This is a genomic window from Actinospineispora acaciae DSM 45401 (assembly GCF_000620785.1).
Lineage (GTDB): Bacteria > Actinomycetota > Actinomycetes > Mycobacteriales > Pseudonocardiaceae > Pseudonocardia > Pseudonocardia acaciae.
Window position 1 is genome coordinate 452872 of the sequence record NZ_JIAI01000003.1, and the last position, 57427, is coordinate 510298.

General features: G+C 73.4%; 53 protein-coding genes (2 of these 53 running past the window's edge). 13 read left to right on the plus strand and 40 right to left on the minus strand.

Annotation, left to right across the window (positions count from 1 at the left end):
- A protein-coding gene (glgC, locus tag N912_RS0118980; protein WP_211261294.1) for a glucose-1-phosphate adenylyltransferase crosses the window boundary here: on the minus strand, positions 1–852 show its 5' portion. The gene continues 387 nt to the left of window position 1, outside the view; only the first 852 of its 1239 coding nucleotides appear in the window; the start codon lies at positions 850–852; its stop codon lies off the left edge, out of view.
- A 197-nt stretch (positions 853–1049) separates the two neighbouring features.
- Entirely contained in the window at positions 1050–1586 is a 537-nt protein-coding gene (locus N912_RS52995; RefSeq protein WP_037065355.1) for a CGNR zinc finger domain-containing protein, read from the minus strand.
- A gap of 77 nt (positions 1587–1663) precedes the next feature.
- Here N912_RS52995 and N912_RS53000 point away from each other — a divergent pair, with 77 nt between their 5' ends.
- Complete coding sequence (locus N912_RS53000) at positions 1664–1849, plus strand: hypothetical protein (protein WP_037065357.1); 186 nt, start codon at positions 1664–1666, stop codon at positions 1847–1849.
- Here N912_RS53000 and N912_RS0118995 read toward each other — a convergent pair.
- The 11 genes from N912_RS0118995 to N912_RS0119045 all read right to left on the minus strand — a co-directional run bounded on the left by N912_RS0118995 (position 1835) and on the right by N912_RS0119045 (position 10468).
- Positions 1835–3436 (minus strand): leucyl aminopeptidase family protein, encoded by a 1602-nt coding sequence (locus tag N912_RS0118995; protein WP_051580415.1) that lies wholly within the window; start codon positions 3434–3436, stop codon positions 1835–1837. The genes N912_RS53000 and N912_RS0118995 overlap by 15 nt on opposite strands.
- 2 nt (positions 3437–3438) lie before the next feature.
- On the minus strand, positions 3439–3606 hold the full coding sequence (locus tag N912_RS62105) for a DUF3117 domain-containing protein (RefSeq protein ID WP_084211001.1): 168 nt from the start codon (positions 3604–3606) through the stop codon (positions 3439–3441).
- A gap of 175 nt (positions 3607–3781) precedes the next feature.
- Positions 3782–4363, minus strand: a complete 582-nt coding sequence (locus N912_RS0119005) for a DNA-3-methyladenine glycosylase I (protein WP_028923656.1) — start codon at positions 4361–4363, stop codon at positions 3782–3784.
- Positions 4360–4734: a DivIVA domain-containing protein gene (locus N912_RS53005; RefSeq protein WP_051580416.1), complete on the minus strand. Its 375-nt coding sequence runs from the start codon at positions 4732–4734 to the stop codon at positions 4360–4362. Before N912_RS53005 ends, N912_RS0119005 begins: the two co-directional genes overlap by 4 nt.
- Positions 4735–4754: 20 nt before the next feature.
- Positions 4755–5738 carry a glucosyl-3-phosphoglycerate synthase gene (locus tag N912_RS0119015; RefSeq protein ID WP_028923657.1) on the minus strand — a complete coding sequence of 328 codons (984 nt, stop codon included), beginning with the start codon at positions 5736–5738 and terminating at the stop codon, positions 4755–4757.
- Positions 5739–6395, minus strand: coding sequence for a pterin-binding domain-containing protein (locus tag N912_RS0119020; protein WP_245645331.1), 657 nt, complete (start codon positions 6393–6395; stop codon positions 5739–5741).
- Positions 6392–6940, minus strand: a complete 549-nt coding sequence (locus N912_RS0119025; RefSeq protein WP_425415300.1) for an LOG family protein — start codon at positions 6938–6940, stop codon at positions 6392–6394. Before N912_RS0119025 ends, N912_RS0119020 begins: the two co-directional genes overlap by 4 nt.
- A gap of 2 nt (positions 6941–6942) precedes the next feature.
- A complete protein-coding gene (locus N912_RS0119030; RefSeq protein ID WP_028923660.1) occupies positions 6943–7725 on the minus strand; it encodes an LOG family protein in 783 nt (260 codons plus the stop codon).
- Between the two features lie 10 nt (positions 7726–7735).
- Positions 7736–8809 carry a succinyl-diaminopimelate desuccinylase gene (gene dapE / locus N912_RS0119035; RefSeq protein ID WP_037065617.1) on the minus strand — a complete coding sequence of 358 codons (1074 nt, stop codon included), beginning with the start codon at positions 8807–8809 and terminating at the stop codon, positions 7736–7738.
- 28 nt (positions 8810–8837) lie between these two features.
- The gene (locus N912_RS0119040; RefSeq protein ID WP_028923662.1) at positions 8838–10112 is read right to left on the minus strand and encodes an RNA polymerase sigma factor; all 1275 of its coding nucleotides are present in this window, start codon (positions 10110–10112) and stop codon (positions 8838–8840) included.
- Positions 10109–10468, minus strand: coding sequence for a YciI family protein (locus N912_RS0119045; protein ID WP_028923663.1), 360 nt, complete (start codon positions 10466–10468; stop codon positions 10109–10111). Before N912_RS0119045 ends, N912_RS0119040 begins: the two co-directional genes overlap by 4 nt.
- Before the next feature lie 120 nt (positions 10469–10588).
- Here N912_RS0119045 and N912_RS0119050 point away from each other — a divergent pair, with 120 nt between their 5' ends.
- Complete coding sequence (locus N912_RS0119050; protein ID WP_028923664.1) at positions 10589–11182, plus strand: maleylpyruvate isomerase family mycothiol-dependent enzyme; 594 nt, start codon at positions 10589–10591, stop codon at positions 11180–11182.
- On the opposite strand, the gene N912_RS53010 is transcribed toward N912_RS0119050, so the two are convergent.
- Positions 11149–12294, minus strand: a complete 1146-nt coding sequence (locus N912_RS53010) for an FAD-dependent oxidoreductase (RefSeq protein ID WP_037065360.1) — start codon at positions 12292–12294, stop codon at positions 11149–11151. The genes N912_RS0119050 and N912_RS53010 overlap by 34 nt on opposite strands.
- A gap of 77 nt (positions 12295–12371) precedes the next feature.
- On the opposite strand from N912_RS53010, the gene N912_RS0119060 reads away from it, so the two are divergent.
- From N912_RS0119060 to N912_RS0119070, 3 genes are read left to right on the plus strand one after another with little or no spacing between them, the layout of a single operon-like run.
- Entirely contained in the window at positions 12372–13052 is a 681-nt protein-coding gene (locus tag N912_RS0119060) for a TetR/AcrR family transcriptional regulator (protein ID WP_028923665.1), read from the plus strand.
- 10 nt (positions 13053–13062) lie between these two features.
- Positions 13063–13995: a 2,3,4,5-tetrahydropyridine-2,6-dicarboxylate N-succinyltransferase gene (dapD, locus tag N912_RS0119065; protein WP_425415301.1), complete on the plus strand. Its 933-nt coding sequence runs from the start codon at positions 13063–13065 to the stop codon at positions 13993–13995.
- 25 nt (positions 13996–14020) lie between these two features.
- Positions 14021–14998, plus strand: a complete 978-nt coding sequence (locus tag N912_RS0119070; protein ID WP_084211002.1) for a CHAD domain-containing protein — start codon at positions 14021–14023, stop codon at positions 14996–14998.
- Positions 14999–15085: 87 nt separating this feature from the next.
- Here the strand turns inward: N912_RS0119070 and N912_RS0119075 are convergent, their stop codons facing one another.
- The 5 genes from N912_RS0119075 to fdxA form a co-directional block, all read right to left on the minus strand.
- Positions 15086–15928 (minus strand): helix-turn-helix domain-containing protein, encoded by an 843-nt coding sequence (locus N912_RS0119075; protein WP_028923668.1) that lies wholly within the window; start codon positions 15926–15928, stop codon positions 15086–15088.
- A 13-nt stretch (positions 15929–15941) separates the two neighbouring features.
- The gene (locus N912_RS60480) at positions 15942–16682 is read right to left on the minus strand and encodes a DUF6879 family protein (protein ID WP_156993754.1); all 741 of its coding nucleotides are present in this window, start codon (positions 16680–16682) and stop codon (positions 15942–15944) included.
- Positions 16683–17003: 321 nt separating this feature from the next.
- Positions 17004–18209: an MFS transporter gene (locus tag N912_RS53020; RefSeq protein ID WP_245645332.1), complete on the minus strand. Its 1206-nt coding sequence runs from the start codon at positions 18207–18209 to the stop codon at positions 17004–17006.
- Positions 18206–19315, minus strand: coding sequence for a succinyldiaminopimelate transaminase (dapC, locus tag N912_RS0119090; protein ID WP_028923669.1), 1110 nt, complete (start codon positions 19313–19315; stop codon positions 18206–18208). Before dapC ends, N912_RS53020 begins: the two co-directional genes overlap by 4 nt.
- A gap of 7 nt (positions 19316–19322) precedes the next feature.
- Complete coding sequence (fdxA, locus tag N912_RS0119095; RefSeq protein ID WP_028923670.1) at positions 19323–19649, minus strand: ferredoxin; 327 nt, start codon at positions 19647–19649, stop codon at positions 19323–19325.
- 191 nt (positions 19650–19840) lie between these two features.
- On the opposite strand from fdxA, the gene N912_RS0119100 reads away from it, so the two are divergent.
- Positions 19841–20812, plus strand: coding sequence for a GNAT family N-acetyltransferase (locus N912_RS0119100; RefSeq protein WP_342670865.1), 972 nt, complete (start codon positions 19841–19843; stop codon positions 20810–20812).
- Positions 20813–20822: 10 nt separating this feature from the next.
- On the opposite strand, the gene N912_RS0119105 is transcribed toward N912_RS0119100, so the two are convergent.
- The 12 genes from N912_RS0119105 to N912_RS0119160 form a co-directional block, all read right to left on the minus strand.
- Positions 20823–21251 (minus strand): nitroreductase family deazaflavin-dependent oxidoreductase, encoded by a 429-nt coding sequence (locus N912_RS0119105; RefSeq protein WP_028923672.1) that lies wholly within the window; start codon positions 21249–21251, stop codon positions 20823–20825.
- Between the two features lie 30 nt (positions 21252–21281).
- The gene (locus N912_RS65185) at positions 21282–21845 is read right to left on the minus strand and encodes a hypothetical protein (RefSeq protein WP_064745317.1); all 564 of its coding nucleotides are present in this window, start codon (positions 21843–21845) and stop codon (positions 21282–21284) included.
- Positions 21842–22744: an N-acetyl-1-D-myo-inositol-2-amino-2-deoxy-alpha-D-glucopyranoside deacetylase gene (gene mshB / locus N912_RS0119115; protein ID WP_037065362.1), complete on the minus strand. Its 903-nt coding sequence runs from the start codon at positions 22742–22744 to the stop codon at positions 21842–21844. The genes N912_RS65185 and mshB overlap by 4 nt, the downstream gene beginning before the upstream one ends.
- 27 nt (positions 22745–22771) lie before the next feature.
- The gene (locus N912_RS0119120) at positions 22772–23797 is read right to left on the minus strand and encodes an ABC transporter ATP-binding protein (protein ID WP_028923674.1); all 1026 of its coding nucleotides are present in this window, start codon (positions 23795–23797) and stop codon (positions 22772–22774) included.
- Complete coding sequence (locus N912_RS53030; protein WP_037065363.1) at positions 23794–24813, minus strand: ABC transporter ATP-binding protein; 1020 nt, start codon at positions 24811–24813, stop codon at positions 23794–23796. The genes N912_RS0119120 and N912_RS53030 overlap by 4 nt, the downstream gene beginning before the upstream one ends.
- Positions 24810–25745 carry an ABC transporter permease gene (locus N912_RS0119130; protein ID WP_028923675.1) on the minus strand — a complete coding sequence of 312 codons (936 nt, stop codon included), beginning with the start codon at positions 25743–25745 and terminating at the stop codon, positions 24810–24812. The genes N912_RS53030 and N912_RS0119130 overlap by 4 nt, the downstream gene beginning before the upstream one ends.
- Positions 25738–26736 carry an ABC transporter permease gene (locus tag N912_RS0119135; protein ID WP_028923676.1) on the minus strand — a complete coding sequence of 333 codons (999 nt, stop codon included), beginning with the start codon at positions 26734–26736 and terminating at the stop codon, positions 25738–25740. Before N912_RS0119135 ends, N912_RS0119130 begins: the two co-directional genes overlap by 8 nt.
- A 1-nt stretch (position 26737) precedes the next feature.
- Positions 26738–28540, minus strand: a complete 1803-nt coding sequence (locus N912_RS0119140; protein ID WP_028923677.1) for an ABC transporter family substrate-binding protein — start codon at positions 28538–28540, stop codon at positions 26738–26740.
- Between the two features lie 125 nt (positions 28541–28665).
- Positions 28666–30639, minus strand: coding sequence for an ABC transporter substrate-binding protein (locus N912_RS53035; protein ID WP_051580418.1), 1974 nt, complete (start codon positions 30637–30639; stop codon positions 28666–28668).
- A gap of 200 nt (positions 30640–30839) precedes the next feature.
- Positions 30840–32753: a translational GTPase TypA gene (gene typA / locus N912_RS0119150; protein WP_028923678.1), complete on the minus strand. Its 1914-nt coding sequence runs from the start codon at positions 32751–32753 to the stop codon at positions 30840–30842.
- 76 nt (positions 32754–32829) lie between these two features.
- Positions 32830–34017, minus strand: a complete 1188-nt coding sequence (locus N912_RS53040) for an MFS transporter (protein ID WP_051580419.1) — start codon at positions 34015–34017, stop codon at positions 32830–32832.
- 2 nt (positions 34018–34019) lie between these two features.
- Positions 34020–34595, minus strand: a complete 576-nt coding sequence (locus N912_RS0119160) for an NADPH-dependent FMN reductase (RefSeq protein ID WP_028923679.1) — start codon at positions 34593–34595, stop codon at positions 34020–34022.
- Between the two features lie 105 nt (positions 34596–34700).
- Between N912_RS0119160 and N912_RS0119165 the strand changes: the two genes are divergently transcribed.
- The gene (locus N912_RS0119165) at positions 34701–37916 is read left to right on the plus strand and encodes an AfsR/SARP family transcriptional regulator (RefSeq protein ID WP_028923680.1); all 3216 of its coding nucleotides are present in this window, start codon (positions 34701–34703) and stop codon (positions 37914–37916) included.
- A 5-nt stretch (positions 37917–37921) separates the two neighbouring features.
- Here the strand turns inward: N912_RS0119165 and N912_RS0119170 are convergent, their stop codons facing one another.
- The 4 genes from N912_RS0119170 to N912_RS0119185 all read right to left on the minus strand — a co-directional run bounded on the left by N912_RS0119170 (position 37922) and on the right by N912_RS0119185 (position 43036).
- Complete coding sequence (locus N912_RS0119170; RefSeq protein ID WP_028923681.1) at positions 37922–38551, minus strand: LysE family translocator; 630 nt, start codon at positions 38549–38551, stop codon at positions 37922–37924.
- Between the two features lie 91 nt (positions 38552–38642).
- Positions 38643–40025 carry an aspartate aminotransferase family protein gene (locus tag N912_RS0119175; RefSeq protein ID WP_028923682.1) on the minus strand — a complete coding sequence of 461 codons (1383 nt, stop codon included), beginning with the start codon at positions 40023–40025 and terminating at the stop codon, positions 38643–38645.
- 32 nt (positions 40026–40057) lie between these two features.
- Positions 40058–40300 (minus strand): hypothetical protein, encoded by a 243-nt coding sequence (locus N912_RS0119180; RefSeq protein WP_037065631.1) that lies wholly within the window; start codon positions 40298–40300, stop codon positions 40058–40060.
- 255 nt (positions 40301–40555) lie between these two features.
- Positions 40556–43036, minus strand: coding sequence for an Hsp70 family protein (locus tag N912_RS0119185; RefSeq protein ID WP_028923684.1), 2481 nt, complete (start codon positions 43034–43036; stop codon positions 40556–40558).
- A 166-nt stretch (positions 43037–43202) separates the two neighbouring features.
- Here N912_RS0119185 and N912_RS60485 point away from each other — a divergent pair, with 166 nt between their 5' ends.
- The 4 genes from N912_RS60485 (at position 43203) to N912_RS60495 (ending at position 49911) form a co-directional block, all read left to right on the plus strand.
- Positions 43203–43934: a sensor histidine kinase gene (locus N912_RS60485; protein WP_084211003.1), complete on the plus strand. Its 732-nt coding sequence runs from the start codon at positions 43203–43205 to the stop codon at positions 43932–43934.
- Complete coding sequence (locus tag N912_RS0119195) at positions 43925–44590, plus strand: response regulator transcription factor (RefSeq protein ID WP_028923685.1); 666 nt, start codon at positions 43925–43927, stop codon at positions 44588–44590. Before N912_RS60485 ends, N912_RS0119195 begins: the two co-directional genes overlap by 10 nt.
- A gap of 96 nt (positions 44591–44686) precedes the next feature.
- Positions 44687–46030 carry a sensor histidine kinase gene (locus tag N912_RS60490; RefSeq protein ID WP_028923686.1) on the plus strand — a complete coding sequence of 448 codons (1344 nt, stop codon included), beginning with the start codon at positions 44687–44689 and terminating at the stop codon, positions 46028–46030.
- Positions 46027–49911, plus strand: coding sequence for an ATP-binding protein (locus N912_RS60495; protein ID WP_051580421.1), 3885 nt, complete (start codon positions 46027–46029; stop codon positions 49909–49911). The genes N912_RS60490 and N912_RS60495 overlap by 4 nt, the downstream gene beginning before the upstream one ends.
- Positions 49912–49973: 62 nt before the next feature.
- Here the strand turns inward: N912_RS60495 and N912_RS60500 are convergent, their stop codons facing one another.
- The 3 genes from N912_RS60500 to N912_RS0119220 all read right to left on the minus strand — a co-directional run bounded on the left by N912_RS60500 (position 49974) and on the right by N912_RS0119220 (position 53291).
- Positions 49974–51530, minus strand: coding sequence for a DUF6777 domain-containing protein (locus N912_RS60500; protein ID WP_156993758.1), 1557 nt, complete (start codon positions 51528–51530; stop codon positions 49974–49976).
- A 135-nt stretch (positions 51531–51665) separates the two neighbouring features.
- Positions 51666–52151 (minus strand): META domain-containing protein, encoded by a 486-nt coding sequence (locus N912_RS62115; protein ID WP_156993760.1) that lies wholly within the window; start codon positions 52149–52151, stop codon positions 51666–51668.
- A gap of 75 nt (positions 52152–52226) precedes the next feature.
- Positions 52227–53291, minus strand: a complete 1065-nt coding sequence (locus N912_RS0119220; protein ID WP_051580424.1) for an alpha/beta fold hydrolase — start codon at positions 53289–53291, stop codon at positions 52227–52229.
- A 309-nt stretch (positions 53292–53600) separates the two neighbouring features.
- On the opposite strand from N912_RS0119220, the gene N912_RS0119225 reads away from it, so the two are divergent.
- Entirely contained in the window at positions 53601–54029 is a 429-nt protein-coding gene (locus N912_RS0119225) for a MarR family winged helix-turn-helix transcriptional regulator (RefSeq protein WP_028923689.1), read from the plus strand.
- A gap of 60 nt (positions 54030–54089) precedes the next feature.
- Here the strand turns inward: N912_RS0119225 and N912_RS60510 are convergent, their stop codons facing one another.
- Together N912_RS60510 and N912_RS0119235 are read right to left on the minus strand one after the other, a co-directional pair.
- On the minus strand, positions 54090–54617 hold the full coding sequence (locus N912_RS60510; protein WP_051580425.1) for an META domain-containing protein: 528 nt from the start codon (positions 54615–54617) through the stop codon (positions 54090–54092).
- Positions 54617–56119, minus strand: coding sequence for an amino acid permease (locus tag N912_RS0119235; protein ID WP_028923690.1), 1503 nt, complete (start codon positions 56117–56119; stop codon positions 54617–54619). Before N912_RS0119235 ends, N912_RS60510 begins: the two co-directional genes overlap by 1 nt.
- A 120-nt stretch (positions 56120–56239) precedes the next feature.
- On the opposite strand from N912_RS0119235, the gene N912_RS0119240 reads away from it, so the two are divergent.
- On the plus strand, positions 56240–57427 hold the 5' portion of the coding sequence (locus tag N912_RS0119240; protein WP_051580476.1) for an amino acid permease. The gene runs 369 nt beyond the window's last position; 1188 of the gene's 1557 nt are visible here — the first part of the coding sequence; its start codon is at positions 56240–56242; its stop codon lies off the right edge, out of view.

The following is a 57427-nucleotide window of genomic DNA, read 5'->3' on the forward strand; positions in this document are numbered from 1 at the left end:
CACCAGGTCGAGGTGGGCGTCGTAGTAGGCGTCCAGGGTGCCGACGTCGCGCCAGTAGCCGGCGTCGCGGTCGGTCGCGCCGGGGACGACGTTGTCGGCGAAGTCGTAGACGGCGGCCTCGCCGGCGCGGACCAGCCTCGGGATGATGTCGCCGCCCATGTCGTGGTCGGAGTCGGCGTCCTCGGCGTCGGCGTGCAGGGCGCCCAGCAGCGCGTCGGTGGAGAACAGGTAGTTGCCCATCGAGGCGAAGGTGACCTCGGGGTCGTCGGGGGTGCCTGGCGGGTCGGAGGGCTTCTCCAGGAAGTCGATGATCTGGCCGTCCTCGTTCGCCGAGATGCAGCCGAAGCCCTTGGCCTCGGCGCGCGGCACCCTGATCCCGGCCACCGTGACCCCGGCCCCGCTCACGATGTGCTGGGCGATCATCTGGGACGGGTCCATCCGGTAGACGTGGTCGGCGCCGAACACGGCTATGTAGTCCGGGCGTTCGTCGTAGACCAGGTTCAGGCTCTGGAAGATCGCGTCCGCCGAGCCGGTGTACCAGCGCCGGCCGAGGCGCTGCTGGGCCGGGACCGGGGTGATGTACTGGCCGAGCACGGACGACAGCCGCCAGGTGCTGGAGATGTGCCGGTCCAGCGAGTGCGACTTGTACTGGGTGAGCACGCAGATCCGGTGCAGCCCGGCGTTGACCAGGTTGGACAGCACGAAGTCGATCAGCCGGTAGTTGCCGCCGAACGGGACGGCCGGTTTGGCGCGGTCGGCGGTCAGGGGCCAGAGCCGCTTGCCCTCACCGCCGGCCAGCACGATGCCGAGCACGCTGCCCGGCATGCCCACCGGAAAGCGCGTAGTACTCATCGCCGATGCTCCGTCTCCCCTGCGCTGGGTGTCCCGTCCGCGATGGGCCCGGACCTCGGCGGCGCGGCCGGTGAGAGACCCCCCGGCAGCCGGGCTGCGCTCGCGCGGTTACCGCAACCGACATTAACGTGGCTCCGGGCGCGGTTCCACCTTCCGGTGCCCGACACACCGCCGCTGAGACGGCGTTCACCACGGATTCAGCCCGAGGTACCGGCCCGGCGGCGAGCCCGGTGCGCGGCGACCGCCGAGCGGTTGGCGCAGGCCGGCGAGCAGTACCGGCGGCTGGCGTTGCGCGAGGCGTCCGCGTACACCCGCCGGCAGCCGGCCGCCGAGCACACCCCGTGCCGCTCCAGCCCGTACTCGGAGACCAGCGAGGCCAGCGCGAACGCCGTGGTGGCCCGCACCCTGGCCAGCAGGCCGGTGTCCGGGCCGCTGTAGTGCAGGTGCCACGGCTGGCCGTCGTGCGCGGTCAGGTGCGGGGTGATGTCGGCGTCGGCGAGGATGCCGTTGATCAGCTCGGCGGCCCGGGCGACGCCGGTGGCGTCGAACACCTCGGCGAGCCGGGCCGCCCAGGCCCACAGGTCGCGCTCCAGGCCCGCGGTCCACGGCGAGTCGATCTGGTAGCGCCGGGCGGCGAGGAGCTCGCGCGGCGCGGGGGCGCCGGCGGAGCGCAGGCCGTTCACCAGGTCGACGGCCAGCCCGAGCGGGTCGTTGCGGTAACCGGTGAAGTCCATTGACCACTTACCTCGAGGCTGCTTGGATACGTTGTAAGAGTCGTAATACTTGACGGATATTACCGGTTGGAGGCGGGATGCGCTGCACGGAGTGCGGCTGGCCGTTGTCGGAGGGCGAGACGATCTCGACGCACCGCACCTCGGAGGGCCAGGTCAGCTACCTGCGCTGCCCGTGCGGGGCGATAGCGGTACGGCTGCGCCAGCCGCCGCCGAGCACGCCGGTCATCGACGTGGTGGTGGGCAGGGGGCTAACGGCCGGGTAGGGCCAGGCCGAGCGCCAGGGCGGCCAGGGTGCGGGCGGCGAACCCGGTCGCGCCGGCGGCCACCTCGTCGTAGGGCTTCTCGCAGCGCGCCGGGCCGGCGATGTCCAGGTGCGCCCAGGGCAGCCCGCCGGTGAACTCCCGCAGGAACAGCGCCGCGCCGATGCCGCTGGGGCCCTTCGGGATCTGGCGGACGTCGGCGATGTCCGAGGCGACCTCCTCGGCCACGTGGTCGAGCAGCGGCATCCGCCACAGTCGCTCGCCGGCTCGTTCGCCGGCCTTGACGAGCGCGTCGGCCAGCTCGTCGTCGGTGGCGAACAGCCCGCCGGTGCGCAGGCCCAGCGTCACCTTCATGGCCCCGGTGAGGGTCGCCACGTCGACGATCAGGTCGGGCGCGAGCTCGCGCACCGCGTAGCCGAGCGCGTCGGCGAGCACCAGCCGGCCCTCGGCGTCGGTATTGGTCACCTCGGTGGTGGTGCCGTCGTAGTGGCGGACGACGTCGCCGGGGCGGTACGCCGAGCCGGACACGTGGTTCTCCGCGGCCGGCACCAGGCCGGTCACCCGCAGCGGCACTCGCAGCCGGGCGATGGCCACCAGCGCGCCGACCACCGCCGCGCCACCGGCCATGTCGGTGCGCATCAGGTGCATGCCGTCGGCGGGCTTGATGGAGATGCCGCCGGTGTCGAAGGTGATGCCCTTGCCGACCAGCACCAGGTGCCGTTCGTCGGCCCGCTCGGAGGGGTTCCAGTCCAGGCGCAGCAGCGCGGGCGGGCGGGACGAGCCGCCGCCGACGGCGAGCAGGCCGCCGAAGCCCTCGGCGGCGAGTCGTTCGGACGGCCAGGTGCGCGAGGTCAGGCCGGGCACGGTGGCGGCGACCTCGGCGGCGGTCTCGACCAGCCAGGTCGGCGTCTTGACGTCGGACGGGGTGCTGGCCAGGTCGCGGGCCAGCGCGGTGGCCGCCGCCAGCGCCCCGGCCACCTCGGCCCGCTCGCGGGCGACCGCCAGCTCGGCCCCCGGCACCACCAGCTCGACCCGGCCCGGCGCCGAGGGCCGTCGGGTGCTCACCCGGAACCGGTGCGAGCCCAGGACCAGCCCGGTGACCAGCTCGGTGATCGGCTCGGTACTCAGCACTGCCCGGCTCGACTCGGACAGCCCGGCCGCCGGGACCGCCACGGGCCGCCCGGCACCGTTGGGGTCGCTGGTAGCGTCCGCGGCCTCGTCGGCGCGCGCCCGCAACCTCCCGGCCAGGGCGGCGCCGGCGCGACGAAGCCCGGCGGGGTCGGTGGCGCGGTCGCCGATGCCGAGCAGCAGGCGCCCGTCCGGCAGCACGTGCAACTGACCGGCCGTGCCGTCGGCACCCAGGGTCTCGATCAGCTCCGGGTCGACGAGATCGACGAGATCGGCGGGATCGGCGGAGTCGACGCCGCCGCCCGCGGCGTCCTGTCGTCCCTCTGCGTCCAGCGTGACGACCCGTTCCGCCCCCTCGCTCGGCCGCCCGACCACGTCGACCGTCAGCAGCGGTGACGGTACCGGTGGCAGCGTGTCGACACCCGTTGCGCTCGCGCGCCCCCCGACGCCGGTTGCCGGCACGCTCAGCCCGATGCCGCTTTCAGTGCGTCGCCCAGGTCACTGGCCTCTTCGGCCGACATCTCGACGACCAGGCGGCCTCCCCCTTCCAGTGGTACGCGCATCACGATGCCCCGCCCCTCCTTGGTGACTTCGAGGGGACCATCTCCGGTCCGGGGCTTCATGGCCGCCATGTCGAGCTCCCTCCATAGCCGGTCGTCACGGGCTCGGTGCGTCGGGGGTCCGGCGCGTGTCCGCGCCGGCGGCTGAGACGAGCCCATGGGTGGATCCAGTGGATATTGTCCCCTATCCCGGAATGAGTGGTGCAACCGAGGCGATCACCTCGGTGAAGATCGCGAACCGATCCGATCACGGCCCAACCGCGACGCAACCCTCCAGATGGTCGTCAACCAGGCCGACGGCCTGCATCAATGCGTAGCACGTCGTGGGGCCGACGAACCTGAACCCGCGCCGTTTCAGCTCGCGCGCCATGGCCGTCGACTCCGGCGTCACCGCCGGCACCTCGGCCAGCGTGCGCGGGCGGCGGCGGCCGGCCGGATCGGGAGCGAACGACCAGAGCAGCTCGTCCAGCGGGACGTCCAGGTCCAGCACCGCGCGGGCGTTGCCCCGGGCCGCCTCGATCTTGGCGCGGTTGCGGACGATGCCGGGGTCGGCGAGCAGCCTGGCCACGTCGGCGTCGTCGAACGCGGCCACGGCGGCCGGGTCGAAGCCGGCGAACGCGCGCCGGAACGCCTCCCGCTTGCGCAGGATGACCAGCCAGGACAGCCCGGACTGGAAGCCCTCCAGGCACAGCCGCTCGAACATCGGGGTGACCCCGCGCAGCGGCCGGCCCCACTCCCGGTCGTGGTACTCCACGTACTCGGGCGCGGACATGCCCCAGGGGCAGCGGGCCCGCCCGTCCGGGCCGACCACTGCACCGTTCTCCGTCACTGTCCAGCCTCCCCGGCGGCCGCGCCGTCGTTCGTCATGTCATCGGTGGGCTCCAGCTCGGCGAGGCGCAGCAGCAGCGCGTCCCGTTCCCCGGTGACCTGCTCCAGCTCGCCGGCCGCCCGGTCCAGCTCGCCGGCCAGCCGCTCCAGCGCCCAGTCCACCTCGGCCATCTTGTAACCCCGTATCGCCTGCTGGAACCGCAGCGCACGCACGTCGTCGGCGCGCAGCTGGTGGTCCGGCAGCCAGGTCGGCGTGGCGCCGGGTGGGATGGGCGCGAGCTCCTCGCCCCGCCCGAACACCGCCGACGCACCCAGGAAGAAGACGGCCGCGACCCCCAGCACCACCACGAGGTAGATCAGCGCCGTGCCCATGCGTGGACTCTAGTGCGGCCCTAGTTGTCGACCCCGTCACCCGTGCGGGACAGGATCTCGAGCATCGGCGGGCGCTCGGTGACCTCGACGTGCGCGCTGGTCGGCAGCCACTCGCCTTCGAGCTGGCGGAACTGCGTGATCGCGCCGCCGGAGTCGGGCAGCGCGCAGCGGTGCAGCGCTGCGGCCAGTATCTGGCGGGCCATCACGCCCAGCGCCAGCAGCGAGCGGTTGCGGTGCTTGCGTACGCCGAGGTTGACCTGGGCCAGCGCGTCCAGGCCGTGCCGTTCCCAGGTGTCCAGCAGCAGCCCGATCTCCACCCCGTACCCGGCCGCGAACGGCACCGACTCGAGCAGCTCGCGGGTGGCGGCGTACTCCCCGCCGAGCGGCTGCACCACCCCGGACAGCTCCGGACGCAGCGCGGCCAGCAGCGGGCGTACCAAAAGCTCGGTGACCCGGCCGCCGCCTGCGTTGATGCTCGTTCCGCTGGCGCTGCTCTCGGTCTCCAGCTCGGAGGTCTCCAGCCGCAGCGGGCGCCGGTAGAAGCCCTTGACCAGCGCCACCCCGGGCTCGGTGAGCAGCGGGCCGAGCAGCGCGGGGACGAACCCGGGGTCGAAATCGACCAGGTCGGAGTCCAGGAACACCACCAGGTCGCCGGCGGTCGCGGCCAGCGAGCGCCACAGCACCTCGCCCTTGCCGGGCACCGGCTCGACGTCCGGGAGCACCTCCTCGCGGCCGACCACCCGCGCCCCGGCGGCCGCGGCGCGCGCCCTGGTCAGGTCGGTGGAGCCAGAGTCCAGCACGACCAGCTCGTCCACCAGCGGGTCGGGGCCGGTGGCCAGCGAGGCGACGGCGGCCACGATCGGCCCCACGGTGTCCTGCTCGTTCAGCGCGGGCAGTACGACGGAGACGCTCCGGCCGCGCTTGGCGGCGCGCAGCTCGTCGACGGTCCAGGCCGGGCGCTGCCAGGTGCGGCGCGCGAACCAGGCCTCCAGCTCGGGGTCCACCTAGGCGAGCCCGCGCACGCAGCGGGCGGGCGGGCGGGTACCGAGGATGCTGGCCACCATGTCCACGGTACGGCGTACGGCGGCCACCTCGCCCGCGCCGTGTGCCCGGAACGCTTTAACGCCGTCCGCGGCGGCCAGCGCGACGGCGGCCAGCGCACCCTCGCCGGTGAGCTCCCCGCCGGACAGCGTCATCAGCACCGGCCACCCGGTGGTGACCAGCTCGTCGCGGCGGCGCAGCAGCTCCAGCCCGTGCCCGGCGCCCTCGGCGTCGACGAGGATGCCCTCCTTGGGCACCCCCAGCTCCACCATGCGCTCGGCCCGGTCGGCCGGACAGGCGACCCCGACGCCGTGCTCGGCCGCCACCTCGGCCAGCTCCGGGTCGGCGCCGACACCGAGCAGGTCCGCGCCCACCGCACAGGCCGGCCCGGCCACCCGCGCGAGCCCGGTGCGCACGCCGATCACCAGGTCGGGGTGGCGTTGCCGGGCCTGCGCCACGATCGGCACCAGCCGGCCGTCCCCGGAGACCTCCACCAGGTCCGCGCCGGCGTCGACGGCCGCGTCCCATTCCTCGAGTGGCTCGGACGCGCCGACGCTCGCCACCACCAGGGCACGATCGGCGGCCGGCGTCCGCGAGCCGAAGCGCAACGGAGCCGTCACGACCCGCCCGCGCATGCGTCCAGCGCCGAGGTCACGTCGCCGGTCACCACCAGCCGGTCCATCGCGCCGGCCCGCACGAACCCGTCATCCACCAGGCCGCGCATCCACGCCAGCAGGCCCGCGTAGTGCCCCTCCGGGTCGAGCAGCACCACCGGCTTGGCGTGCAGGTCCAGGGCGCCGGCGCTCCAGGTCTCGAACAGCTCCTCGCAGGTGCCCAGCCCGCCGGGCAGCGTGACGAACGCGTCGGCGTGCGCGTCCATCAGCGCCTTGCGCTCGCGCATGGTGTCGGTGACCAGCAGCTCGTCGGAGTCGTGGTCGGCCCACTCGCGCTCCACCATGGAGTGCGGGATCACCCCGACCGTCCGTGCCCCTCCGGCCCTGGCCGCCTTCGCCACCGCGCCCATCATGGAGCGCCGCCCGCCCCCGGAGACCAGCGTCCAGCCCCGCGCGGCGATGCCGGCGCCCAGCTCCTCGGCCAGGGTGAGCAGCTTCGGCGAGATCCCCTCGTGCGAAGCGCAGTACACGCATACGGCGAATTCGGTCACGCTCAGTGTGTCTCCTCCCATGCCCGGTAGGCCTCGTTGACCAGTTTCACCGTCTCGTCCACGTCATCGGTGAGGTGCACCAGCGCGAGGTCCTTGTCCCCGATTTTGCCGCTGTCGTGCACGCTCCCCTTCAACCAGTCGTACAGCCCGCCCCAGTACTCGGTGCCGAACAGGATCACCGGGAACTTGGTCACCTTCTTGGTCTGTACCAGGGTGAGCGCCTCGAACAGCTCGTCCAGGGTGCCGAAGCCACCGGGCAGGCAGACGAAGGCCTGCGAGTACTTGACGAACATGGTCTTGCGGGCGAAGAAGTACCGGAAGTTGATGCCCAGGTCCACCCACGGGTTGAGGCCCTGCTCGAACGGCAGCTCGATGCCCAGCCCGACGGAGAACCCGCCGGCCTCCGAGCACCCCCTGTTGACGGCCTCCATGGTGCCCGGACCGCCGCCGGTGACCACCGCGAACCCGGCGTCGGCCAGCGCGGCGCCCAGCTCGCGGCCCTGCTGGTACTCCGGGTGGTCGCGCTTGGTGCGGGCGGAGCCGAACACGGTGACCGCGCGGGGCAGCTCGGCGAGCATGCCGAAGCCCTCCACGAACTCCGCCTGGATGCGCAGCACCCGCCACGGGTCGGTGTGCACCCAGTCCGACGGGCCGCGCGAGTCGAGCAGCCGCTGGTCGGTGGTGGTGGGTTCCTGGCGACGCTCGCGGCGCAGGACCACCGGGCCGCGCAGCTTCTCGGAGGGGTGCTCGTCGTCAGGGGAGCCTGGTTCTGTTGCCGGTGACATCTCCTCGACACTACTCAGCCCGGCGGCTCAGGTAGCGCCGCAGCAGGCTCGTGCACCGGGTGATTCGCTCGATGTGCACGTGTTCGTCACGAGTGTGTGCCAGGTTCGGGTCGCCGGGGCCGAAGTTGATCGCCGGGATGCCCAGCGCGGCGAACCGTGACACGTCGGTCCAGCCGTACTTGGCCACCGGCTGTGCGCCGGTCGCGGCCAGGAACTCAGCCGCGGCCGGGGCGTCCAGGCCGGGCAGCGCGCCGGGTGCCGAGTCGGTGACCTGGACCTCCAGCCCGTCGAACACCTCGCGGACGTGCTCGACGGCGGCCCCGACCGTCCGGTCCGGGGCGAACCGGAAGTTCACCGTGACGGCGCACTCGTCGGGCACCACGTTGCCGGCCACTCCCCCGGCGATGCGCACCGCCTGCAGCCCTTCGCGGAAGACGCACCCGTCGATGTCCACCTCGCGCGGCCGGTACGCGTTCAACCTGTCCAGCACCTCGCCCGCGGCGTGGATGGCGTTGCTACCCAGCCAGGACCGGGCGGAATGGGCGCGGCGGCCGGCGGTGGTCACGACCGCGCGCAGCGTGCCCTGGCAGCCGGCCTCCACCGCGCCGCCGGTCGGCTCGGCCAGCACCGCGAGGTCCGCGCGCAGCCAGTCCGGCCGCTCGCGCTCGATCCGCCCGAGCCCGTTGCGCGCCGCCTCGACCTCCTCGCAGTCGTAGAACACGCAGGTCAGCTCGTACGCCGGGTCGTCGACGGTGGCCGCGAGATGGGCGATCATCGCGTCGCCCGACTTCATGTCCGAGGTGCCGCAGCCGTAGAGCAACCCGCCGTCCCGCCTGCTCGGGAGGTTGTCCGCCACCGGCACGGTGTCCAGGTGCCCGGCGAGCAGCACCCGGGTGTCACGGCGGCCGGTGGTACGGGCCAGCACCACGTTGCCGTCCCTGATCGTCTCCAGGTGCGGCGCCTGTACCTGGAGCGCATCGTGCAGCGCGCCGGCCAGCGCGTCCTCGTCGCCGGACACGGACGGGACGTCCACCATCGCGGCGGTCAGCTCGACGGGGTCGGCGCTCAGGTCCAGCTTGATCACGCCGTGCACGCTACGCGCCGCTCCCGACCTAGCGGGCTCGCGGCCGCTCCAGGGCGTCCAGGCGGCGGCTCAGGAAGCGGCGTTCGGCGTCGTTGGTGGCGAGGGCGAGCGCGCGCGAATAGGCGTCGGCGGCGTCCTCGGCGTGGCCCAGGCGGCGGAGCAGGTCGCCTCGGGCGGAGTGGTAGAGCCGGTAGCCGGCCAGCTCGCCGGCCTCGGCCAGGCCGTCCAGCAGCTCCAGGCCGGCGGCCGGGCCGTGTGCCATGGCCACCGCGACGGCGTGGTTGAGCTCGGCCACCGGGGACGGGGCGCGGCGGCACAGCTCGGCGTAGAGGGCGACGATCTGCGGCCAGTCGGTGTCCTCGGCGCGGGCGGCCTGGGCGTGCACGGCGGCGATCGCGGCCTGCAGCTGGTACGCGCCCGGCCGGCCCTGGCGCAGGGCGGTCTCCACCAGCGCAAGGCCCTCGGCGATCTCGGCGGCGTCCCACCGGGCGCGGTCCTGGTCCTCCAGCAGCACCAGGTCGCCGGCGGCGTCGGTGCGGGTGTCGCGGCGGGCGTCCTGCAGCAGCATCAGCGCGACCAGGCCGAGCACCTCCGGCTGGCCGGGCAGCAGGATCGCGAGCAGCTTGCCGAGCCGGATCGCCTCGGCGCACAGCGCGGGCCGCAGCAGGCCCGCTCCCGAGGTCGCCAGGTAGCCCTCGGTGAAGATCAGGTAGAGCACGGCGAGGACGGCGGCGAGCCGTTCCTCCAGGGCGGCCGGGTCGGACTCGGGCACCGCGAACCGGATGCCGGCGCGGCGGATCTTGCGTTTGGCCCGTACCAGCCGCTGCGCCATGGTGGCCTCGGCGACCAGGAACGCCCTGGCGATCTGCGCGGCGGTCAGCCCGCCGACGGCCTGCAGGGTCAGCGCCACCCTGGCCTCCAGCGCCAGCGCCGGGTGGCAGCAGGTGAACAGCAGCGCCAGCCGGTCGTCGCCGACCTTCTCCAGGGCGTCCGGGACACCGGGCTCCGGCTCCGGGCGCGACGGCTCGCGGGCCAGCCGCTCGTACTTGGCCTGGCCGACCTTGGCCCGGCGGATCCGGTCCACCGCGAGCCGGCGCGCCACGGTGACCACCCAGGCCAGCGGGTCGCGCGGCACCCCGTCGCCGGGCCAGGTCCGCAGCGCCGACGCGATCGCCTCGGACAGCGCGTCCTCGGCCAGCTCGAAGTCGCCGAGCCCCCGGATCAGCGCGGCCAGCGCCCTGGCGCGGTCGGCCCTGAAGAACCGCTCGACCGCGTCGCGCACCTCGGCCGGCGGGTCGGTCACCTGGCCCGAACCGCGTACGGCAGGTCCAGGATCGGGCGGACCTCCACCGAGCCCTCGGCGGCCATCGGGCACCGGCTGGCCAGCTCCATCGCCTCGTCGTCGTCCTCGCAGTCCAGCAGGAAGTAGCCGCCGAGCTGCTCGACCGTCTCCGCGAACGGCCCGTCGGTGACCAGCGCCTCGCCCTCGCGGACCCTGACCGTCCGCGCCTTCTCCGGCGCGCGCAGCGGCTCCCCGGCGATCAGCACGCCGCGCTTGGCCAGCAGCTCGAAGTAGTCCCGCACGGCCTCCCGCTTCGCCTCGCTGATCGGCTCCGACTCCGGCCCTTCACAGCCGTAGATCAGCAACATGTATCGCATCGCCAGCTCCGCCCGCTCGTGTCCGATCCCAGTGTGGCCGATCCACCGAACCGGGTGTCGATTCGCCCACCCGCCGTTCGTCCTCGGTGCATCGATCCCACGTTCTCAAGGAGCCCCGACATGAACACCACCGAGCTGCTCGACGGCTACCGCCGCGCCCAGGACGGCTTCGACGAGGTCGTGTCCCAGGTACCCGCCGACGGGTGGGACGGCCCTTCCGCCTGCGCCAAGTGGACCAACCGGGACGTCATCGGGCACGTCGTCTGGGGCCAGGAGCTGGTCCGTCACCTGGCCACCGGCGTCCCGTACGAGTCCCGCACCGGCGCCCCGGGCGCCCCGAACCCCGGCGTGCTGGTGCCCGGCGACCCGGTGCCGGCCTGGCGCGCGGCCAGGGCGTCCAGCGTGCCGACCCTGACCGAGGAGTCGCTGCGGCGGCCGATGCCCGGGGGCGTGTTCACCGACGCCCCGCTCTCGGGCTTCATCCGCGCACTGATCGCGGACTTCATGGCGCACGCCTGGGACATCGGCTCGGCGGCCGGCCTGGACGTCAAGCTGGACGCGTCGCTGCTGCCGGACTCGTGGGCCTGGGCGCGGGAGACGATCACGTTCCGCGACCCCGACTTCATCGGCCCCGAGGTGGCCCCGGCGGCGGGCGCGGACGAGCAGACCCGCTACCTGGCCTACCTCGGCCGCCCCTCGGCGGTGGCCGGGTAGCTCGTCGGCCCCTGCGCGACCCCGGTGAGCAGGCCGATGAGGCCGCAGGGCGTGTTGTCGCCGAAGCAGAGCTCGAAGTCGCGGGCGGCCTCGGCGGCGGCGTCGCCCCGGTCGAACAGGGCCTGCTCGTACTCGGTGAGCGCGGGCTCGATGTCGTCGGGGCGCGCGGCGAGGGCCTTGCCGAGCTCGGCGCCGTCGTACATGGCCAGGTTGGCGCCCTCGCCGTTCGGGACCGTGAGGTGGGCGGCGTCGCCGAGCAGGGTCACCCCCGGCGTCCGATCCCACCGGTGCCCGATCGGCAGGGTGTGGACGGGCCTGAGCACCGGCACGGTGTCGCTGTCGGTGATCAGCGCGGTGAGTTTTGGCGCCCACCCGTCGAACTCCCGCGCGATCCGGGCGGCGTCGATGGCGGTGAACCAGTCCTTCGGCTCGGACAGAACCACGTAGACGTGGAGGTCCCCGCCGCGCTCCCGGTGAGCGAGGATCCCCTTGCCCGGTACCAGCGCGAACAGCGCCCCGCCGCCGACCGCGTGCGCGCTCGCCGGGTGCCGGGTGTCGGCGTCGAACAGGTAGATCTCGACGAACGACGTGCCGACGTACTCGGGCACCGCATCGGACAGCAGCGGGCGGACCCGCGACCAGGCGCCGTCCGCGCCGACCAGCAGGCTCGTGACGACCGTGGCTCCGTCGGCGAAGGTCACCTCGTGGCGGCCCTCGCCGACGGGGTGGACGCCGATGGCCTTGTGCCCCCACCGGACGGTGCCGGCCGGGAGCGAGTCGAGCAGGAGCCGTCGCAGCTCGCCGCGCTGCACCTCGGGGCGTCCGCCCGCGCCGTCGTCGGGTTGGTCGAGCAGGACCGTCCCGTCCGGGGCCAGGACCCGCGCCGCCTCACGGCCCTCCAGGACGAGGCCGCGGAACTCGTCGACCAGGCCCGCCGCCTCCAGGGCCGTTCGGCCGTTGTGGTCGTGGATGTCGAGCAGCCCGCCCTGCGCGCGCGCCTCCGGGGATGGCTCCGCCTCGTAGACCTCGGCGGGGATCCCGTGCACGTGCAGGACGCTGGCGAGCGTGAGGCCGCCGAGCCCGGCGCCGATGATCGTCACGGGAGCGTGCATCGTAAGCCCTCTTCGTCTCTGGAATGACGTTCCAGTCATAGCTTGGAACGGCGCTCCAGACATGTCAAGATGACGACATGGCATCGCGGACACGCCGTACGGAGGCGCTGTCCCGGGAACGCATCGTCGAGGCCGCCGTGGAGCTGCTGGACGCGGCCGGCGAGGGCGGGCTGACGTTCCGGGCACTGACCGAGCGCCTCACCACCGGGCCAGGAGCGATCTACTGGCACGTGGCGAACAAGGACGAGCTGCTCACGGCCGCCACCGACGCCGTGGTCGCCGCCGCCCTGGCCGTCGAGCCCGCCGGGTCTCCGGGCTCGCCTCGCCAGGAGATCCACGTCGTCGCGCTCGGGCTGTTCGACGCGATCGACGAGCACCCGTGGCTCGCCACCCAGCTCGCCATGCAGCTTTCCCGCCGCCCCTCGGGGCCGGTCACGCCGCGGATCTTCGAGAGCATCGGCCGGCGGGTCCGCGCGCTCGGCGTGCCCGAGGACGGCTGGTTCACCGCGACCTCGGCGTTGATGCACTACATCCTCGGCGCCGCCGGCCAGAACGCCGCGAACGCCCACTCCCCCGATCCCGGCATGGGCCGCGACGAGTTCCTCGACGCCGTGTCGACGGCATGGGAAGCGCTCGACGCCGACGACTACCCGTTCACCCGGGCCGTCGCCGGCCAGCTGCGCGAGCACGACGACCGCGAGCAGTTCCTCGCCGGGATCGATCTCGTCCTCGCCGGCATCAGAGCGACCCTCGACTAACGTGTCGAGCGTGCATCTGACCGAAGGCGCGCACGGCGCCGGCATCGCCACCGTGACCGGCGACGGCACCGTGCTGGACACCTGGTACCCCGCCCCCGCGTTGGGCGACACCGACGACACGGCCACCGCCGAGGAGCTGACCGGGCTGCTCGGACGGGACGAGACGCGCGGCGTCGACGTCGTCCCGGTGCGGACCCGGATCGGCTCGCTGGCCGACCCGCCGGCCGACGCGCACGACGTCTACCTGCGGCTGCACCTGCTCAGCCACCGGCTGGTCCGCCCGCACACGGTCAACCTGGACGGGATCTTCGGGCTGCTGGCCAACGTGGTGTGGACCAACCACGGCCCGTGCCCGGTGCCCGGCTTCGAGCTGACCAGGGCGAAGCTGCGCGCCCGTGGCCCGGTGACGGTGTACGGGGTGGACAAGTTCCCCCGGATGGTCGACTACGTCGTCCCGTCCGGGGTGCGCATCGGCGACGCGGACCGGGTGCGGCTGGGCGCGCACCTCGCGTCCGGGACGACCGTCATGCACGAGGGGTTCGTCAACTTCAACGGCGGCACCCTGGGCAGCTCGATGGTGGAGGGCCGGATCTCGGCGGGCGTGGTGGTCGGCGACGGCTCGGACGTCGGCGGCGGGGCGTCGATCATGGGCACGCTGTCCGGCGGCGGCAAGGAGGTGGTCTCGGTCGGCGAGCGCTGCCTGATCGGCGCGAACGCCGGCATCGGGATCTCGCTGGGCGACGACTGCGTGGTCGAGGCCGGCCTCTACGTCACGGCCGGCACCAAAGTGACGCTTCCGGACGGTGCGGTTGTGTCCGCGCGCGAGCTGTCCGGGCGGTCGGGGTTGTTGTTGCTGCGCAACTCGGTGAACGGCCGGGTGGAGGCCCGTCCGCGCGCCGGGCAGGCCGTCGAGCTCAACGCCGCGCTGCACGCTCACAATTGATCTTGCTCGCACGTATCCTGGCGTTATGACAGTGACCGCCGGAGCGCCCACCCGGCGCCGCAAAGCCACCCGGGTCGCCCGACGGCTGGACAGCCCCGTCGCCGTGCTCCGGCTGCCCGACCCGCTGACAGCCAGCCCGTCCGACCCGCCGGTGCACCACGTCCGGGTCGCGCTGGACACCCGGCTGCGCGCGCTGCTGCGCCACGATCCCGGCGCGCGGACCGGCGCGGACGTCGAAGATGTGCACCAGATGCGGGTGTCGGTGCGCCGGATGCGCGCGGCACTGAAGGCGGCCCGGCCGCTGCTGGACGCGAGCTGGGCGGACGGGCTGCGCGCCGAGCTGGGCTGGCTGGGCCGCTCGCTCGGGCCGGTGCGCGACCTGGACGTGCTGCTGCCCCGGCTGCGCCACCTGGCCGACGACCTGCCGGCCGAGGAGCGGACCGCCGCCAACCAGCTGATCGGCACCCTGGACAAGGACTACCTGGCCGCCCGCCGGGACATGCTCACCGCGATGTCCGCGCCGCGCTACGTGACGCTGCTGGAACGGCTGGCCGACGCGGTCCGGCTACCGCTGCCCACCCCGTCGGCCACCGAACACCGCCCCGAGCTGGTCGAGCTGGTCCGCAAGGAGTACCGGACGCTGCGCAAGGCCGTCCGCCGCGCGGGCGAGAACCCGCCGGACGAGGTGCTGCACGCGCTGCGGATCAAGGGCAAGCGGCTGCGCTACACCGGCGAGCTGGCCGAGCCGTCCCTGGGCAAGCCGGTGCGCCGGCTGCTCGGAGCCACCACCGGCCTGCAGGAGGTGCTCGGCGACCACCAGGACGCCTGCGTGGCCCAGCAGCGGATCCGCGAGCTGGTGGAGCGGCTCGGCGAGCAGGCCAGCCAGGACGAGGTGTTCGTGGCCGGCCGTTTGGTGGAGCGCGAGTACGCCCGCGCGGAGCACCAGCGGACGCTGTGGCGCGCGGCTTGGCAGAAGGTGAGCAAGCGCGCCGACGCGCTCTGACCACCCCCTGACCATGATCATCAGGCCGCCATGGTTGTTATAGCATCCGCAAAACAACCGTAGCGGCCTGATGATCTATTCGGGGGATCAGGAGTCGAGCGCGCGGTAACGGTCGATCACACGGTTCAACACCGCGCGAGCCTCGTCGCCGTACGCCGCGAGCGCCTCGACCTCGTCGGTCAGCTCGACGTACGCGCTCACGTCCCGAGGCTCGGTGAGGATGGCAGTCGCGGTGTGCGTGCCGACGATGACCGCCCGCTGGTCGAACAGTTGCCAACTGTGCGGCGGGAACACCCGCGCCGGCCGACCGAACGGCACGATGCCGACACGGGCATTGCTCCGGTAGGTCGCTGCGATGATCCGTTCGACCTGTTCGATCATCAGCTCGCGTGGCCCGGCCGCCCAGCCAAGGGCGCCCTCAACCATCAAGATCACGAATCGACGTGGATCCAGCTCGTCATCAAGTATCCGCTGCTGAGCGAGCCGCCCAGCGATACCGGCATCGACGGCCTCCGGCGTTTCGTCGTCCGAAGCGAAGAGCGCTCGCATGTAGCCCGGTGACTGTAAGAGCCCAGGCACCACGTTTGGCGAGAACGTACGCACAAGGGCGGACTGCTCCAGCATTCGACCAAATCGCTGCTGGAGCGGACCAAGATCGCGCTTGAACACGACCCGACGGTTCTCCGCTTTGACGTCCCGCGCCATCGCCACGATGCGGTCACGTTCCTCTGGCGTAGCCCGGTAGACAGCGGCCAGTAGTCGGGCGTCCTCTTCCGAGGGCACGGTGCGGCCGCGCTCGATCCGCGAGATCTTCGACGCGTAGATTCCGGCGGCCTCTGCCGCCTCCTTACCGGACAGACCAGCAGCCTGGCGGAGCTCGCGCAGAGTGCGGGACAGCGCGTCCCGGCCACCGGTCGTCCGATCAGGCATTTCGCCATTAAACCTACAGTCGATCGCGGTGGAACTCGGGATGCGCGGCCCACCACTCGTCGAACGGGGTCGCCAGGCGCCAGGCCAGCTCGGCCAGCGCTACATATCCCCTGGTACTGGACGCGCCGGCGCCCACACCGCCGAGGAAGTGCCCCTCCTTGTCATAGCGCATGTGGAGGATCTCATTGTGCTCGAACACGTAGAAGTCGCCCGGGTCGAAGAACAGCTCGGCCTCCGGGTGCGTCTGGGTGTCCACGACCCGGACGTCCTGGCCGGCGCGGACGTTGTACGCGTAGCCCCACTCAAACTGATAACGCAGGTAGTCGGTGAGTGGAAGCTTCACCACATGCACGTTCCGCCACACGCGGCCGACGGCGGCGTCATCGCGCAGTTCCTGGTACCAGCCTTCCAAGAAGGGCGTCATCGGCTTGGGCTCGCCGTTGAGGTAGCACTCGTACTTCCCCTCGTCGCTGGCCACGTTGTAGCGATCAAGGGTCTGGACTCGAAGTAGGTCACCAGGGGTTCGACGCCGTTGCTCGAAGTAGTCGTCAAGGTCGGTCGGGCGGACGTGCAGATCAGTCACCTCAGGCAACATCTGAGCGCTGTCCGGCCAGTGGATACGCGCCTCGTCCGGAGACAGGCTCGGGTCATCCCTGCGGTATCCGACCAGGTCAAACCCACCTTCCACGCGCTCGATCGTCGGGCATGACTTGAAATCACCACACTCGGCACTGCGTACGATCACCCTCGCCATCGCGGCCCTCCCGGTGTGCACTGTGTGAACGTCCAGTCTCCCCGCGTGCACGACGTCATGTCAATCCACCAATGGAATCTTCTCGAAGTTCTATTTTGACTATGCAATACTACGCGAGTGCTGCGCTCACCATGGCTGGCTTGGATGACGTGTCGGAGGGACGGGATGACGCATGCGGTCTCGAACACGGACCTGGGTGGAGCGCTGCGCACGCACGTCAAGGTCTACCGGTCGCTGTGCGGGCATCGGGTCTTTCCGTGCCCGGCCACCACGCCGATCGGGCCGTTCTGCCCCCTCTGCGGTGCGCTCAGCCGGGCTTGATCACGAGCGGGGCTGGCGCGGGCCGTCGCCGATCAGGTACGTGGCGGCGGCCTGGCAGGCGCCGGCGAGCACGAGCACGGACAACGGCACGACGTAGGCCCCGGTCAGGTCCAGCAGCAGGCCCATGAGCAGCGGGCCGATGCCGGCGGTGAGGTAGCCGACGCCCAGGGCCAGGCCACTCACCGCACCGGTGCGCGCTGCGTCCGGGCTGCGCCAGGCGATCACCGAGAGGCCGAGCGCGAAACCGCCGCCCACGCCGACCGCGCCCAGGGCCACCCACAGCCACGGGCCGATCACCGGCGGCAACGGGACGATCAGCACGCCCAGGGTTCCGACGATCCCGCAGCCCAGGGTCAACGACGTCCAGAAGACCCAGCGTCGGCGTCGCTCGGCCAGCGCCGGCACCAGCAGCGCTACCGGGATCTGCGCAACGCTCCACAATGCCTGCAGCAGCGCCGCGCGCTGGCTGGGCCAGCCCAGGTGCTGGTAGTACGGGGACAGCCAGGTCAACCAGCCGTAGAACTGCAGCGACGTCATCGCCATGAACCAGGTGGCCAGCCGCGCGAATCCGTCCCGCCAGGGCAGCGCGGTGTCGGCGCGGCGACCACCCGGTGAGCGGCCGAACCGCCGGCCCACCGGCCACCACGCCCCGGCGGCCAGCAGCGCGGGCACCGCCCACACCGCCAGCGAGAACGACCAGCCGCCCAGGCCGACGGCGAGCGGCACGGCCAGCGCGCTGGTCACCGTGGCGCCGGCCATCATGGACACCACCCAGGCGCCGGTGACGGCACCGGCGCGCTCCGCGAGGTGGCGCTTGACTACGCCGGTGACCAGCACCCCGGCCCCGCCGATGCCCAGCCCGACCAGCACGCTGCCGGCCAGCAGCGCGGGCAGCGCCGCTACCCCGCGCAGCACGCTCCCGGCCGCCAGCACCACGATCGACCAGGTCAGCAACCGCTCCCAACCGACCCTGCCAGCCAGCCGAGGCGTCAGGAACGAGCCGACGCCCATCATGACCACCGCGCAGGCCTGCACCAAGCCGGCCGCACCCGCCGAGATCCCCAGCGCGTCGCGGACCATCTCCAGCAGCGGCGGATAGCCCACCAGCGCGGCCCGCAGGTTCGCGGCGAGCAGCAGCAGGCCGGCCAGCACCAGCCCGGGGCGTACCGCCGCGCGGCCGGCGACGCCGGGTCGCACCCGGGTCACGGTTCGCGGAGCCTGCGCGCGGCCTCGTCGATCCGCTCGTCGGTGGCCGTGACGGCCAGCCGCACGTACTCGGCGCCGGACGGGCCGTAGAACTCGCCGGGGGCGGCCAGGATGCCCCGGGCCGCGAGGCGGTCGATGGTCGCCCGGCAGTGCTCGCCGGCGGTGGCCCACAGGTAGAGCCCGGCCTCGGAGTGCTCGATCTTCAGCCCGGCGGCGGCCAGCGCTCGCCCCAACCGTTCCCGCCGCGCCCGGTAGAGCGCCCACTGGGTACGGACGTGCTCGTCGTCACGAACTCCGGCGAGCATGGCCGACTGCACCGGCCGGGGCACGATCATGCCGGCGTGCTTGCGGACCTCCAGCAGCGCGGCGACCAGCCGGGGGTCGCCGGTCACGAACCCGGCCCGGTAGCCGGCCAGGTTCGACGACTTGGACAGCGAGTGCACCGCGAGCAGGCCGTCGAAGGAACCGTCGCGCACCGACTCGTGCAGCACGGACACCGCCCGGTGCGGCGGGTCGGACAGCGCCAGGTAGCACTCGTCGGAGGCCACCACCGCGCCGGCCGCGCGGGCGGCGGCCACGGCGGCGCGCAGCTCGGCGGCGCCCTGCACCCGGCCGGTCGGGTTGGACGGGGAGTTCAGCCAGACCAGCCGGGTGCCCGGCGGTGGCGGCTCACCGTCGGCCAGCCGGACCACGGAAGCGCCGGCCAGCAGCGCGCCCACCTCGTAGGTCGGGTACGCCAGCGCGGGCAGCGCGACCACGTCGCCGGGGCCGAGCCCGAGCAGCGTGGGCAGCCAGGCCACCAGCTCCTTGGAGCCGATGGTGGGCAGCACCGCGTCCGGGTCCAGCCCGGTCACGCCGTAGCGGCGCGCCATGGCGTCGACGAACGCGGTGCGCAGCTCCTCGGTGCCCCAGGTGGCCGGGTAGCCGGGCGCCTGGCCGGGTTCGCTCGCCAGCGCGGCCCTGATCACCTCGGGCACCGGGTCGACCGGCGCGCCGATGGACAGGTCGACGATGCCGCCCGGGTGGGCGGCGGCGCGGGCCTTGGCCTCGGCCAGGGAGTCCCAGGGGAAGTCCGGCAGTCGCGCGGCGATGTCCGGTCGGCTCACCTGTCGGTCACTCGTCGTGCTCCTGCGGCGGCAGGTCGGTGACCGGCTTCACATCCCGGTCGACCAGGCCGACCTTGGAGGCGCCACCCGGCGAACCCAGCTCGTCGAAGAAGTCCACGTTCGCCTTGGTGTACTCCGACCACTGGTCCGGGACGTCGTCCTCGTAGTAGATGGCTTCCACCGGGCACACCGGCTCGCAGGCGCCGCAGTCGACGCACTCGTCCGGGTGGATGTACAGCATCCGGGCGCCCTCGTAGATGCAGTCGACCGGACACTCCTCGATGCACGCCTTGTCCTTGAGGTCGACGCATGGCTCGGCGATCACATAGGTCACGGCGGTTTCTCCTGCGGTGGATGCTACGGCGGTTCGGCGTTACTAACCGTCAGTATGTCTGCTCGCCCGGCGGAGTGTGCACTGAGGTGGCCATGAGAGAGGGCGGAATCACCCCGGGGGTAGGGCAGGATCGTGTAGTGGGCACTGGGGCGGAGGGGGCGGTGGCGGAAAACAACACAGTCAATGGACTAGTGGAGCTGGCGGGGCTGGTGGGCAGGCGGGTCGCGCTGCGGCATCGGCTGGGTACGGAGGACGGCCGGCCGCTGTACACCGACGCCGTCGGCGAGCTGGCCGACGACGGGCCGGAGGCCGTGCTGGTGCACACCAGGCGCGGACAGGTGCGGGTGGCCAGGGACGCGGTGGTCGCGGTCAGGGAGATTCCGCCGCCGGTGCCCCGGCGGCCGTCCTGGGCGGCGGTGGCGCGGCTGGAGAACGTCTGCGCGGACGCCTGGCCGGCGCCGCTGGAGCGCCCGCTCGGGCAGTGGCGGCTGCGGGCGGCGGGTGGGTTCACCGCGCGGGCCAACTCGGCGCTGGCGGTCGGCGACCCGGGGCGGCCGGTGGCGGACGCGCTGGCGGAGGTGGTCGGGTTCGCGGACGAGCACGGGGTTGAGCCGCGCGCGCAGGTGCCGCGCGACTCGCCGTGGCACCGGAACCTGGCCGCGCACGGGTGGGTGCTCGACGAACGGCACGCGGCGGGCGCGGAGGTCAGCGTGCTGGTCACCGAGCTGTCCGAGCTGACCGGGCTGGCCGAGCCGTCCGGCGGGTTGCGGCTGGCCGTGGAGGAGAACCCCGGTGAGGACTGGTGGCGGCTGGCCGGGGACGCCCCGGTGACCGCCGCACAGCGCCACGTGCTCACCGCGCCCGGGCTGGCGCACGTCGGGTTCGGGGTGGCCTCGGATGCGGCGGACGCGGTGATCGGCGCGGTGCGGCTGGCGGTGCTGGACGAGCACCTGCATGTGGCACGGCTGGCGGTCGCGCCCGAGCACCGGCGGCGCGGGGTGGCGGTGGCGCTGACGGGCGCGGCGGCGCGGTGGGCGGCGGCGCGGTCCGCGCGGTGGTGCGTGCTCCAGGTAGCCGACCACAACACCGCCGCGCTCGGGCTGTACCGGCGGCTGGGCTTCCGGCCGCACCACCGGTACGTCTACCTGCGCCCGCCGGGGTGAGGCCGCGCGGTCAGGAGGTGCGCTCCAGGATGACCACCGGGATGTCCCGGTCGGTGCGGCCCTGGTACTCCTCGTACGGCGGGTAGACGCCGACCATGGTGCGCCACAGCGCGGGCTTCTCCTCGGGGGTCGCGGTGCGGGCTCGGGCGGTGAACTTCTCCGGCCCTACTTGCAGCTGGACCTCGGGGTTCGCGGTCAGGTTGCGGTACCAGAGCGGGTGCTCGGGCAGGCCGCCCTGCGAGGCGACGAGCAGGTAGTTCTCGCCGTCCCTGCCGTAGATCAGCGCGGTGCGGCGTGGGGTGCCGGAGCGGCGGCCGATCGTGGTGAGCAGCAGGGTCGGGTAGCCGTTCCAGTCGTGGCCGTCGGCGCCGTTGGTGGCGAGGTAGCGCTGGATGTGCTCGTTGACCCAGTCGCGCGGGCTGTTCGTGGTCTCCGTCATATCAGAAGACGGTAATACGGTTCGGGTGGGTCAGTCCGGTGGCGACACGGACGAGGTGGGTGGCGCCGGCGGGTCGGAGGAGGGTGGCGCGGGCGGGCGGGTGGGGCGCAGCATTCGGCCGATCCGGAACGCGGCCGGCAGCACGGCGGCGGCCAGCAGCAACAGCGCCGACAGGTCGCCGACCAGCAGCACGTCCCCGCCCGGCCCGGCGAAGGCCAGCACGCCGCAGGTCAGGAACCACAGCCCGAGCGGCGCCGCGGCCCAGCGCGGCCCGGCCAGCTCGCCGACCCGGCGCACCAGCCACGGCGAGCTCATCAACGCCACCAGCGCGCTGAGCGGCAGCGGGACGCCCCCGACCGACGCGGTCACGAACATCATCTCCAGGATGGCCAGGAGCACGGCGTCGACCAGGAGCACGAACACCACCAGCATGGCGTGCGCCCGGTCGGCCGCCGCCTGCGCCCGGTCCGCGACGGCCGAGCCGTCCAGCGCCGTGCGGCGTTCCAGGAACACCGCCGGTTCCTCCGACGCGGAACCGGACTCGGACGGCGACGGCGCGCGCTGCTCGTCCGACACCGCTCGATCGTCGGTCATGACGGCTCGACCCCCTCGAACAGGTCGGTCTCGTCCAGCGAACCGCGCCCTGCGTCGACTCGAGCCCCGACCAGCGTGAAGTACTCGGTGGCCAGCACCGGCTGGGCCAGCTCGTTGGTGAGCGCGAACGCGCGCTGCCCGGCGTGCTCCCAGACGCCCAGCTGGGTGGCGTGCGCGCGCAGGGCGGCGAGCTTGGCGCCGAGCACGGCGGAGACGTCCACCCGGGTGGTCACCGAGGAGTCGGGCACGGACGCCAGCTCCTCCGGCTCCGCGGGCCGCCACGGCAGCCCGTGCTCGCGCGCGCCCGCGAGCCCCTCCAGCCCGTCGAACAGCGCGCCGTGCGGCAGCACCGTCCAGTAGACCTTGCGCACGCTCGGTGCCGTGGCGGTGGCCGCCATGGTGATCTCGTGTGCCCGCACGTGGTCAGGATGCCCGTAGCCGCCGCTCGGGTCGTAGCCGACCACCACCTGCGGCCGGACCTCGGCCATGACCTTGGCCAGCGCCTCGACCTGTTCGGCGCGCGCGCCCGGCGCACAGAACGCCCTGGGATGCAGCTCGCCGGGCGGTGGCGCGCCCGCCCGACCGCCCGCGAGCACCACCATCCCGGAGTCCCGCCAGCGCCCGACCCCGCCGAGGAACCGCTGGTCGGACAGCCCGAGCGCGGCGCGCGCGGCGGCCAGCTCGCCCATCCGGTATCCGCCGAGCTGATCGGCGTGCTCGGCGGCCAGCCCGGCCAGCTCGGGCACCATCACCTCGCCCCGCTCGCCCAGCGTGCAGGTGACCAGCGTCACGTGCGTGTCCGGCGCCGCCGCGTACCGCGCGATGGTCCCGCCGGTCGCGATCGTCTCGTCGTCCGGATGCGCGTGCACCAGCAACAGCCGCCGCCCGTTTTCCGCCACCGCCGCACCCTAAGCCCCGGCGCGGCGTCAGCGGGACGCGCGGGCGCCGGCGAGCGCGGACTCCAGGGGTTCGGGGAAGTGGCAGGCCGCCTTCTGGGCCGAGCCGCGCACCGGCGCGAGCGGCGGTTCCTCGGCGGCGCAGATGTCCTGGGCCTTCCAGCAGCGGGTGCGGAACCGGCAGCCGGACGGCGGGTTCAGCGGGCTGGGCACGTCGCCGGTGAGCATGATCCGCTCGCGGCGGCGCTCGGCGATCGGGTCCGGCACCGGCGCGGCGGACAGCAGCGCCTGCGTGTACGGATGTCGGGCGTCGGCGTAGATCTCGTCCCTGGTGCCGGTCTCGACGATCTTGCCGAGGTACATCACGGCCACCCGGTCCGAGATGTGCCGCACCACCGACAGGTTGTGCGCGATGAACAGGTACGCCACCCCCAGCCGCTCGCGCAGCGAGGCCAGCAGGTTGACCACGCCGGCCTGCACCGAGACGTCCAGCGCGGACACCGGCTCGTCCAGCACCACCAGCCGGGGCCGCAGCGCCAGCGCGCGGGCGATGCCGATCCGCTGGCGCTGCCCGCCGGAGAACTCGTGCGGGTAGCGGTTGCGGTGCTCCGGGTTGAGCCCGACGATCTGGAGCAGCTCGTCCACCCTGCCCTGCACGTCGACGTCGACCTGGGGGTGGATCTCGAACGGCTCGGCGACGATGTTGTTCACCGTCCAGCGCGGGTTCAGCGACGCGTACGGGTCCTGGAACACGATCTGCAGGTCGCGGCGCAGCGCCCGCATCCGCCGGTCGCCGGCCGTGGTCAGCTCCTCGCCGCCGAAGCGCACCGACCCGGACGTCGGCTCGTGCAGCCGCAGGATGCACCGCCCGACCGTGGACTTCCCGCAGCCGGACTCGCCGACCAGCCCGAGCGTCTCCCCCGACCGCAGGTCCAGCGACACACCGTCCACCGCGCGCAGCTGGCCCACCGTGCGCGGGATGATCCCGCCGCCGCGCACCGGGAAGTCCTTCACCAGGTCGCGCACCTCGAGCAGCGAGCGGGTGGACGTGCTCACGAGGCCTCCTCGGTGAGCTGCCGGTCGAAGATCCGCCCGGCCAGCTCGTCACCGGACAGCTCCGACCAGCGCACGCACCGCGTGAGATGCCCCTTCGCGGCCGCCGCCAGCTCCGGCTCGTCCTCCCGGCAACGGTCCTGGACCAGCGGGCAACGCGGCCCGAACGAGCACCCCGGCGGCAGGTGCAGCGGCGAGGGCGGCGCGCCCGCGATCGGCGTGAGCCGCTGCCCGACCTGCTCCGGGTTCGGCACCGACCCGAGCAGCCCCACCGTGTACGGCATCCGCGGATGCGCGAACAGCTCGTCCACGCCGGCGGACTCCACCACGGTGCCCCCGTACATCACCAGCACCCGGTTCGCCATGCCGGCCACCACGCCCAGGTCGTGGGTGATCATCATGACGGCGGCGCCTGCCTCGGTGGCGGCCTCGGTCAGGGTCTCCAGGATCTGCGCCTGCACGGTGACGTCCAGCGCGGTGGTCGGCTCGTCCGCGATGATCAGCTCCGGGCCGTTGATGATGGCCATCGCGATCATCGCGCGCTGCCGCATGCCGCCGGAGAACTCGTGCGGGTACTGCCGCGCGCGGCGCCCCGGCTCCGGGATGCCGACCCGCTCCAGCGCCTCGACGGCCTTGCGGTTCGCCTCCCGCCGCCGGGCCTTGTTGTGCGCCCGATACGCCTCGGCCAGCTGCCAGCCCACCGGGTACACCGGGTTCAGCGAGGTCATCGGGTCCTGGAAGATCATCGCGAGCCGGCTCCCGCGCAGCTTGCGCAGGTCGTCCGCGCCGCCGCCGACCAGCTCGGTGCCGTCCAGCAGGATCGACCCGCGCACCGTGGCGTTGCGCGGCAGCAGCCCCATCACCGCCTGCGCGGTGACCGACTTGCCGCACCCGGACTCGCCCACCACCCCGAGCACCTCACCGGCGCCCAGCGACAGCGACACCTCCCGCACCGCGCGCACCAGGCCGTCCTCGGTGTGGAAGTCCACCGAGAGGCCGTCCACCTCCAGGAGGGTCATGTGCGGACCCTCCGCTGCCGTGGGTCGAAGGCGTCGCGCAGCCCGTCGCCGATGAAGTTGACCGACAGCGAGATCAGCACGATGAGCAGGAACGGGAACCAGAACAGCCACGGCAGCGTGGCCAGCTCGTTCTTGTTCTCGTTGATCAACAGCCCGAGGGACGCCTCCGGCCGGTGCACCCCGAGCCCGACGAACGACAGCGCGGACTCCAGCAGCACCGCCTGCGCCACCGTGACGGTGGCGTTCACGATGATCACGTCGACGGTGTTGGGCAGGATGTGCTTGAACACGATGCGGCCGGTGTTCGCGCCCAGCGCCCGGGTGGCCTCCACGAACTCCTTCTCCCGCAGCGAGAGCACCATGCCGCGCATCGTCCTGGCGATGGGGAACCAGGAGGTGAACAGCGCGATGATCAGCGCCACGGTCAGCCAGTTGCCGGCGTTGTTCCCGGACGGGGCCAGCGTGAACGTGTGCCTGGCCAGCACGGCGGCCACCACCAGCGGCGGGATGCACAGCATCAGGTCGATGAGCCGGCTGATGGTGGCGTCCACCCAGCCGCGCAGGTAGCCGGCCAGCGCGCCCAGCACCACCCCGAGCGCGGTGGCCACCACCGCGACCACCAGCGCGATCTGCAGCGAGAACCGGGTGCCGGAGATCACCGAGGCGAGCATGTCGTGCCCGATCCGGTCGGTGCCGAACGGGAAGGCCGCGCCGGGCGGGACCTTCGCCGGATAGTCCGTGTACGGAGAGTGTCTCCAGACCAGCGGGCCGCCGAACGCGAACGCCAGCAACAGCGCGAACACCAGCATGCCTGCCACCGCCGCCCGGTGCCGCAGGAACCTGCGCAGCACCGTGCGCCGGTGCGAGCGGGCGCGGGTCTCGGCGAAGCCCGCGGCGGCCGCGTCGGTGGTGGTGGGGACCAGGTCAACCAAGGCGGATCCTCGGGTCGAGGTAGGCGTACACCAGGTCGGCCAGCAGGTTGAACCCGATGATGACCGCGGCGGTCACCATCATCCAGCCCTGCACCATCCACGGCTCCCTCTTGGTGATCGCGTCCACGATCAGCGCCCCCATGCCGCGCCAGCCGAACACCGTCTCGGTGATCACCGCGCCGCCGATCAGGACGCCGATGTTCAGCGCGAACACCGTCACCACCGGGATCAGCCCGTTGCGCGCCGCGTGCCGCAGCACCACCCGGGTCTGGGTCAGCCCCTTGGCCCGCGCGGTGCGCACGTAGTCGGCGTTCAGCACGCCGAGCATGGACGCCCGCTGGAACCGGCTGTACAGCGCGAACTGGATGGCCACCAGCGACAGCACCGGCAGCAGGTACGCCCCGGTGTACTGGTAGAGCAGCTGCCCGAGCCCGCCGGCGAACCCGGCGTCCGGTGGCCCGGCGGTGACGATCCAGCGGCCGAGGCCCGCGTCCTCCAGCCAGTTGTTCAGCTGGATGCCGCCGAACTTGAGGATCACCGCCACGCAGAACAGCGGCATGGAGAACATGAAGAACGCCAGCCCGGTCGCGGCGTAGTCGAACGCCGAGTACTGCCGGACCGCGCCGACCACCCCGATGGCCATCCCGATCAGCAGCGCCAGCACCTCGGCGACCACGATCAGGCGCACCGTCACGCCCAGCGCGCGGCCGACCTCCGAGCGCACGTCCAGGTCGCCGCTGCCCGGGCTGACCGTCGTCTTCCAGTCGCCCTTGACGAACCCGCCGACCCAGTCCAGGTAGCGCTGCGGTGCCGGCTTGTTCCAGCCGATCCGCTCGTACTGCGCCGCCACCTCCGCCGGCGCGCGCGGGCGCTCCAGCTTCCATTCCGCCAGCGGGTCGCCCATCGCCAGCGTCAGCCCGAAGGTCAGCACGGACGCGGCGAGCAGCAGCGGGATCGCGATCAACACCCGCCTGATGACGTAGCGCAGCATGCTATCCGGACTTCTGCCAGGCGAACGCGTTCCACAGCGCGCCGCCGGTACTGATGTAGCTGACCGGGCCGAACCCGCGCTGCGCGCAGGCGAAGTCGGTGAGCTGGAACAGCGGAATACTGTGCATATCCTCGGCCATCACCTGGTCGGCTTCGTTGAGGGTCGCCAGCCGAGCAGCGTAGTCGAGCTGGGTGTTGGCCTTGATCAGTAGGTCGTCCACCTTCGGGTTGGCGTAGTTGTTGTAGCTGGCGAACCCGCCGCGCGCCTTGCTCACGTAGTTCTGGTTGAGGCTGGACTTGACCGACGAGGCCACCCAGGCGAACAGCGCGGCGTCGAAGTCACCGGCGGGAAGCTGCTGGTCGTTGAACGCCTCGTTGCCCGCGTCGATGACCTCGATCCCGGCGGGGCGGCAGCTGCCCTGAATGAGCTGGACGGTCTGGTTGCGCCGGTCCACCAGCTTGTGCCCGACCCGGAAGCTGGCCCGCTGGCCGCCCTTGGCGAACACCCCGTCCGGGCCGGGCGCCCAGCCGGCGTCGGTGAGCAGCTTGCGCGCCTGGTCCGGCTTGCCGCCGATGCCCGCGTAGTGGTCCTGGTAGCCGGCCTCGTTCGGGTTGAGCAGGAAGTTGCCCAGCGGCTTGGCGTTCGGGTCCACGCTGCGCACCAGCTTGGAGACGATGTCCTCCCGGTTCACGCACGCCGCGACGGCCTTGCGCAGCTCGGGGTGGTCGCGGAACAACGGCCGCGTCATGTTGAAGTCCACGTGCTCGTAGGACTGCCCGCCGCGGGCGAACACCGTGAAGTCGCCGCCCGCGCGCACCTGCTCGGCGATCGCCGACTCCACCTGCGGCGCGATGACCTGCGCCTCCTTGTTCAGCAGCTTCTGCACGGCGGCCTGCGAGTCGGTCACCGCCGTGACGTCCAGCTTGGCGGGGCCGCCGGGGTTCGCCCACCACCGCTCGTTGCGGACCAGCACGGCCCGCTGGTTGCGGGTGGAGCTCTCGATCTTGTAAGGCCCGGCGGAGAGCCCCACGGCGGGGTCGAAGTCGTTCCAGCCCTTGGTGTAGAAGTCCGCCGCCTTGTGCACCTCGGGGGTGTCGGCGTCGACGGGCACCTTGGTGATGTCCGGGATGCCGGTGCGCTGTTCCAGGATGTGCGCGGGCAGCAGCTGGTTGCCGGCCTGGCCGGCCGTCGACCACATGCCTCGGTAGTCCGCGAACGGCGCCTTGAACGTCACGGTGACCGTCTTGCCGTCCGGCGAGCACTCCAGCTTGGAGATCTGGTCGTAGCCGATCGGGGGCGAGTCGAAGGCCTGCGCGCCGCCGGGGGTCTTGGCGGTGCTCGCGCCGGCCAGGTAGAGCAGGTACATGTCCTTGCAGCCGACCGGGGCGCCGTCCGACCAGACCGCCTCCGGCCGCCACTTGTACTCGACCACCTGCGGGTCGGTCGACCTGACCGTGACCGACTCCATGTAGTCGCGGTCGACCTTGAGGCTGAAGTCGCTGTCCACGAAGAACGGCGACGGCGTCCACAATGGGTAGAAGTACACGTTGGCCTGGGAGTTCGCCGACGCCGTGTTGTTGTTGTAATCCTGGAAGCTCTCCTCGACGGTGACCGAGACCGTCCCGATGTCGGCCACCTTGGGCCGGGAGTACGGCTGGTCGTTGCCGCCGATGCCGCCCGGCTTGAGGCTCTGCTCCCGGCCCACGTCCGCGCCGCCACCGCCGCCACCGGCGCCGCCCGAGCAGGCCGAAAGGCCCAGCACGACGGCCGTGACGAGCGCGGCGGCCACAATTGTTCCCCTCATTGCGCCCCTCCGTTGCGCCGCGACCGCGCGCCGCGCACGCCCGGGGGACGTTAGAACCGTCCCGGCGACGTTGTCACCCTCCGCGGCCGGTTGTAACCCAGCAGTGACCCTCGGACGTTACCTCGTCACTGTTCGAGCGGCAGCCAGGTCGCGGCGGTCTCGAACGGGCCCCGGGTGAGCGGGCCGGGGCCGATGCCGCCGGTGGCCCGGTCGCCCTTCTGGGTGGTCACCAGGGTGGTGACCGGCTGGAACAGCGGGATCGCCGGCAGCTGCTGCCAGAGCGTGGACTCGATGGTGCCGCTGGCCTGCTCGACCCCGACCGCGCCGAGGAGGGTGGCGTCGAGCGTCGGCTGCAGGCCGGTGGAGCAGAAGCCGGTGGCGTTGCGCGCGGGCTGCGCGACGCCGGCCATGCCGGGCGGGCAGCCGTAGTTGGACACCGCGGTGCTGGTCAGGTCCCCGCCGACGGCGCGCGGCATCACCTCGAGGTCCACCGAGACGCCGGCCGGCGCGGGCGGCGGGGGCGGCGAAGCGCTGGGCGAGGAGTTGGCCGAGGCGCCGGCGGACGCGGCCTGGCCGGCGGAGGGGGGTGTTGGGGTGGCGGCCACCGGGGTCGGGCCGGGCGGTTCCGCGGAACCGGGTTTGGCGACTCGGGTCGGGGTGGCGCCGGGGCTCGCGCCGGCGTTCGGGCTGGGGCTCGGACTCGGGCTGGGGCTCGCGGACGCCGACGCGGACGCCGACGCGGACGCCGAGGGCGGGGTCGGGGGCACGGTCGGCTCGGTGAACAGCACGTCGCCAGGCGCGGTGACCAGCTCGGCGTCGATGCCGGCGGCGTCGAGCTGGCGCGCCACCTCCCTGGCGACCTCGGTGAACCGGGGTCGGTCGGTGGGCGCCCCGACCACGATCCGCAGCGGCTGGCCGGACGGCGTGGCCCAGCGGCCCTTCGGGGTGCGCTGGTAGCCGGCGGCGGTGAGCTGCTGGGTGAGGTGGGCGGGGTCCGGGTGCAGGGGGGCGCCCGGCGGGGCTGTCGGGCGGTAGCCGGGCTCGGACGGTGCCAGGAGCTGGGCGTCGTCGCGCACCCCGCCCGCGCCGTTGCCGGTGCCGATGGCGATCAGCGCGTCACGGTTCAGCGCGGCGCCGACCGCCCTGCGGACCTTCTGGTCGGCCAGCACGCCCCGGTCCGTGCGCATGCCCAGCTGCACCACGTACGGCTGGGCCACGCCCTGCAGCCGCGCCGCCGGGCCGAGCTGATGCAGCGCGGCCAGGGTCGGCTGGTCCGGCCAGACCTGCGCGACCGGGAGGTCACCGGCCCGCACCCCGTCCAGCAGCCCGTTCGGGTCGACCCGGCGCATGATCAGGCTGTCCACGGCGGCCGGGGTGGCCCAGTAGTGGTCGTTGCGGGCGAGCACGAGCTGGCCCCGGTCGCGGTCCAGCGCGGTCACCACGAACGGCCCGCCGGACACCGGGACGCCGTCGGCCAGCGCGGTGGCCCAGCTCCTCGGCGCGTCCTTGAGCAGGTGCGCGGGCAGCAGGTCGGAGAACAGCCGCTGCCACCCCGGGTACGGCTGGGCGAACACCACGTCCACCGCCTTGCCGCCGGCCCGGCTGCGCACGTCGGTGATCAGCCGGTACCCGGCGGCGTCCACCACCCCGGGCTCGCTGCGCATCCGTTCCCACAGGTAGACGAAGTCCTCGGCGGCGATCGGGGTGTTGTCCGACCAGGACGCGGCCAGCGACAGCTCGTAGCTGACCGTGAACGGCGCCGTGGAGACCACCTTCGCGCTGTTGGCCACCGTGGGGTCCAGCACCCGCTCGCCGTTCGCGCCGGGGCGGAACACCGACGGGAGCACCAGCGCGGCCACCGCCGTGGAGACCGGCGACAGGTCGGAGATCTGGTGCGGGTTGAACCCGTTGCCCAGGTGGTCCACCCCGACCACCAGCCGCTTGCCCTGCTCCGGGGTGGCCGGCGGGGGCGGGGGCGGCGGCGGGACGGCCGGGATCGCCTCCGGCGGGAGCGCGCTGGAGCACCCGGTGAGCAGGGCCATGACGACGGCAAGCAACAGCCACCGCGAGCCGTCACCAGCCCGTCGCACGCCGCCCATGGACCTCCGCCCTGTCAAACTCGGTAGGGGTTGTTCACGCTCCCGCCACGAGGGCGGGCCGTAGGCCTGTCCGAGTGGCTGGATCAAGCGTTGTCGTCGCCGAAGGCGACTCGTGGACAACCCCCCGGTGTGACAGCCATCCTCCCAAAGGCTACGAGGGCGTGAGCGGGGAGTATTGCTATATCGGCTGATGGGCCGAGTCAGCGGGGGTTGCGGGCGCGCGCCCTGGCGCGGGCGCGCAGGTGGGCGTCCAGCTCGGTCTTGCGCACCCGCACCGCGCCCGGGGTGATCTCCACGCACTCGTCGGGCGCGCAGAACTCCAGCGCCTGCTCCAGGTTCAGCAGGGTCGGCGGGGTGAGCCGCTCCAGCTCGTCGCCGGTGGAGCTGCGCACGTTCGTGAGCTTCTTCTCCCTGGTGATGTTGATCTCCAGGTCGTCGCCTCGGGTGTGCTCGCCGACCACCATGCCGGCGTACACCTGGGTGCCGGGCGCCACGAACAGGGTGCCCCGGTCGGCCAGCTGCAGGCAGGCGTACGTGGTGACCGGGCCGGAGCGGTCGGAGACCAGCGAACCGGTGCGCCGGGTGCGCAGCTCGCCGACCCACGGGCGATAGCCGTCGAACACGTGGTTGGCGATGCCCGAGCCCCTGGTGACCGTCAGAAACTCCGTGCGGAAGCCGATCAGGCCCCGGGACGGCACCGTGTAGTCCACCCGGACCCGGTGCTCGCCGTGGGTCATCTGGATCAGCTCGCCCTTGCGCGCGGCCAGCAGCTGGGTGATCGCGCCGAGGTGCTCGGTCGGGACGTCCACGGACAGCCGCTCGTACGGCTCGTGCAGCTTGCCGTCGACGGTCCTGGTGACCACCTCGGGCTTGCCGACGGTCAGCTCGAAGCCCTCCCTGCGCATGGTCTCCACCAGCACCGCCAGCGCCAGCTCGCCCCGGCCCTGGACCTCCCAGGCGTCCGGGCGCTCGGTGGGCAGCACGCGAAGGCTGACGTTGCCGACCAGCTCGGCGTCCAGCCGGCCGCGCACCAGCCGGGCGGTGAGCTTGGTGCCGGGGTGCTCCCCGTTGGCGGAGCGGCCGGCCAGCGGGGAGGTGTTGATCCCGATGGTGACCGAGATGGCCGGCTCGTCCACCTCGATGCGCGGCAGCGGGCGCGGGTCGTCCAGCGCGGCCAGCGTGTCCCCGATCATCAGCTCCGGGATGCCGGCCACCGCGACCAGGTCGCCGGCCTCGGCGGAGTCGGTGGGCTCGCGGGTCAGCGCCTGGGTGCGGAGCAGCTCGGTGATCTTGACGCTCTGGATGCTGCCGTCGGCGCGGCACCAGGCCACCGTCTGGCCCCGGTACAGCCGCCCGGCGCGCACCCGGCACAGCCCGATGCGGCCCAGGTAGCTGGTCGCGTCCAGGTTGGTCACGTGCGCGCGCAGCGGCTCGTCCGGGTTGTCCGCCGGCGGCGGCACGGCGGCGGTGAGCACCTCGAACAGCGCCTCCAGCCCGTCGGCGTCCGGGACGGTGCCGTCCTGGGGCCGCTGCCGCGACGCCTTCCCGGCGCGGGCGCTGGCGTAGACCACCGGCAGGTCGAGCAGGTTCGCCGTGACGTCCTCGCCGAGCTGCAGCTCGTCGGCGAGCTCCAGCAGCAGCTCCAGCGACTCGTCCACGACCTCCTCGCAGCGGGCGTCCGCGCGGTCGGTCTTGTTCACCACCAGCACCACCGGCAGGTGCGCGGAGAGCGCCTTGCGCAGCACGAACCGGGTCTGCGGCAGCGGGCCCTCGCTGGCGTCCACCAGCAGCAGCACGCCGTCGACCATGGACAGCCCGCGCTCGACCTCGCCGCCGAAGTCGGCGTGGCCGGGGGTGTCCACCACGTTGATGGTCATCCCACCGTGGCTGATCGCGGTGTGCTTGGCCAGGATTGTGATGCCCTTCTCCCGCTCCAGGTCACCGGAGTCGAGCACCCGGTCCAGCGGCTCGGTGCGCTCGCCGAACGCGCCGGACTGGCGCAGCATCGCGTCGACCAGCGTGGTCTTGCCGTGGTCGACGTGCGCCACGATGGCCACGTTGCGCAGGTCTGTTCTGACGACCGTGCGCAGCCGGTCCGGAGCCTGGGTAGGCACGCGCGTACTCCTGGGGGTGAGAGGGGCGGTACCTCCAGGATACCCGGGGTCTCTTCGCTGCCCGCTACGACGCTGGTCACGGTCGTCTGGAGTAGCGCGCCGCGAGCGCGACCGCCAGCAGGCCGGCCGCGGCCATCGCGGCGCCGGCCACCGGCGGGCCGGTCACGCCCAGCGGGGTGTCGATCGCGACCCCGCCGAGGTACGCGCCGAGCGCGGCGCCCGAGTTCGTCGCCGAACCGCCCACGGCGGCGGCGAGCAGCGGCGCGCCCTCGGCCTGCCCGATCAACCTGGTCATGAACGGCGCGACCATGGCGAACGCACCGGCCCCGACGACGACCAGCAGTCCTGTCGCCACAACCGGCGAGCGCGCGCCGGCGGCCAGCCCGAGCAGCCCGGCGGCGAGCACCCCGAGCGCGATGCCGAGCAGCCGGAGCTGGGCGCCGCCGAACCTGCCCCCGATGGAGTTGCCGACTAGCAGCCCGATCCCGAACAGCGCGAGCACCGGGGCGATCGCCCGGGGCGAGAAGCCGCTTGCCGTGGTCAGCAGCGGGGCGATGTAGGTGTACGCCGCGAAGAGGCCACCGGGCCCGGCCACGCCGATCGCCAGCGTGAGCCATACCTGGCGGCTCCGGAACGCCCCGAACCCGCTCCCCCTCGGCGCGGGCGAGGACGGCGGCGGCGTCGGCACCGCGGCGACGACCGCCGCCAGCGCCACCACACCAAGCGCGGCGACCGCCCAGAAGGTGGCGCGCCACCCGAGCTGCTGCCCGACCAGCGCGCCCAGCGGGCTGCCGGCGACGTTGGCCGCCGTGCCGCCGGCGAACACCAGCGCGATGGCCCGGGTGCGCAGTGCCGGCGCGACCAGGTCGGCGGCGACGACCGAGGCGGTGGCGAGGAACGCGCCCTGCCCCAGCGCGCCGAACACCCGGCCCGCCATGAGCGGCCCGTACGACCCGGCCACGGCGGACAGCAGGTTGCCGGCGACGAACACGGCGGCGGCGACCACCAGGAGCCGCCGCCGGGGCACCCGCGTCCCGGCGACGACGAACAGCGGGCCGCCGATGACGATGGCCAGGGCGTAGCCGGATATCAGCAGTCCCGCCGTGGAGATGCCGACGCCCAGGTCCGAGGCGATGTCGGGCAGCAGGCCCGCGATCACGAACTCGGCCGTACACATCACGAACGCACCGGCGGCGAGCGCGAGCAGGGCCAGGCGGGGGAACGAGCGGGACGGGGCGGCTTTGACAACGGTGACGGCGCTCATGGTCAGCCCACGACGGCCAGGGCCGGGCGCGCCGCGGTCCGCAGGGCGGAGACGAGGGTAGCGAGGGCGGCGGTGTGGGCGGGGTCGCGGAGCACGTCGGTGCCGGGCTCGAACGCCTGGTCGGCCAGCGGCAGGGAGAAGGACGGCTCCAGGACGGTGCCGCCGGCGATCTCCAGCACCTTGCCGAGGTGCTGGGCCGCCCACGCGCCGCCGTAGTCGCCGGGGCTGGCGCTGGTGATCCCGACGGGCTTGCCGGTGAGCACCGAGTCGCCGTAGGGCCGAGAGGCCCAGTCCAGCGCGTTCTTGAGCTGGCCTGGGATCGAGCCGTTGTACTCGGGGGTGGAGACCAGCAGCGCGTCGGCGCCGGCGATCGCCGCGCGCATGTCGGCCACGGCGGCCGGGGTGTCGTCCTCGCCGTCCTCGTTGAACGGCGGGATGGCGCCCAGGCCGCACCACAGCTCGACCCAGGTGTCGTCGGCCGTGGCGGCCGCGGCGCGCAGCAGGGCGGTGTTGACGGAGTCGGAGCGCAGGCTGCCGGAGATGGCCAGGATGCGGGGGGCGGGGCGGCGGATGTTCATCGGTCTTCCTCTCGGTGTTGTCCTGTTCGACGTCACCGACGGTGCGCCCCCGCGCTTACCGGTCACTTCCCGTCCACTGACGGGTCGACGGCTACCGTCGTAAGCGTGCGATTCGGGGTGCTCGGCCCGCTGGCGGTGTGGACCGACGCCGGCGAGCCGGTGGTGGTGCCGGGTGCGCTGGTCCGCGCGCTGCTCGCCGACCTGCTGGTGCACCGGGGGAACCTGGTCACCGCCGACCGCCTGATCGACGACCTGTGGGGTGCCGACGCGCCCCGCCAGCCGCTCGGCGCGCTGCAGGTCAAGGTCTCGCAGCTGCGGCGGGCCCTCGACGGCGCCGAGCCGGGCGCCCGGGGGCTGGTGGTCTCGCGCGGTCCGGGCTACGTCCTCGACGTGCCGGCCGCCGCCGTGGACGCTGGGCGGTTCGCCGAGCTGGTTTCCGAGGCGGTCACCGCGGCGGGGCGCGCCACCGAGCGGCCGGCGGCGGTCGCGAAGCGCCTGGACGAGGCGCTCGCGCTGTGGCGGGGGCCGGCGTTCGCCGACGTCACCGACGAGGAGTTCGCCGCGCCCGCGATCGCCGAGCTGGAGGAGCTGCGCCTCGGCGCCGTCGAGCAGCACGCCGAGGCCCGGCTGGAGCTGGGCGAGCTGGACGCCGTGATCGGCGAGCTGAGCACGCTGCTCGACCGGCACCCGCTGCGGGAGAAGCTGCACGCCACGCGGCTGCGCGCGCTGTACCGGGCCGGCCGGCAGGCCGAGGCGCTGCAACGCTACGACGAGCTGCGCGTGCGGTTGCGCGACGAGCTCGGCCTGGACCCCTCGCCCGAGCTGGTCGAGCTGCACCGGGCGATCCTCGCCCAGGAGCCCACGCTGCACGGTGGCCCGCCGGTGAGCGCCGCGACGGCGCGGACGAACCTGCCCGAGGCGTGGGACGAGACCGTCGGCAGGGAGCGTGACGTCGCTGACCTGCGCGCCCTGCTCGGGACGGCCCGGCTGGTCACGCTCACCGGCCCCGGCGGCGTCGGGAAGACGCGGCTGGCCGTCGAGACCGCGCGCCTGCTGGTCCCCACGACGCCGGACGGGGTGCGGATGGTGGACCTGTCGGGGGTGGACTCGGCTCGCGGCGACGGGGTGGGCGAGCTGGCCGAGCTGGTGGCGGCCGACCTGGACCTGCACGACGACGCCTCCGGCGACCCGCTGCGCCGGATCGTCGACGCGGTGGCCGACCGGCACGTGCTGCTGCTGCTCGACAACTGCGAGCAGGTCGTCGAGCCGGCGGCCGAGCTGGTCGCCACGTTGCTGCGTCGGACGCGGGAGCCGAGGGTGCTCGCGACCAGCCGGGAACCGCTGGGCCTGCGCGGCGAGATCGTGCGCCCGGTGCCGGCGCTCGACCTGCCGGCCGATGCGGACGACGCCGAGGGCTCCCCGGCCGTGCGGCTGTTCGTCGCCCGCGCCACCGCGACGGCGCCGGGGTTTCGGCTCAGCCGGGAGAACGCCGCGCTGGTCGCCGGCGTCTGCCGGCAGCTCGACGGCCTCCCGCTCGCGCTGGAGCTCGCGGCGGCCCGCGTCCGCACGCTCGGACTGGCCGAGCTGGCCGCGCGCCTCGACGACCGGTTCCGGGTGCTCGGCTCCGGCCCTCGGGACGCTCCCGCTCGGCAGCGGACGCTGCGCGCCGTCATGGACTGGAGCTGGGAGCCGCTGTCGGAATCCGAGCGGGCGGTGCTGCGCCGGCTCGCGGTCACCGCCGACGGGTGTGTGGCGGGGCTCGCCGAGCGGGTGTGTGCGGGCGGGCCCGTCGAGGCGGGCGACGTGCTGGAGCTGCTGTCCCGGCTGGCGGACCGCTCGCTGGTGCTGCCGGTCGAGGCCGGCGGCCGCACCCGGTACCGGCTGCTCGAAACGGTCTCCGCGTACGCCATCGAACGGCTGCGCGAGGCCGGCGAGGAGGAGCACGTCAGGTACCGCCACGCGGTCGCCGCCACCGAGCTCGCCGAGCGCGCCTCCGTCCGGCTACGCGGCCCCGACCAGCGAGAATGGCTGGACCGGCTGGACGCCGAGGCGGCGAACCTGCGGGCGGCGCTGGACACCGCCGTCGCCCGGCCCGACCCGGCGCTCGCGCTGCGGCTGGTCGGCGCGCTGACCTGGTACTGGTTCCTGCGCGGCCGCCAGCGCACGGCCGCAAGATCCCTGGGTGCGGCGCTGGAGATCGCCGGGGCGACACCGTCCGATATGAGCGCGGCTCGAGCCGACGCCCGCGCCGCACTCGCGTCCGTCACAATCCGGGAACGCGGCGTCGCCGACTCGGCCGCCCACAGCCGGGCCGCGCTCGCCGAGTACGCCGGGCTGGACACCCCCGGAGCGCTCGCCCACGCCCGCTGGCTGCACGCGCACGTGATGAGCGGGATCGGCGCGCTGGAGGAGTGCGAGCCTCTCGCCCAGGCCGCGCTCGCGACGTTCCGCGAGCTGGGCGACGCGTGGGGCACCGCCGCCTCGGCGCGCGAGACGGGCCTGTACGCGATGACCCGCGGCCGGCTGGACGAGGCGCGGCGGGCGGGCGAGGAGAGCGCGCGCCTGTTCGAGGAGCTGGGCGACCGGTGGGGGCAGGTCATGGCCGCCGAGCTGCTCGGCACCCTCGACGAGATCGCCGGCGACCACGAGTCCGCCGCGCGGCGGCACTCGAACGCCCTGCGGTGGGCCGAGGAGCTGCAGCTGTGGCCGGCCGTGATCGATCACCTGAGCCGCCTCGGCCGGATCGCCGCCCTCACCGGTGACACCGCGCTCGCCGACGAGCACCACCGCCGCGCCATGACGCTCGCCCGCGAGCAGGGATACCAGGCCAAGGCCGTCTACGCCCAGCTCGGCCTGGGCATGGTGGCCCGCCGCACCGGCCGGTTCGACGCCGCGCACGAGCACCTCACCGCCGTGCACGAGTGGCACCGCGACGTCGGCTACGAACCGGGCAAGGCGCTGACGTTCGCCGAGCTCGGGTTCCTCGCCGAACAGCGCGGCGACGCGCGCACCGCCGCCCGGCTGCACTCCGAGGGCCTGGCCGCGGCGCGCCGCACCGGCGACCCCCGCGCGGTCGCGCTGGCCCTCGAAGGGCTCGCCGGCGAGCGCGCGCTGAGCGGGGAGCACGCCCACGCCGCCCGCCTGCTCGGCACCGCCTCGGCCGCCCGCGCCTCGGCCGGCGAGTCGCACGCCAGCACGGACCGCGCCGACCGCGCCGACGTCGAGCGGATCACGGCGGCGGCGCGCGCGGCCCTGGGCGACACGGAGTTCGACGCCGAGTTCGCCCTCGGCGCCACCCTGGACGCCGACGCCGTCCGGTGATGCGGTCAGAACTTGGCGGCCGCGACGCGCACGCCGAGGCCGATGAGCGCCGTGCCGATCACCCGCTCCAGCACCCGCCTGACCTTCGCCCTGGCCAGCACGTGCCGCACCCTGCCGACGCAGGTGGCCAGGAAGACGAACCAGCCGCTGTCGATCACGACCTGCAGCGCCGCGAGCATGATCACGACCGTCAGCGCGTCGGACCCGGCCGGCACGAACTGCGGATAGAACGCGAACATGAACACCGGGACCTTCGGGTTCGTGAGGTTCGTGAGCAGCCCGGTCACCGCGCCCCGTCGCCACCCGCCCCCGACCGGCGCCTCGTCCACCACCGCCTGATCGGTGATCTTCTTGGACGCCAGCCAGGCCTGGATCCCGAGCACCGTCAGCACGGCCCCTCCGACCAGCCGCAGCACCGTCAGCCCCCACTCGCTGGACGCCACCAGCGCGGCCACCCCGACCGCCGAGGCGACCGCCCACGCGTACAGCCCGACCTGCATCCCCGCGATCACGGGCAGCGCGGAGCGCGGTCCCCACACCGCGCTCCAGCGGACGACCAGGGCCGTCGTGGACCCCGGCACCATGGCGCCGATGAACACGGTGACGATGAACGCGCCGAGATCGAGCCAGCTCATGGCGTTGCACACTAGCGGCGGCCGCCGCTTTCCCGTCCTGTATTAGGCCTCCCGGCCGCCGCACACCGCGTGAACGGTGTGCGGCGGCCGTTCAGGCCGCGGGAGCGGCGGTCTTGGGTACGGCGGTCACGGTCCGGATGGCGTCGATGAGGATGTCCAGGGCGACGTCCACCAGTTCGGCGGTCACGGTGAGCGGCGGGAGCAGTCTGACCACGCAGTCGGCCCGGCCGCCCAGCTCCACGATCAGCCCGTGCCGAAGCGCACGGGCCTGCACCCGCTCGGCCACCTCGGTCACAGACCGACCGTCGGTCGGTTCGGCCAGCTCGACGCCCCACATCAGCCCGCGCCCCCGGACCTCGAGCACGCCGGGGTGCCCGTCCAGCTCGGCCAGCCGCGCGGCGACCTGCGCCCCGCGCGCCCGGACGTTGCCCAGGATGTCGTCGCGGCGCACGATCCGCACCGCCCGGGCACCGGCCGCGAACGCCAGCTGGTTGCCCCGGAACGTGCCGGTGTGCGCGCCGGGCCGCCAGGTGTCCAGCGTCTCGTCGTAGATCACGATCGCCACCGGCTGCCCGATGCCCGACAGCGCCTTGGACGCCACGATCACGTCCGGCTCGATGCCGTACTGCTCGAACGCGAACCAGGTGCCGGTGCGCCCGCACCCGGTCTGCACCTCGTCCACCACCAGCGGCACGCCCAGCCGGCGGGTCAGCTCGCGCACCCGCTGGACGAACTCCAGCCGCGCCGGGATCACGCCGCCCTCGCCCTGCACCATCTCCATGATCACGGCGGCCGGCAGCGGGACGCCGCCGTTCGGGTCGGCCAGCGCGCGCTCCAGCAGCGCCACGCAGTTGACCTGGCAGGTCTGCGGGTTCAGCGCCAGCGGGCAGCGGCTGCAGGACGAGAACGGGAAGAAGTGCACGCCGGGCATGCCGTTCGCGATCGGCCGCTTCTGGGATACGTTCCCGGTCAGCGCCATCGCGGCGTGGCTGCTGCCGTGGAACCCGCCCTGGAAGGACACGACGTCGCCCCGGCCGGTGGCCGTCTTGCACAGCTTGATCGCGGCGTCCACCGCGTTCGCCCCGGTCGGGCCGCAGAAGTGGATCTTCATCCGGTCCCGCATGGACGTCGGCAGCATGGACAGCTGCGCCTCGGTGAACGCGTCCTTGGCCGGCGTGGGCATGTCCAGCCCGTGGCTGAACACGCCGAGCTGCTCGGTCACGGCGGCCACCAGCTCGGGGTGGTTGTGCCCGAGCGAGAGCACGCCGGCCCCCGACCAGCAGTCCAGGAAGACGTTGTCGTCCAGGTCGCGGACGAAGCAGCCGGCGGCCTCGGCGATGGCGAACGGGAAGGAGCGGGGGTAGACCCGGGCGTTCGACTCGCGGCGTTCCTGGCGGGCCAGCAGCTCGGCCGAGCGCGGCCCTGGCAGCTCGCCGGTGACGTGCGGGCGGGTGGTGGAGGCCAACGGATGCATCTGGGGCTCCTGGGTGTGTGGCGCGCTGGCCGCTAGGCGGCGGCGAGGAGCGCGAGGCCGGTGGAGGTCAGCCGCGCGGGCTCCGGCGCGGGGCCGGGGACGGCGACCAGGCCGGCGCCGGTGAGGCGCGAGCCGGCGAACTGGTCCGCGTAGCACAGCCCGTCGATGACCAGCGTCATCCCGCAACCACCCGACACCTGGCAGCGACCATCGGCGATGGCCCGCAGCACGGTGCGGTCCCGGTTGCTCAACGTGGGGGTCGTCGTCGCGTCCATCGTGACCACCCTCTCCGGTCGTTCCTGCTGACCAGTTGAGAATGCTCCGGCCGGGGCGGCGGAACCATCGAGCAGCCCCTAGGACCGCGCCGGGCGAACCCGCCAGTTCCGGGTAGGGAGAACCCCCGGTTCGAGGTGTGCTGGTGACACGCGCACGCTCGCAAGCTCGCTCGCTGGTGGTCGGTCGCTGCGCTCCCTCTGGAAACCCCGACTCAGTGTGCTGGGAGCCCCGACTCGCGGAAGTGGCGTGGGGGGTCAGGCGCCGATGTCGAGGACGGCGAGGGTGGTGCCGGCCTGGTTGGTGACGTACGCCTGCTGGCCGTTGGGGAGGACGCCGATGCTGCTGGGGGCCGGGCCGGTGGGGATGGTGGCGGTCACCTGGTTCGTTTCGATGTTGATGACCGAGACGGTGCCGTCGGTCTCGTTCGCGACGTAGGCGAACCGGCCGTCCGGCGCCCAGCTGATCTCCCTCGGGTTCTTCCCGACCGGGATGGTGGCGGTCACCTTGTTGGTGTTCGTGTCGATCACGGTGACGGAGTTCGAGTCGTAGTTGACGTTCGCCAGCAGCGGCCGGTTCGGGTGCACCGCCAGGCTGTGCGGGCTGGTCTGGACCGGGATCTGGGCGGTCACCGCGCCGGTCGCGGTGTCCAGCACGGCGATCAGGTTGGACTCGTGGTTCGCGGTGTAGGCCCGGGTGCCGTCCTTGGAGAACTCGATCCAGTGCGGGTTGGCCGGGACCTTGATCTCCCTGGCCACCGTGTTGTTCGCGGTGTCGATCACGGACACGGTGCCGGAGTCGTGGTTCGGGACGTACAGCCAGCGGCCGTCGGCGGTCACGGCGGCCAGGAACGGCCTGGTGCGCACGGGGATGGTGGCGACGATCCGGTTCGTCGTGGTGTCCAGCACGCCGACCTGGGCGATGGTGCGCGCCTCGTTGAAGATGCTCAGGTACACCTTGCGGCCGTCCGGGGCGAACGTGACGTACTGCGGCGGCCCGGCCTCCACCGGGATCGTCGCGATCACCTTGTTGATCGACGTGTCCACCACGGTGACGATCTTCGCGGCGCCGTTGGCGACGTAGGCCAGCCGCCCGTTCGGCGAGACCGCGACGAAGGTGGGCGTCGCACCGACCTGGATCGGGGTGCCCAGGCTCGGCACCGGCACGCTGGGCGCCGCCTGCGCCTGGGTCGGCGGCGCCAGCGCCGGGGTGTTGGTCACGGCGTCGCCGGCCGCAGCCTCGGAGGGGCCGGACTTCACCGAGTTGATGACCAGCACGGTGGCCAGCACCACCGCCACGGCGGCCACCACGGCGAGCACGCCGAGCCCGATCAGCTGCCATCTCGGGGAGCCCGAGCGGGCGGCGCGCGCGATCGCGGGCGGCCGGGCTCGGGCCGGCGGTGGCTGGCCGTGCGGTGGTGGCGCGGACGGACGGTCGTCGCGCGGCGGGACGACCGGTTCCCGGGGGGCCGGCACGGCGGGGAGCGGGCGGTCGTTCGTGCGCGGGGCCGGCGCGGTCACCGGCGCGAACGCGGCCGCCGGGGCCGCTGAGGCCGCCTTGCCGTCCGACGGGCGTGTCCTGGGCGGCGCCGACCCGGCCGCCACCGACTCCGGCTCCCGCCCACCGGTCGCCGGCGCAGTCTCCACCGCCGGCACGGTCGCGGCATGGCCGTTCGTCTCCGGAGCCCCGGCCAGGGTGGCCGCGCCCAGCGCCACCGCATATTTGGGGTGGGTGTCCACCACCGTCGGACGGCCCAGCTCCTCGGACACCATCCTGGCGACCAGCGGGATCCGCGACGACCCGCCGACCAGCAGCACGGCGCTCAGGTCGTCCGGGGTCACCTGGGCCGAGCGCAGCGTGCGCGACAGCGCCCCGATCGTCGACTCGATCGGCGCGCGCACCATGTCCTCGAACTCCGCGCGGGTGAGCTTGACGTCGAAGTGCCGGCCGGGCAGGAACACCGGCAGCACCGCCTCGGTGTCCACCGACAGCGCCTCCTTGGCCAGGATGCAGTCCTGGCGCAGCCGGGCCAGCGCGATGGTGGTCTGCGGGTCGGTCAGGTCCAGCTCGGACAGCGTCCCGCCGGCGGAGACGTTGACGTGCGCGAGGATGGCCTCGTCGAAGTCCACGCCGCCGAGCCGTTCGATGCCCTCCGGGGTGCCCAGGATCTCCACCCCGCCGGCCCGCTTGCGCAGCACGGTGGCGTCGAAGGTGCCCCCGCCCAGGTCGTAGACGGCGATGACTTCGCCCTCGTCCAGGTCCCGGGACGCCGCGTAGTGCGCGGCGGCGGCCTCCGGCTCGGTGACCAGCGTGACCTCGGGCAGCCCGGCGAGGTGCGGCACCTCCTCGAACAGCCCCCTGCGGAACGGCCCCCAGTTCGCCGGGTGGGTCAGCACCACGTGCTCGGGCGGCTGCCCCTCGGTCGCGGTGATCTTGCCGATCACGTCGCGCAGCAGCGAGCCGAGCAGCGCGGTGACCGCATGCGGCGCGCCGCCGAGCATCACCGGCGTCGGGTCGCCGAGCCGGCGCTTGAACTCGCGGCCGACCCGGTCCGGGTTGCTGACCGAGCGTCTCCCCGCCGCGTCGCCGGTCACCAGCTCGCCGTCGTCGCGCACGTACACGACGGCCGGCGCCACCACCGACCGGTCGCCCAGGGTGAACATCTCGACCTGCGTCGAGTGCGCGATCGCGGCGGCCACGAATGTGGTGCCGAGATCGACGCCGAGGTTGTACGCCACCACACCCCTTTCGCCTGATAGGGGCACTCATGGTAACCGGGAGAACCCCCCATATCGAGGGAGTTGTCCCGGCTGTGACCTGGCGTTCTTCCCAGTGGGGACAACCCTACCCGGCGCTCGGGTCTGCCCCATTCCAACGAGCTGATCACGCCGGGACAATTGGTCGATGACCTCGGCGTCTCCCTGGCGTGACGGCGACCCGCTCCCCCTTCGTTTCGCGGTGGCGGACGCGGGCTCCGTCGACGGTACGGGCTGCGCCGATGGTGCCGGTTGCCCGGGCGTCCCCGACCCGGGGCAGCGCCGCAAGGAGGCCGGCCAGTGGCTGCGCCGGCGGCGGCTGGAGCGCCAGCTGCACGACGGCGCCTCGCTGCGGATCTCCGCGCTGTCCCTGCGGCTGGGCCTGCTGCGCTACCAGGAGACCGGCGACGAGGCGGCCTGGCAGGACCGGATCGGCGAGCTGCAGGACGAGCTGCACGCCGTGCTCCAGGAACTGCGCGAGGTGGCCAACAAGATCTACCCGCCGCTGCTCGACGAGGCCGGCCTCGGCCCGGCGCTGCGCGAGCTGGCCGGCCAGCGGGGCATCGAGGTCCGGATCGACGCCGACGGTGACCGGTTCGGCCCGGTCCCGGAGGGTGCGGCGTACTTCGCCGTCGCGGAGTGCCTCGGGCCAGGCTCGGACGGCGCCGGCCCGGTCACCGTCGCCATCCGGCGGGACCGCCGCGAGCTGGTGCTGGCCGTGCGCGGCCTTGACCCCGCGAACGCCGACGTCATGCTGGACCAGGCCGGCCCGCTCGGCGGCACCGTCCACCTCGACACCCGAGACGCCGACGCCGACGCGAACTCCGACACCGACTCCGACGAGACACCCACGATCACGGTGAGGATCCCATGCGAGTAGCACTGGCCGAGGACGGCGCCCTGTTCCGCGAGGGCCTGCTCATGCTGCTGCGGGCGGCCGGGCACGAGGTGGTCGGCTCCGTCGCGGGCGGCGACGAGCTGGTCGCGCTGCTGGCCACCGAGCAGGCGGACGTGGCGATCCTGGACATCCGGATGCCCCCGGAACCGGACGGCGGGCTGACTACGGCGGAACGGCTGCGCGCCGCGCACCCGGAGATGGGCCTGCTGTTCCTGTCGCACTACGCCGAGTCGCACTACCTGATGCGCATCCTGGAGATCGGCACCGAGAGCATCGGCTACCGGCTCAAGGAGAAGGTGGGCAGCGTCGACGTGCTGACCGACACGCTCAGCCGCATCCACGACGGCGAGATCGTCATCGAACCGGTCCTGGCCAAGCGCCTGGTGGACCGACCTCGAGGGGAGAAGAAGGACGTGGTGGCATCCCTGTCCGAGCGGGAGCTGGACGTGCTGCGGCTGATGGCCGAGGGCCGGTCGAACAACGGCATCGCCGCCCAGTTGTTCGTCACCCCCAAGGCGGTGGAGAAGCACATCGCGAACATCTTCGGCAAGCTCGGCCTGCACACCGACACCGCGGAGCACCACCGCCGGGTGCTCGCCGTGCTCACCTACCTCCGCTCCCAGCGCGCCGAGGTCTAGGGACGCTTGATATCCAGCTCGCCGCCGGCCTTGGCGTCCGCGAGCTGGGTGTTTACTGTCCACTGCGAGGGCCGGCGCGCTGGTGGAAGGTGCGCGATGAACAAGACGATCGTGGCGAGGTCCCTGCGGCTGCTGCTGGTCGCGTGCTTCGTCGCGGCCGTGTTCCCGGTGGTGATCGGCGGCGTCGGGCTGGTGCTGGGGCCGGCCGAGGGCTCGGTGGTGCTGCCGTTCCTGGCGGCGGCGGTCACGGTGGCCGGGCTGCCCGCGGTGCTCGCCGGGGTGGACCGGCTGGTGCAGCGGCTCGCGCACGACTCCACGACCACCCCGTACTCCGCGCTGGCCGAGGCGGCGGCGAGGATCCGAGGCGGCTCGCTGGACGAGGCGCTGCCCGGGCTGGCCAGGGTGCTCGGCGAGGGCACCGGGGCGCAGCGCGCCGAGCTGTGGCTGGCCGTGGGCGAGAAGCTGGTCAGCGCGGCCAGCTGGCCACCGGCCGGTTCGGACCCGAGCGCCGGCCCGCGCACGGTGGACAACCTGGCGGTGCTGCTGGCCGGGCCGGACGCCGACCACGTGGTCCCGGTGCTGGACGGCCCGGTGCTGCGCGCGGTGCTGGCCATCGGCAAGCCAGGCCGCCCGGTCACCCCCGCCGACCAGCGCCTGATGCAGGACGTGGCGAACGGCGCCGGGATCCTGCTGCGCGGCGTCGCGCTGAACGCCGAGCTCACCGAGCGGGTGCGCCGCGCCGACGAGCTGGCCGCCGAGCTCGCCGCCTCCCGCCAGCGGCTCACCCAGGCCCGTGACGTGGAACGGCGGCGGCTGGTCGCCGAGCTGGGCAACGCCACCTCCGACCGGCTGGCCACGCTGCGCGCGGACCTCGCGGACGCGGGCGATGCACTCGAGCCCGACCCGGACTCGGAGGCGGCCGGGGAGGCGATCGCGCGCGCCCGGGTGGCGCTGGACGAGCTGCTGGACAGGTTCCGGGTGATCGCCAGGGGGGTGTACCCGGCGGTGCTGCGCGACCAGGGCCCGTACGGCGCGCTGGACGAGGTGGCCACCGACCTGCCCCGGCCGGTCCAGCTCACCGGCCGGCTGCCCGACCGGCTGGCCTGGGAGGTGGAGTCCGGCATCTACTACCTGGCCGCCTCCGCCATGCGCCAGCTCGCCGGCCGCCCCGCCCGCCACCCGCTGCGGGTGCACCTCGCGCACGCCGACGGCGCGCTGTCCGTCCGGCTGGAGGACCCGACCCCGCCGACCTCGCTGGCCGAGCTGCGCGCCTGGCTGGCCGACGACGGCGACCGGCTGGCCGCGCTGGGCGGCGACCTGGAGGTGGTCGAGGACGACGCGGGCGGCGTGGTGCTGCGGGCCTGGCTGCCCGACCAACTGGAACCGGCGGTCGAGCGGCTCGGCCAGCTCGCCACGGCGCGCTCGATCGGGCCGTCGTGACCACGTACCCGGGGCGCATCGCCTCGACCGGCAACACCCCGACCCGGGTGGCGGCCGTCGCCTACACCGTGCTGCTCGCGGCCTGCGTGGTGGCCTCGGTCGGCTGGTTGGTCATCGGCGCGGTGGTCGCGGTGGCCACGTACTCGCCGGCGGTGTCCGACGCGCTCGGCCGGCTCGCCGCCGGGGGCAACGGCTGGGCGCGCGGCGTGCTGGCCGCCGTGCCGGGCAGCGAGCCGCTCGGCCAGGTGCTGCTCGACTACGGCTTCGCAGCGTTGAACCTGGCCATCGCCGGCGCGCTGCTGTTCCTGGGCATGCGCACCTGGGTCACCCAGCTGCTCGCCGTCGCCATGATCGGCTCGGCCGGGGCGTTCAACCTGCAGGCGCACGCGGCGGCGGTGGCGATCAAGGCCGCGACCGGCCTGGACGTCGGCGCCGTGCACCAGGTGCTGCTGCACGGCGTGTCCTGCGCCGCGTACGTGGTCGCGCTGCTGCTGTTGCCGGCCGGCCGCTGGGAGCTCGGGCGCCGGTCGGGTCCGGGCCGGGTGGCGCTGGTCGCCGTGGCGGTCGGCACCCTGGTCGTGGTCGGCATCGGCACCACACTGCTGCCGCACACGGTCAGCTGCATCCTGTTCTTCGGGTTCACCGTGCCGCTGGTCGGCCTGGCCGTGCTGCCCCGCCGCATCCGCCAGGGCGCCACCGCCGAGCTGCGCACCCAGGCCCGGCTGCTGTTCAGCGTGCTGCTCGCCGCGTTCGGCACCTGCGCGGTGCTGGCCGTGCTCACGCTGCTGCTGTGGTACCTCGACGAGCCCGGCCTGACCATGGTCGACCCGGGCGCGCGCCACGCGGCCGTGGGCGCGGAGGGCGAGGGCGGCCAGCCGACCGCGCTGCTGTTCTGGTTCTCCCGGCTGACCGCCGCCGGCATCGGCGCCTCGGTACTGGTGGCCATCCGGCGCGGCCGGCTGTGGGCGGCGGAGCGGGTGTTCAGCCGGGGCCTGGCCGCCATGATGGTGATCGTCCTGGTGGGCGGCGCCTATGTGGTCGCGCACGCGGTCGCCGGCTGGATGCCCGGCTCGTCCACCGGTGCCGGCGCGGTGGTGGCCGCCGCGCTGGCGACCGGGCTGGCGGCGGTGGCCTTCCTGCCGGTGTACCTGCGGGCCGAGCAGCTGGTGGACCGGCTGCTCTACGGCCAGCGCCCCACCCCGTACCGGGTGCTCGCCGACGTGGCCGCGCTGTCCCGCACCGCGTCCACCGAGGGCCCGGACCTGGCCGGGCTGGCCGAGGCGATCGGCCGCGGCCTGAGCGCGCGCTCGTGCCGCCTCACCGTGCTGCGCCCCGGCCTGCGGGAACGCACCTACGCCTGGTCCGACGGCTCGCCCGGTGACGACGACATGGTGGTGCTGCCGATCCGCCAGGGCACCGAACGGATCGGCGCGATCGCGGTGGACCGGGGCGCGGTGGCCGGCCTGCACAACGAGCGGCGCACCCTGCTCGAGGACGTCGCGGACAGCCTCGGCGCCGTCCTGCAGGCCAGCCGCCTGGGCATCGAGCTCGAACGCGAGCTGCGCGCCGCCGTCGCGCACGCCGAGGACATCGCCGCGTCCCGCCGCCAGGCGGTCGCCGAGATGGACAGCGAGCGCCGCATGATCGAGCGCGACCTGCACGACGGCGCCCAGCACCACCTGGTCTCGCTGCGCCTGGCGCTGGGCCTGGTCGAACACGAGGTGCGCAGCGACCAGTACGACCAGGCCCGCGACCGGCTCACGCAGCTGGCCGACCAGCTCGCCAACACCGAGGCGGTGCTGGCCCGAACCGCGACCGGCGTCTCCTCCATCGTCCTCACCGAGCGGGGCCTGGCCGCCGCCCTCACCTCCACCCTGGCCGCCGACGCCGCCGGCCCGGAAGCCGCCGTCGCCGTCGAGTTCGCCGACGCCGTCGCCGACGCCCGCTACGGCCCGGACATCGAGTCCGCCGTCTACTTCTGCTGCCTGGAGTCCGTCAACAACGCCCGCAAGCACGCCCCCGGCGCCGAGATCAAGGTCCGCCTGGAGTCCGCCGACGGCACCCTCCGCTTCACCGTCCGCGACGAAGGCCCCGGCTTCGACCCGTCCACGACCACCGGCTCCCCCGGCCGAGGCATGCGCAACGTGGTCGCCCGAATCATCGCCGTCGGCGGCGAGATCACCGTCGACTCCGCCCCCGGCGCCGGCACCACCATCCACGGCCACGTCCCCCTACCCCCCGCCGCACCCCACCCGGCCCAACTCGCCACCCCACCCGAGCCGCCCCCACCGCTCCCACCGGCCGAAACCACTCACGCCGACCGCCCCGCCACCACCACACCCGGTTCCGCGGAACCGCCTATCCCAGCCCAACCCGGCCCCACGGGACCACCTATCCCAGCGCGGCCCGATCCCGCGGAACCGCCCATCTCAGCCCAACCCGGTTCCGCGGAACGGCCTATCCCAGCCCAACCCGGTTCCGCGGAACCGCTTGAGCCCGCCACGCCAGCTCCCGTGACCGCAAGCCCGCCCCAGCCGCCACCCGCACCAACCGAGCCCCAGCCCACCACGGCCGGCACCCCAACGCCGTCCGCGCCCGACCCACCCACGTCACCGAGCCCACGGCCCGCGCCACCCCCACCCTCCGTGGCGACCCCGTCCGCCGACCCGACCCCAAGTCCCCCGCCGGTGCCGGCCACCTCAGCGACGACACCAACCGCACCGGACCTGGCCACGAACGGCGACCGGTCACTGCTCGGCCAGGCTCGCGCGCTGGTCCGCGCCGCCATCGAGATCTATCCGGACGCACCCGAACGCGACCGCCTCGACGAGCTGGCCGAGCGCCTGGGCCAACCGCTGCGGGTGGCCGTGCTCGGCCCGGCGGGCGCCGGCGGGACCACGCTGGCCCGGGCGCTGCACTCACTGCCCGACGCCCCCAGCCTGGAACTGCTCGACGGCGATGACGTCCAGGACCCCGACGCTCCGCCGCCGCACGCCGTACTCCTGCTCCTGCCCGAAGGATCCGAAGGCTCCGACGTGTCCCCCGCGTGCCCGGACGCGCCGGCGATCGGCCTGCTCACCCGCGCGGACGAGTGCGGCGGATCATGCCCGGACGCCTTGAAGCTCGCCGCCGGCCAGGCGGAGGAGCTCGGCGCCGACCCGGAGCTGGCCCGCCGCTGCCAGACGGTGATCCCGGTGGCGGCGCTGCTGGCGACCGGCGGGGCCGCGCTCACACCCGACGAGTTCGACACGATCCGCACCCTGAGCCGATGCCCGGCCGCCGACCTCGACGACCGGATCCCGCCCGAGCTGCTCGGCAGGCTGGGCCGGTTCGGCGCCCGCGCGGCCGTCGAGCTCGTGCGGGAGGCGACCGCGTCCACACCGTCCAGGCTGGCCGAGGAGCTGACCCGGCTCAGCGGCGTGGCCCAGCTGCGCGACATGCTGACCTGGCGGTTCGCCCGCCCCGCCGACGCGGCCACGGTACGGGCCACGCTCCGCTCGTTGGACGAGCTGATCGGCGCCTCGCCCCGGGAAGGCCGGCGCGCCCATGAGCTGCTCTACCAGCTCGACCGCCTTCGCTCCGGCGCCCACGAGCTGGTCGAGACCGACCTCGCCGATGCGCTGCGGGCCGGCTCGCTGCGGCTGTCCGAGGTGGACCAACGGCTGGCCGAGCGACTGCTCGGTGCCGGCGGCGTGGCACCGACCGCCAGGTTGGGGCTGGCCGGTGGCGCCGCCCCGGACGCGATCGCGACGGCGGCCCGCGACCAGCTGGCCTACTGGCAGCGGCTGGCCTCACACCCGGCGAGCACGACCGCGATCCGCGACGCCGCCGAGGTGCTGGCCAGGACCTGCGAGGAGCTGCTGGCCAGCACGTCGAGCTGACCGCCCGTACCCAGCACGAACGGCCGGGACCACCTCGGCCCCGGCCGTTCGTTCACCCCCGGTCACCCCCCAGAGCCCGAACCCCCCGAGCGCGAGCCACCGGAACCAGAGGACCCACCGGAACCGGAGCCACCGGAGTTGGACGAGTGACCGGAGCCCGACCCACCCTGGCCCGAGCCGCCCGACGGCTCCTTGACCACGACCGAGCCCTGCCCGGCGGGCACCGGCGCCGTTCGCGGCGGCAGCGTCCCGACGTTGCCCGAGGGCTGCTTCTTGCCGTTGTCCGGCTGACCGGGGTTCTGCTGACCCGGGTTCGGCTGGCCCGTGCCCTGCTGACCAGGGTTCGACTGCCCGGGGTTCGGCTGGCCCGGGTTCGACTGACCCGGCTTGGGCTGCTCCTTAGTGTTCCCCGGGTCGGTGCCCTTACCCGACTCGGCAGGCTTGGGCTTGCCGTCGATGCCGGTGTTCGACGGCAGGCACTTGTCCGTGCCAGGCCCCTGATAGTCGGGGCACGCCTGCCGCTGCGGCTTGCCGTCGAGTCCCGTGTCCGACGGCAGGCATTGGTCGGTACCCGGCCCCTTGTAGTCGGGGCAGACATGCTGGCCCGGCTTGCCCGTACCCGACGTCCCCGAGGCCGGCGTCCCCGATCCCGGTGTCCCCGAGGCCGGCGTCCCCGTCCCAGGCTTGCCCGTGTCCGACGTTCCCGAGTCCGGCTTCCCCTGGTCAGGCTTCTCCGTGTCCGGCTTGCCGTGGCCCGGCTTGTCCGAGTCCGGGTGGTGGTCGCCCTTGCCCCAGGTGTGGTCCCAGTCGTGGTCGTGATGCCTCTGCGGCCAGTAGTCCTTGCGCGGGCAGTGGATCGGCCGGTTGTAGTAGATGTTGATGAACGTGTAGTCCTTGATCACGATGGTGGTCGGGCGGATGTAGGTCACCGACGCGGGCTGGAACGTCTTCCACGCCGGCCCGTCGTAGCCCACCTGCTGCACGCCGCTGGGCGCGGTCAGCGGGTTGCCGCTGTAGCACTTGACGGTCGGCTCGCCGTAGTTGTCCACGAACACCGCCGTGCCGGCCTGCAGCACCGCCGGGTACGGGGAGTAGGTGCCGTTGGCATAGCCGTGGCTGGTGACCGCCGTGTCCGAGCGCAGCACCACAGGCGTCAGCGTGTTGACGAAGCCGGGGATGTCGCCCGCCTGGATGCCCAGCGCGCCGGCCCACGCGGCGGCCCGCTGCGGGTCGGCCTGCAGGTTGGCCAGCAGGGCCTTGCCGTCACAGCTGGTCTGGTTGCCGTTGTCGCCGAACAGGCCGGGGGTGTCGCCGGCGAACTGGCCCGAGGTGTTCGGCGGCGTCTCGACGTTCGGCTGGTCCTTGCCGACCGGCGCCATGAACGGGTTCTCCCCGGTGGACGCCGTCGGCTCGAGCTTCACCGCGGCGGCGGCCGGCTTCGGCGGCGGCGCGGCGGCGGACTTGGTCGGGCTGGAGATCGGGCCGGCCAACAGCGCGCCGATGCCGACCAGGACGGCGAACGCCGCGAGGAGCACGACGATCGTGGTGCGTACCGAGATTCCCGGACCTCCGGACGAGCGGCCGGGGCCCTGCGGCGAGGTGTTGGGGTCCTGACTCATCGGACGGCTCCTTGTCGGGTGTGCGCTTGGCCAACACACACCGTGACATCGAGCCGTCCGTCACTCGATGGTGTGACCCCCTGAGCGCCCGGAGTGGACCCCCCAAACGCAGGTAGGGTTCTCCCCCGCCTGCTATCACACCGCGCGGCGGAGCCGTCCCTGCTCCACGCCCGCGGCGTTCACCAGCACCAACTCCTTGCCTTGGAAGGCCGCCCTGGCCGCGTTGGACATCCAGCCGCCGACCGGCTCACCGTCGCAGGCCATCATCGTCGATGGACCGGCCGTGGCGCGCAGGCCACCGTCGGCGGCCAGCGTCCAACCGCCGGCCTGCCCGTTGCACCCGTCCGACCCGCTCCACCGTCCGTCGGCGCCGAACTCGATGAACGGCGGCCGAGGCCCATGCGCCCCCGCCCCGCTCACCGGCACCCACCTGCCCAGCAGCCCCTGCCGGTCGGCCGGCACCAACGGGGGCGGCACCGGCCGGGCGGTGGCGGGCCGGCCCCCGGTGTCGGACCGGCTCGCCGGCTCATCGGCCCGCGCGCGCTCGCCGCCGCTCCCGGCCACCACCATCAACGCGGTCAACACCGCGACCGCCAGCACACCCCATACCCGGCCGACCACCGTCGCGCTCCTCTCGTCCGTCTACAGATATGGACGGAGCGCGACGCCGATCGGTTGCATCCGATTCCGGCCGGATCAGCCCCCCGGCTCGGAGGCGAGCAGCTCGGCCACCCCCGCGTCGATGAACGCGGTGTCCACCGGGTTCGCCCCGCCGCCCGCGAAGTGCCCCCACACCCCGGGGATCACCCGCAGCTCCGCGTTCGGCATGTGCGAGACCGCCCACCGCTCGTCCTCCGGCGGGAAGTACAGGTCCTTCTCACCGGGCATGACCAGCGCCTTCGCCCTGATCGACGCCAGCGCCTCCTCGGTGGACCCGGCCCCCGGCGTGGCGCCCACGTCACCGGTCCACCAGGTGTCCAGCATGGTGAGCAGGTTGTTCGGGTCGCGCCCGTCCAGGAAGAACCCCTCCCAGAACCCGACGGCGAAGTCCTCCAGCGAGCTGAACCCCAGCTCGCGCCACACCTCGTCCCAGTAGAACGCCTGGGAGAACCCCCACCCGGCGTACACCCGCGCCGCCGCCCGCAGCCCGGTGACCGGCAACGCGTCCGGCGAGTACCAGCCGCCGGCGAACGCACCGTCCGCCCTGAGCGCGGCCCCCACCGAGTCCAGGAACACCTTGTTGTGCGGGGCGGTGCGCGGCGAGCCGCAGAACGGCAGGATTCGCTGGACCATCTCCGGGTGGCTGACCGCCCACTGGTAGGTCTGCCCGGCGCCCATCGACCAGCCCAGCACCAGCGGCAGCGTCTCGATCCCGAACACCTCGGTGACCAGCCGGTACTGCGACTCGACGTTGTCCCGCACGTTGATCCTCGGGAACCGGGCGCGGTCCCACGGCGGCGGGGTGTTCGACGGCGAGCTGGACAGCCCGTTGCCGAGCATGTTGGGCACGATGATGAACCACCGCTCGGGGTCCAGCGCCATGCCGGGGCCGATCAGCCACTCGTTCTCCCAGTGCCGCCCGGAGTACCAGGTCGGGTAGACGATGGCGTTCGACTTGTCCGCGTTGAGGGTGCCGTACGTCTGGTACGCCACCCGCGCCGGGCGCAGCGTCGCGCCGCACTCCAGGGTGAACTCCGGGATCTCGTGCACGTGGTACGGCGCGTCCCGGCCCCCCGGCGCGCCCGCTGCCGACTCACTCATGACCGCACACCGTACCCACCACCACCGGAGATCATCGCCGTCCTGGAAGCCACGTCGCACCACCTCACCCTCACGGGGACGCCGCACAGCGGTCCCGATCCGCCCTTCGGCCCGCTCGGCCCGCGCCGCGACCTCCCTTAGCACCACCAGAAAAAGTGTCACCAGAAAGTATTGACGGGACGCCCGGTCGTCAAGGCCCCAATCTGGTTCTACGTCGGCCCAGGTCGACGGCCCTCATCGGCGTCCATACTTCGCAACAAAAATGTTCTATTCTGAACGAGTTTCTCGTCGAAGGGGGGCTGGGGAGGGGTGTCGGTTCCGGTTCAGACCTCGCTGGCGGGGCTGCTGGCGCAGGCGGAACGAACGGTGGCCCAGCGGCTGGAGTCCGCGCTGCGCTCCGCCGCCGAGCTGACCATCGAGCAGTGGCGCGTGCTCGCCCTGCTGGCCGACGGGCTGGGGCACCCAATGAGCGAGATCGCCGCCTTCGCCCTGGTGCCGCCGCCCACCCTCACGAAGATCATCGACCGGCTGGCCGAGCGCACCCTGGTGTACCGCCGGGTGGACACCCAGGACCGCAGGCGGGTACTCGTGTTCCTGTCCAACCGGGGCGCCGAGCTGCACCGCACGGTCCGCGCCCAGGTCGCGGACGCCGAGCGCGAGGTGGCCGACGCGTTGGGTGACCACGACTCCGGCCGGCTCGCCGAGCTCCTCGGCAGGCTGTTGACCCGGCTGGCCTGACCCGCCGCCGGACTGGCTGGCCCGGACTGGCTGGCCCGGACTGGCTGACCCGGACCGGGCTCAGCCCGCCCGGAGCCGACCGGTCTCCTGGCCGCCGCCGTCGACGAGCACCAGCACGGCGCCGTCGAGGCGCACGCTCGTGGCCCGCTCCAACCAGAGGCCCACGTTCACGTTGTCGCAGGCCATCTTGGTGGTCGGCCCCTGGGTCGCGCGCCAGGCGCCGTCCGCGCCGAGCGACCACGTCCCGCGCAGCCCGTTGCACCCGTCCGACCCGCTCCAGCCGCCATCCGCGCGCAGCTCGACGAACGGTGGCCGCCGGTTCGCCGCGCCCCCGCCACTCACCGGAACCCACCGCCGGACCAGCCCCACCCGATCCGCCGGCCGATCCCCGTACCCGACGGAACCGCCCGTACCCGGTTCCGCGGAACCGCCCAGCCCGGCCGGAACCACCGTCCCCGCCGAGCCACCCGACCCCTCCGTGCCCGGTTCCGCGGAACCGCCCGAGCCCGGTTCCGCCGAGGCCGACCCGCACCCGGACGTCGCCGACCAGGCCAGGAGCACCGCCAGCACCAGGATGACCCGGGCCATCACGTCGCCGACGACTCGGCCGACGACTCCGCCAACCGGGACCGTCCGCGCCCGTAACAGAAGTAGACGATGAAGCCGAGCGCCATCCAGCCGAGGAACCGCACCCAGGTGAGCACGCTCAGGCTCAGCATCAGCCACAGGCAGGCCAGCACCGCGAGCACCGGGATCAGCGGCACCAGCGGAGTGCGGAACGCGCGCGGCAGGTCCGGGCGGGTCCTGCGCAGCACCATCACGCCCGTCGACACGAGCACGAACGCGAACAGCGTGCCGATGTTGACCAGCTCGTCCAGCGCGCCGGCGGGGGTGAACGCCGCGACCACGGCGATCGCCACGCCCACGATCAGCGTGAGCCGCGCGGGCGTGCCGTGCGCGCCGGTGTGGGCCAGCCCGCGCGGCAGCAGCCCGTCGCGGCACATCGCGAACAGCACCCGGGTCTGGCCCAGGAACATCACCAGCACCACCGTGGTCAGCCCCGCGAGCGCGCCGAGCGAGATCACCACGGCCGCCCAGTTGACGCCGTTGAGCGCGAACGCGGTGGCCAGCGTGGCCGGCGTGCCGTCCGGGCCGGTGGCCAGCTGGGTGTAGTTGACCATCCCGGTCAGCACCAGGGACACCGCCACGTACAGGATGGTGATCACGGTCAGCGCGCCGATGAGCCCGCGCGGCACGTCCCTGCGGGGGTTGCGGGTCTCCTCGGCGGTGGTCGCCACCACGTCGAAGCCGATGAACGCGAAGAACACCAGTGACGCGGCGGCGAGCAGGCCGTACACCCCGAACGTGCTGGTGCTCTCGCCGCCGAGCACGGACAGCAGCGACTGGTCCAGCCCGGACTTGCCGCCCGACGCCGGCGCCGCGGGCGGCACGTACGGGCTGTAGTTGGACACCTTGACGTACCCGATCCCCACCACGACCACCAGCAGCACCACGCCGACCTTGATCGCGGTGATCACCTGGCTGACCCGGCTGGACAGCTTCACCCCGATCACCAGCACCCAGGTCAGCACCGCGACGAGCAGCACCGACCCCCAGTCGAAGGCGATCGGCCCGAGGTGCACCGTCGTGCTGGACAGCGGCACCCCGACCAGCGTGAGGAACTGCGCGAGGTACAGCGCCCAGCCCTTGGCCACCGCGACAGCGGCCACCGCGAACTCCAGCACCAGGTCCCAGCCGATGGTCCAGGCCACCAGCTCGCCGAAGGTCGCGTAGGAGAAGGTGTACGCGCTGCCCGCCACCGGCACGGTGGAGGCGAACTCGGCGTAGCACAGCGCGGCCAGGCCGCAGCCGATGGCAGCCATCACGAACGCCAGCGACACCGAGGGGCCGGCCACATTGCCCGCGACCTTCGCGGTGAGGGTGAAGATGCCGGCGCCGACCGCCACGGCCACGCCGAAGACCACCAGGTCCAGCGCGCCGAGATCCTTGCGGAGCTTGGCGCCGGGCTCGTCGGTGTCGGCGATGGACTGTTCGATGGACTTGACCCGTCCGCGACCGTTTACCCCCATTCGCCGGACGGTACCAACGATCTTGGCCGGTGGCAGCGCACTTGAGGAAGGCTTGAGCGCGCGCCGCCGAGGCGAACGAGGCCCTTGACGCCGGGTACCGGCGAGCCGCCCAATATGTCGATGACGCCTCCTCCCGACGACGTGAGCGGCGCGGTCGGTCCACAGACCCTGCCCGAGGACCCCGACGAGCGCCGGCTGCACGAGCTGGGCTACGCCCAGGAGCTGCGCCGGTCCATGTCCGGCTTCAGCAACTTCGCGGTCTCGTTCACCATCATCTCGATCCTGTCCGGCTGCCTGACGCTGTACGGCTACGGCATGAAGACCGGCGGTCCGGCCGTCATCATCTGGGGCTGGCTGGGCGTCGGGGCGCTGACCCTGTTCGTCGGGCTGGCCATGGCGGAGGTGTGCTCGGCGTACCCGACCGCGGGCGGGCTCTACTTCTTCGCCGCCAAGCTGGCCAGGCACAACGCCGCGGCCTGGGCGTGGTTCACCGGCTGGTTCAACGTGCTCGGCGAGGTGGCGGTGACCGCCGGCATCGACTTCGGCGCGGCCACCTTCCTGAACGCGCTGCTGGACCTGCGGTTCGGTTTCGAGGCCACCCCGCCGCACACGGTGCTGCTGTTCGGGCTGATCCTGCTGCTGCACGCGCTGCTGAACACCGTCGGGGTGCGGCTGGTGGCGCTGCTGAACTCGATCAGCGTGTGGTGGCACGTGATCGGCGTGCTGGTGATCGTGACGGTGCTCGCGGTGGTGCCCGGCGAGCACAAGCCGGCATCGTTCGTGTTCGGCCACTTCGAGAACCAGACGGGCTGGGCCTCGACGTTCTACGTGGCCGCGCTCGGGCTGCTGCTGGCGCAGTACACGTTCACCGGCTACGACGCGTCCGCGCACATGATCGAGGAGACCAAGGGCGCGGCCACCGCGGGCCCGCGCGGGATCGTCATGTCGATCCTCGTGTCGCTGGTCGCCGGCTGGGTGCTGCTGGTCGGGCTGACGTTCGCGATCGGCGACTACGAGGCGCAGGCCAGCAGCCCGACCGGGGTGCCGCCGGCGCAGATCATGATCGACGCGGTGGGCGACGCGCTGGGCACCGGGCTGCTGGTCATCGTGATCGGCGCGCAGCTGTTCTGCGGGATGGCCTCGGTGGCCGCCAACTCGCGGATGATCTTCGCGTTCTCCCGGGACGGGGCGCTGCCGTTCTCCCGGCTGTGGCGCCGCGTCGGGCACCGGACCCGGCTGCCGAACAACGCCGTCTGGCTGGCCGCCGCCGGGGCGTTCGTGCTCGGCCTGCCGTATCTGTGGAACTCC

Bases quoted from the DNA above. Each gene is read 5' to 3' on its own strand.
- N912_RS52995 (WP_037065355.1), bottom strand. From the start codon at position 1,586: ATGGACTTCACCGGTTACCGCAACGACCCGCTCGGGCTGGCCGTCGAC.
- N912_RS53000 (WP_037065357.1), top strand. From the start codon at position 1,664: ATGCGCTGCACGGAGTGCGGCTGGCCGTTGTCGGAGGGCGAGACGATC.
- N912_RS62105 (WP_084211001.1), bottom strand. From the start codon at position 3,606: ATGGCGGCCATGAAGCCCCGGACCGGAGATGGTCCCCTCGAAGTCACC.
- N912_RS53005 (WP_051580416.1), bottom strand. From the start codon at position 4,734: ATGGGCACGGCGCTGATCTACCTCGTGGTGGTGCTGGGGGTCGCGGCC.
- N912_RS0119030 (WP_028923660.1), bottom strand. From the start codon at position 7,725: ATGTCACCGGCAACAGAACCAGGCTCCCCTGACGACGAGCACCCCTCC.
- N912_RS0119045 (WP_028923663.1), bottom strand. From the start codon at position 10,468: ATGCGATACATGTTGCTGATCTACGGCTGTGAAGGGCCGGAGTCGGAG.
- N912_RS0119050 (WP_028923664.1), top strand. From the start codon at position 10,589: ATGAACACCACCGAGCTGCTCGACGGCTACCGCCGCGCCCAGGACGGC.
- N912_RS53010 (WP_037065360.1), bottom strand. From the start codon at position 12,294: ATGCACGCTCCCGTGACGATCATCGGCGCCGGGCTCGGCGGCCTCACG.
- N912_RS0119060 (WP_028923665.1), top strand. From the start codon at position 12,372: ATGGCATCGCGGACACGCCGTACGGAGGCGCTGTCCCGGGAACGCATC.
- N912_RS0119070 (WP_084211002.1), top strand. From the start codon at position 14,021: ATGACAGTGACCGCCGGAGCGCCCACCCGGCGCCGCAAAGCCACCCGG.
- N912_RS0119075 (WP_028923668.1), bottom strand. From the start codon at position 15,928: ATGCCTGATCGGACGACCGGTGGCCGGGACGCGCTGTCCCGCACTCTG.
- N912_RS60480 (WP_156993754.1), bottom strand. From the start codon at position 16,682: ATGGCGAGGGTGATCGTACGCAGTGCCGAGTGTGGTGATTTCAAGTCA.
- N912_RS0119105 (WP_028923672.1), bottom strand. From the start codon at position 21,251: ATGACGGAGACCACGAACAGCCCGCGCGACTGGGTCAACGAGCACATC.
- N912_RS65185 (WP_064745317.1), bottom strand. From the start codon at position 21,845: ATGACCGACGATCGAGCGGTGTCGGACGAGCAGCGCGCGCCGTCGCCG.
- N912_RS53030 (WP_037065363.1), bottom strand. From the start codon at position 24,813: ATGACCCTCCTGGAGGTGGACGGCCTCTCGGTGGACTTCCACACCGAG.
- N912_RS0119135 (WP_028923676.1), bottom strand. From the start codon at position 26,736: ATGCTGCGCTACGTCATCAGGCGGGTGTTGATCGCGATCCCGCTGCTG.
- N912_RS0119140 (WP_028923677.1), bottom strand. From the start codon at position 28,540: ATGAGGGGAACAATTGTGGCCGCCGCGCTCGTCACGGCCGTCGTGCTG.
- N912_RS53035 (WP_051580418.1), bottom strand. From the start codon at position 30,639: ATGGGCGGCGTGCGACGGGCTGGTGACGGCTCGCGGTGGCTGTTGCTT.
- N912_RS53040 (WP_051580419.1), bottom strand. From the start codon at position 34,017: ATGAGCGCCGTCACCGTTGTCAAAGCCGCCCCGTCCCGCTCGTTCCCC.
- N912_RS0119160 (WP_028923679.1), bottom strand. From the start codon at position 34,595: ATGAACATCCGCCGCCCCGCCCCCCGCATCCTGGCCATCTCCGGCAGC.
- N912_RS0119170 (WP_028923681.1), bottom strand. From the start codon at position 38,551: ATGAGCTGGCTCGATCTCGGCGCGTTCATCGTCACCGTGTTCATCGGC.
- N912_RS0119175 (WP_028923682.1), bottom strand. From the start codon at position 40,025: ATGCATCCGTTGGCCTCCACCACCCGCCCGCACGTCACCGGCGAGCTG.
- N912_RS0119180 (WP_037065631.1), bottom strand. From the start codon at position 40,300: ATGGACGCGACGACGACCCCCACGTTGAGCAACCGGGACCGCACCGTG.
- N912_RS60485 (WP_084211003.1), top strand. From the start codon at position 43,203: ATGACCTCGGCGTCTCCCTGGCGTGACGGCGACCCGCTCCCCCTTCGT.
- N912_RS0119195 (WP_028923685.1), top strand. From the start codon at position 43,925: ATGCGAGTAGCACTGGCCGAGGACGGCGCCCTGTTCCGCGAGGGCCTG.
- N912_RS60490 (WP_028923686.1), top strand. From the start codon at position 44,687: ATGAACAAGACGATCGTGGCGAGGTCCCTGCGGCTGCTGCTGGTCGCG.
- N912_RS60500 (WP_156993758.1), bottom strand. From the start codon at position 51,530: ATGAGTCAGGACCCCAACACCTCGCCGCAGGGCCCCGGCCGCTCGTCC.
- N912_RS0119220 (WP_051580424.1), bottom strand. From the start codon at position 53,291: ATGAGTGAGTCGGCAGCGGGCGCGCCGGGGGGCCGGGACGCGCCGTAC.
- N912_RS60510 (WP_051580425.1), bottom strand. From the start codon at position 54,617: ATGGCCCGGGTCATCCTGGTGCTGGCGGTGCTCCTGGCCTGGTCGGCG.
- N912_RS0119235 (WP_028923690.1), bottom strand. From the start codon at position 56,119: ATGGGGGTAAACGGTCGCGGACGGGTCAAGTCCATCGAACAGTCCATC.